Consider the following 45770-nt stretch of genomic DNA (forward strand, 5'->3'; position numbering starts at 1 on the left):
TTAGCAATCAACCGTATCAAAGAGATCCACGCTCGTATTCCTGATACTCACTTAGTTATGCACGGCTCTTCTTCAGTACCGCAAGAGTGGTTAGCAGTAATCAATGAATTTGGTGGTGAGATCCCTGAAACTTACGGTGTACCAGTTGATCAAATCGTAGAAGGCATCAAGTACGGCGTGCGTAAAGTAAACATCGATACAGACTTACGTTTAGCATCAACGGGTGCTATCCGTCGTCACCTTGCGCATAACCCGTCTAACTTTGACCCACGTAAATTCTTAGCTGAAGCGACGAAAGCAATGACTGAGATCTGTGTGGCGCGTTATGAAGCGTTTGGCACTGCGGGTAATGCAGCGAAGATCAAACCAATTTCACTAGACGACATGCACCTGAAATATTTATCAGGTGAGCTTGATCCACAGATCAAGTAATAACCAAGTCTAGCTGATTTTATATTAAGCCCCAGTATTGGGGCTTTTTTGGATCAGGATTTTACTAATTCTTACCTAGTTAGATCTGATTAACCGAGATTGAGGATCAAGATCTTACCAACCTATGCGATCTGGGATCGATTTCTTACTAACTTGCCGAGTGATTTACACTCAAAACAACCCCAAAACTGTGTATCAAGATCCAAATTGAGATCCTTAAGACGACTACTCTTGGTATAAAACTGATCTCTCAGTGCACTACTTAGTCAAAAGTTGATCTCTATTTAATCAGTGCGTATTTGCGTGATCCGATCAATTAAACTTGGTTTTAGTAAACAGATGTAAAAATAGATCTGATTTAAGTGTTTTTAAAATAGCGGCTTAAATAACAAGTGAATTTCCATAAATTATTGTTCTTTATGGAATAATGTATTTTGTCATTTATATGACCTGATAAATATTTCTTTTTAAGATCGGATTATTTTTTCATAAAACTGTCATACTAAGTCATAATAATGAAACCAACTTGGGTAAATCGAAGAGAACTGTGGGAATGTCACGTAAAGTACTTGTAGTTGATGATGAAGCACCAATCAGAGAAATGTTGGTTTTCGTATTGGAGCAAAATGGATTTCAGGCAATAGAAGCTGAAGATTATGATTCGGCTATGGCTGCAATGGTAGAGCCATATCCTGATATGGTTTTATTAGACTGGATGCTTCCGGGCGGCAGTGGTATTCAAATTGCGAAAAAGTTTAAGCAAAGCGAATTCACGCGTCAGATCCCTATCATCATGTTAACTGCGCGCGGTGAAGAAGAAGACAAAGTAAAAGGACTTGAGGTAGGTGCAGACGATTATGTGACTAAACCTTTCTCTCCTAAAGAATTAATGGCACGTATTAAGGCGGTTATTCGTCGTGTTTCTCCAACCTCGCTTGAAGAAGCGATTGAAGTGCACGGCTTGCGTTTAGATCCTATTTCTCACCGAGTCACATCGGCGGGTGAAGAGTTAGACATGGGTCCAACAGAGTTCCGTTTACTGCACTTCTTTATGACACACCCTGAGCGTGTTTACAGCCGTGAGCAATTATTAGATCATGTTTGGGGCACAAACGTGTATGTTGAAGATCGCACCGTTGATGTACATATTCGACGTCTGCGTAAGGCTATTGCACCGTTAGGTCATGATAGACTAGTTCAAACAGTTCGCGGTGCTGGTTACCGTTTTTCTAGTAAAATGTAAGCTCTCAGCTTTGGATACACTGCATTTATGTATCGAGTAATTAATAAACAGGCGTTAGTTAAACGCCTGTTTTTGTATTTTATACCACTGGCTTTGGTGGGCGTGTTAATTGGCGCACCTTTCATCTTGCTGTTTTTAGGCGCGCTCGCGCTGTTACTTTGGCATTATCATCAACTTTATCGACTCAGTGATTGGTTGCTCAATCAGCGTAGTTTTAATCCGCCAGAAGGTGAGGGCGCGTGGGAGCAGATCTTCGAAGGGATCTACCACCTTCAACATCGTAATCGTAAAAAGCGCAATGAATTGGCTGAGTTGATCCGTCGTTTCCGTGAAGGTGCGGAAGCGGTGCCTGATGCAGTCGTCGTATTGCAAACTGATCTAAGCATAATTTGGTGTAATCAACTTGCACTGAAAGTGTTGGGGCTGCAATGGCCAACTGATCATGGTCAGCGCTTAGATAATCTAGTGCGGGATCCAAAATTTGCAAAATACATGAACAAGCAAAAGTTCGATGAGCCATTAGAACTTGAGGTATCGCATAATCAAGAGCAAACCCTTGAATTTAGGGTGATGCCTTATGCAGGCCAGCTTATGATGGTGGTTCGCGACATTTCTCGGCTGAAGCAGTTAGAGCAGATGCGCAAAGATTTTGTTGCCAATGTATCTCATGAGCTTCGTACGCCGCTAACGGTGGTGACTGGCTATCTAGAAATGATGGACGAAGAGAATCTGCCACCGCCGTCAATGTGGGCGAAAGCGCATCAAACCATGATTGAGCAGTGTCATCGCATGGATAGCTTGGTCAATCAGCTATTGTCGCTTTCGCGAATTGAAGGGGTGCGTAAATATGACAATGATAAGCCGGTCAGAGTACCTGACATGTTGTCGCTCATTGCGACCGAAGCGAATTCTCTTAATAAAGAAAAAGGGCATCAGATCAGTTTCGATGTTGACCCTGATCTTGATATTGTCGGTGCACCGGATGAGTTGCGCAGTGCGTTTTCAAATCTTGTGTTTAATGCTGTTCATTACACCAAACCAAACGGCAATATTCATGTGCAATGGCAAATAAAAGATGACCAAGCGCACTTTTCTGTGACTGATAATGGCGATGGCATAGCCCCTGAACATATCAATCGACTGACAGAACGTTTTTATCGAGTTGATAAGGCAAGAAGTCGTAAAACCGGTGGATCAGGTTTAGGTTTAGCGATCACTAAGCATGTATTAACGCGCCATGATTCACATCTAGATATCAGCAGTGAAGTAGGTAAAGGCTCTTGTTTTTCTTTTGCTTTTCCAAAAACACGTATTGCTGATTATGACAATAAATAAAACAGTGGTCATAAAAGTGTCATTTTTAAGTAATTTAACTGTCATTTAATCGCTGCAAAATGAACCTCGTTAACTAATTGGGACGAACAACTGGAGAAACCCAAATGAAATTTAAAAGTTTAGTAGCTGCAATGGGTGTAGCGGTAACAACTCTATTATCAACACCAGCATCAGCTGTAGATGAAAAATTACCTATGTATAACAAAACAAGTGGTATCTCAGGTAACTTCTCATCTGTAGGTTCTGATACGCTTGCAAACATGATGACTTTTTGGGCTGAAGAATATAAGCGTATTTACCCTAACGTAAATATCCAAATTCAAGCAGCGGGTTCTTCAACTGCGCCACCGGCATTAACTGAATCAACAGCAAACTTCGGTCCTATGAGCCGTAAGATGAAATCTAAAGAAATCGAAGCGTTCGAAAAGCGCTACGGTTACAAGCCAACTGAAGTACGTGTAGCAATCGATGCACTAGCTGTATTCGTACACAAAGATAACCCAATCAAAGGTCTACGTATTGACCAAGTTGATGCAATCTTCTCTTCAACACGTAAGTGTGGTGCTGACGGTGAAATCAACCGTTGGGGTGATGTAGGTCTTAGCGGTGACTGGTCTGGTAAAGATGTGCAGCTTTATGGTCGTAACTCTGTATCGGGCACTTATGGTTACTTCAAGAAGAAAGCACTTTGTAAAGGTGACTTCCGTAACAACGTAAATGAGCAGCCAGGTTCTGCGTCAGTAGTACAGTCAATCTCATCTTCAATCAATGCGATAGGTTACTCTGGTATTGGTTATAAGACTTCAGGTGTTCGTACTGTACCACTAGCGAAAAAAGGTGATAAGTTCGTAGATGCAACTTTAGATAACGTTTCTAAGGGTAAATATCCACTATCACGTTTCCTATATGTTTACGTGAACAAGCACCCTAACAAGCCACTTTCACCAATCGAAGCTGAATTCATCAAGATGGTACTTTCTAAAGAAGGTCAGCAAATCGTAGAGAAAGATGGTTATGTACCACTTCCTAGCAAAGTTGCTGCTGCTGAAATGAAGAAGTTAGGTCTTCTATAATCGGATAGATTAAAAATAAAAAACCGCTGAAGTTCAGCGGTTTTTTTGTGTCTGATTAATACCAATTATCTTAATTAAGTATTATTAAGGATTGGTATAATCTTAATTTAATGGCTTATTCAGCAAAGCTTCGGTTTCGGCCTTACAGCTGTTGTAGTCGTCAATACACTCATTGCTACAGATCTGATGCCCTAAGGTGTTTTCTGTATGACGCTGCGCGCAGTTACTTTCACATTGATAGTTTTGTTGTGCACATTGGTTGAGCTCGCTGCTGGTTGCCCCACAGCCAACTAACAATACAGAGACGACAATAAGCAAAGCTTTCATTTTTAATTATCCTTCTACGCAGAAACTTGTAAGTTATCGATCAGTCTCACTTTACCCAAGAAAGCGGCTGCAAGAATAACAAACTCTTTTGTTTCAAGTGTAGCAGGTTTTAAATTGTCTTTTTCAGCAATGGCAAAGTAATCAGGTTTCAAACCTGCCTGTTCAAGCGATTGTTTTGCTTCTAGTTCAATCGCATCGAACGCTTTATTACCTTGCTCAAGTGATTGACCCGCATTTAACAGGGTTTGATAAAGTACTTTGGCCGTGTCTTTCTCTTGCTCAGATAAGTAACCATTTCGAGAACTCATCGCAAGCCCTGAAATTTCACGCTGTGTTGGTACACCAATGATTTCAATTGGCATAGATAGGTCTCGAACCATAGCGCGAATAACCTGCAACTGTTGGAAGTCTTTCTCGCCAAAACAAGCAAAGTCTGGCTGTACCATATTGAACAGTTTAGTGACGACGGTTGCTACGCCTTTGAAATGACCTGGGCGCGCACCGCCGCAATAACCCATAGAAATATCGGGTACGTCTACATAGCTTTGTGCAGCTAGGCCATTGGGATACATAACATCAACAGTCGGCGTAAAGACGAGCGCCGCACCAATTTCAGCAAGGCCTTGTTTGTCGGCGTCTAATGTTCTTGGGTAGCTGTCTAAATCTTCGTTGGCACCAAATTGCATTGGATTGACGAAAATACTCACAACCACTTTATCCGCGAGCGTTTTCGCTTTTTCAACTAGTGAAAAGTGACCTTGATGCAGATTGCCCATGGTTGGCACAAATGCAATGCTTAAGCCTTGTTGACGCCAAGCCTTAATTTGGCTGCGAAGCGATTTTATTTCACTGACTGACTGCATTAGTTAAACTCATGCTCACTAGTTGGGAAGGCACCTGACTTGACGTCATCACAGTATTTTTTAACTGCATCGTGCATGTTGCCTGTTTCGGCCAAGAAGTTTTTCGAAAATTTAGGAATGTAACCCGCTGAAATACCCACAAGGTCATGCATCACTAAGATTTGGCCGTCGGTGTCTTTGCCTGCACCAATACCTATCACAGGAATGTTTACAGACTCAGTGATGCGTTTAGCCAGCGCCGAAGGAATACACTCAATAACGAGTAGTTGTGCACCAGCAGCTTCTAGCGCTTGCGCGTCTGCAACCATTTTATCTGCTTGTTCAGACTCACGGCCCTGAATTTTAAAACCACCGAATACGTGAACAGATTGTGGTGTTAGACCTAAATGGCCACAAACTGGTATACCTTGCTGAGTAAGCGCACTTATGCTGTCGTGTAACCACTCACCACCTTCTAACTTCACCATGTTTGCACCCGCACGCATCAGCTGTGCAGCATTGTTACAAGCTTGCTCTACGTTGGCATAGCTCATAAATGGCATATCTGCGATCACAAACAAATCTTTTGATCCTGCGCGAACGCACTTGGTGTGATAGGCAATATCATCAGTCGTCACTGCAAGCGTGTCGTCACCGCCTTGCAAAACCATACCTAGTGAATCACCAACCAAAACAACATCAACACCTTGGTTGTGAAAAAGCTGAGAGAAACTCGCATCATAAGCCGTTAATGCGGTAATTTTTTGTTTTTCTTGTTTCATTTTAGCCAGTGTAGAGACGGTCACTTTAGCCATGTTGTTCCTCTTGGGGTTAATTTAATTCAACTCTAATGGCGTTAAACCATTGAGTGGCACTTGCTGAGCAGTGTCAGTCAGTGTGTTGCCATTCGGGAGCTTTAGCTCAGGTGAGATTTCTAATAGTGGATATACTACAAACTCACGTTCACATAGACCATAGTGCGGCACGGTTAGGCGCTCGGTGTTTATGGTTTGCAGACCAAATAGCAAAATATCTAAATCTAGGGTTCTTGGGCCCCAACGCTCATTTTTACGCTGACGACCTTGTTCACGTTCAATACGTTGTAATTCATCAAGCAGAGCTTCTGGTGCAAGCGTGGTGTTGAGTAATGCGACGGCATTAACATAATCAGGCTGGTCTTGCGGCCCCATAGGCTTAGATGAATAAAACTTTGAGACTTTTTTAAGCTCACAGTTAGCAAGTGTACTCAGGGCTTTAACTGCATTATGAAGCTGTGCAACAGGTGCTTCAAGGTTGGCGCCTAAGCCAATATAAACTGGGATCATGCATCACCTGCTTTTTTCTTTGGCTTTCTGCGGTAACGTCGACGTGGCTTTTTGCCATCAGATTGACCTAAATTTTTAACCAGCTCTTTCTGACCGGTGACATCTGATTTTAAGTATTCAGTCCACCAATCAGCTAACGTTTGCTGAGCGTCTTCACCACTTTCTACACGCAGCAATAAGAAGTCATAAGCGGCTTTAAAACGAGGCTGCAGACTTAAGCGATAAGCGCGTTGACCTGAGCGTTTGTCTAAACGCATTTGAATATGCCAGATATCACGCGCACCTAACGTAAAGCGTTTTGGCACAGACACGTGCTGGGCGTTTTGGCTCAACACCTGATTCATAGCCTGATTGAAGGCGTCAAATTCTGACATGCCTTGTTGCTCAATGATCTGCTGAGTACGTTGTTGCAGCGGGAACCAAAGAAGCGCGGCATAGACAAAAGCCGGCGTGACTTTCTTATCTTGATTAATGCGCGTATCGGTATTGGCAAACATTTGCTCAATAAAGCGCGCTTCAAAGCCGGTTTCACTCTGCTCTAAGATTTCATCTAGTGCAGGGAATAACTGTTTGAATAAGCCAAACTCGCGAAGCTGAAGGTAGTTTTCAACCGCTTTGCCATTTAAAAATAGTTTTAGTGTTTCTTCAAACAAACGCGCAGGCGGAATATTACCCAGTAAATCAGCAAGCTCATAAATAGGCTTTTTCGTGCCTGACGCAATTTCCATGTCGAGCTTGGTGGCAAAGCGTATCGCGCGTAACATACGGACCGGATCTTCACGGTAACGAGTTTCTGGGTCGCCAATCAGTTCTATTTTGCGTGCTTTGATGGCTTCTACGCCGCGAGCAAAATCGTGAATGCTAAAATCATTAATCGAGTAGTACAGAGCGTTTATAGAGAAGTCGCGACGCTGAGCGTCTTCTTCAATGGTGCCATATACATTGTCACGGAGCAGTTGACCATGTTCGCTTGATTGGCTGGTCGCATTTTTACGCTCATCGGCTTCATGATGGCCGCGCATGGTGGCGACTTCAATAATCTCTCGACCAAAAACGATGTGCGCTAAGCGGAATCTGCGGCCGATCAAGCGACAATTTCTAAATAATTTTTTGATTTCTTCTGGCGTCGCATTGGTAACAACGTCGAAATCTTTTGGCTGGATCCCCATTAAAATATCACGAATACAACCACCAACGAGGTAAGCGTCATAGCCACCATCTTTCAAGCGATACAAAACTTTGATGGCATTCGGGCTAAATTGTTTGCGCGAGATACCATGCTCGGCACGAGTGATTAAAGCGGGTGTTGCCGAGGTTGTATGGTGTGCATCTGCAGAATCTGGCTTGACCCACTTTTTGCACATGTTAATTAGCTTGGAAATAATGACCCGTCTCCTAAAACGCTCTGTTGGTAACCTATTAAATAACCTGAGCTCTGGATAATAAATCTATCTCCAGCGGTTACTTTTAACGCTAACTACGTTGAATTTACTTGCAATAGGCCAGCTATTGACGCGTAAATTCGCCTTGCCTACATGGATGTAGGTACCTTAGCGATAGCAGGACGCGTGAGCGGTGCTATCCCTAAAAGTTTCTGGCTGCAGACTTGAAAAAACGTTTACTAATTCAATATCAATAAATTAGTAAATCTCTTAACCACAGCTCAGCTTATTATAGGTAAAATCAAAGTGGCTAATAATATACTAGCGTCACTAAAAAATTAAGCTAGGAGTAGAAATAAACTGATCTAAAAGTGGGTTTAGTGTGTCGTTATCTGGTGTGATTGTGTTCGAATCGCGACGAGATTAAGTTGTGATAGTCTTTTCTAGAACTTGTGGAATAGCGGCAAAAGAAAACTGTGTGCTAGCCCAAGTTAACACTTCTTCTACATTGCTGAGTTTCATGTCATCAGTAACATCAAGCCCTAAAAAGCTTAACGCGCGCAATAACTCTGGGAGCGGATCATCGATATTGATGGCGGGGGCATGATTTTGTTTAGAGAGTTTAAAGCCTGGCTCTGTGACAGCCAAAGGTACATGGGCATACTCAGGTACTGTGTGACCGAGCTGTTTAAACAAACTAATTTGTCTTGCAGTGGGTTCTAATAAATCGGCACCTCGAACAACGCGGCTGATCTTTTGCTCAATATCATCAACCACGACCACTAATTGATAGGCAAATAAGCCATCGCGACGTTTTACAATATAGTCTTCGTCGGCCAAAGCGTGAGGTACATTGACCTGACCTTGTAGTAAATCAGTAAATTGATAAACCGGATGCGTTTGTGTTAAACGAATAGCATGATCATTAAAATCAAGTGCCTGTGATTTGCAATGACCTTGATACAGTCCGCCCGCTTGTTTGATCATTTTACGCGTGCAGTTACAGGCGTAAAGGTCGGGCTTAAGCTGTGTTAGGGTGTCTTGATAAAGCGCGTGACGCTGACTTTGGTATTCGACTTGTTCGTCCCAATGCAAACCAAACTTTTCAAGCGCAGTTAAGATAGCACTATCTGCGCCATGTACAACGCGAGGTGTATCTATGTCTTCCATACGAACAAGCCAAGCGCCTTGGTGCACTTTAGCGTCTAGATAACTTGCGAGGGCGGCGACGAGTGAGCCAAAGTGTAGGGGGCCAGAAGGCGAAGGGGCAAATCGGCCTCGATAGCCCCTTGAATTGGACAATGCTTCTTTATGCATGTGCCGTATTAAGCGCGGCCGATCTGTTTTTCTTTGATCTCAGCCAGCGTTTTACAGTCTACGCATAGGTCGGCAGTTGGACGAGCTTCAAGACGGCGAATACCAATCTCAATGCCGCAAGATTCACAGAAACCGAAGTCATCTTCTTCAATTAAAGTTAGTGTCTTTTCGATTTTCTTGATGAGTTTTCTTTCTCTGTCACGAGTACGTAACTCTAAAGAAAACTCTTCTTCTTGTGCCGCACGGTCAACCGGATCAGGGAAGTTTGCTGCTTCATCCTGCATATGGTTCATTGTTCTGTCTACTTCATTGCGTAGGTCTGAACGCCATGCTTCTAAAATCTTTTTGAAATGCGCACGTTGTGCGTCATTCATGTATTCTTCGCCCGGTTGTTCTTGATATGGTTGTAAACCGGCTTGAGCCAATAACCCTAATTTTTTTTGGTCTGGCATAGCATTCTCCTAAATCCTTAATATAACGGCGGCTGACGCCGGCGGCTATAAATAGCAAAATATGCTCCCCTAAGCAAACACTTTTTTGCTGTGGATTGGCTAAAATACAGCTGGTGCCAAATTAAGAGAACAACTTAATATTGGCTGCTATATGAGGGCATAGATGACTAATTCAAGAGCTAAGTACGGGAATTTTGTGATTTAGGATTATTTCCAGTGGGCTTATTTGGCAATTATAAGCGATAACTTCTACGCCGGCAGTCTGAGCCTCACTCAGTAATTGCGCGTACTTTGGGTCAAGATGGGCCGCAGCTTTTACTGATTTTATACCGGTATGCATCACCATAAATAGCAATACAGCGCGATGCCCCTGCTGGACGATATCAATTAATTCTCTGAGGTGTTTTTGACCGCGTACCGTTTGAGTATCGGGAAAGTAACCTTGTCCGTCTTCTAATAAAGTGACTGATTTTACTTCAACATAGCAAAGTGGCTGGTGTTCATCTTTAAGCAAAATATCAATACGGCTATTTTCTTGTCCGTATTTCACTTCGGGTTGCAAATGCGCATAGCCTTGCAATTCAGAAATTGTACCTTGTGCTATGCCTTCAATGGCCAGTTTATTTGCAATCGCAGTGTTCACGCAAATAAGGTCGCCCGCTGAATTCTCTGTGAGTTCTAAGGAGTGTGCATATTTTCGTTTTGGATTATCACTGGTTGAGTAATAAGCATTAAAACCCGGATCAGCACAGCCGGTCATTTTACCTGTATTAGCACAATGGACTGTAAATGCTTGATTAGGCGTTTTTAGGTCGACTAAAAAGCGTTTATAGCGCTTTATTAAGGTGGCTTTTTCGAGTGTTGGCGTGAACTTCATTGTTTAATCGCAATAGGTTGGGTGATACTCGGTGCTAGTGTACACTTAATGCCACTAATAAGCGTATAAGAGAACACAATCTATGTCTGATAAATTCATTGTTCGTATCAGTGAACAAGCACCTACAGCACCGTGGAGTGCCGATGCATTGCTATCGTTTGATCAACTTGGTGCCATTGTGCACCTGCAGCAAAACGAAACACTTAAATTAGTACAAAAAGCAGCCCGCAGCCTTTCTCAACAAGGTGTTAAGCAAGCGGTATTACAAGGCGATGCTTGGTGCACTGAGTCACAGTGGGCGTTCTATCAAGGTTTTGTCACTGCTAAGCAACTTGATGGTGTTGAGTTTGTTGACAATGAACAATCAGATTTAGCTGAGCTTGCGGCATTAAAAAATGCGGCAACTTGGACGCGTCAGATGATCAACGGCACGGCAGAAGACGTTTACCCTGAGAGTTTAGCTAGCAAAGCGGCTGAGTTTATTCAATCGCTAGCCCCTGAGCATGTAAGTTACGACATCATCAAAGGCAACGCCCTTCTTGAGCAACAGTGGATAGGTATCCACGAAGTAGGTCGTGGTAGCGAACGTCCACCGGTATTACTTGAGCTTGATTACAACCCGACAGGTGACGAAGATGCGCCTGTAAGCGCTGCGCTTGTAGGTAAGGGTATTACGTTTGATTCAGGTGGTTACTCAATCAAACCTAGCGAAGGCATGTTATCAATGAAGTGTGACATGGGTGGTGCGGCGACTGTGACTGCGGGTCTGGCGATTGCTATTCAGCGCGGCATCGATAAACGTATCAAGTTATTCTTATGTTGCGCAGAGAACTTAATCTCAGGCCATGCTTATAAGCTAGGTGATATCCTAACTTATAAAAATGGCACAACGGTTGAGATTGTAAATACGGACGCAGAAGGCCGTTTAGTTCTGGCTGATGGTCTAATGGCCGCTGGTGAAACGGGTGCGCCATTAATTATTGATGCGGCAACGCTAACGGGTGCAGCCCTGGTTGCAGTAGGTCAAGAATACAATGCATTATTCGGTCTTGATAAAGCATTGGTGTCTGAAGTTCAGCAGTTCGCAGAAGAAGAGTTCGAAGCGGCTTGGCCACTACCACTTGAAAAGTGGCACCAAAACAACTGTCCTTCACCTTACGCTGACACAGCGAACAGCCGTGCACAAAAAGGTGGTGGTTACGGCGGAGCATCGAATGCTGCGGGCTTCTTATCGCGCTTTGTACCAAATGAAGGTCAAGGTTGGGTACACATCGATCTAGCCGCTTCATTCCAAAACAGTGCTGGTAGCTTATGGTCTGCAGGTGCAACAACACTAGGTATGCGTACCGTAGCAAGAACACTACAAGCAAAAGCGTAAGCTTTTTTATAAGCTATATCATTTTAAAAGGAGGCTCAGCCTCCTTTTTTGTATTTGCTTTATAACTGATTTTATCAAGAACTCAGAAGAAGCATTAAGACAAAAGGGCCGCTGCAAGTCTAACAAAATCAGATGAAGTTAAAATTCCCAATAGCTTTCCATCTTCGTCGACGACAGGCATACAACCATGACGGTTTTCGACAAAAAACTGTGCTACTTCACTGAGAGATTGTTCTGGTTTAATACTGGCAAAGTCAGTTGCCATAATGTCTTGGGCAATACTTTGTTTTTCCTTTCTTTCAATCGCATTTGGCCCATAGGTTGCCATGATTTTCATCACCTGTGCGACCATGATCTTTTGTGTCAGCATACCTTTTAAAATACCTTGATCATCGATCACAGGAATGTGGCGAATATTTTTTTCGCGCATCAAGTCGTGTACTTCTTTAACGGTTGATTGGTGGTGCACTGCAAATGGATCGGCAGTCATGAGATCAGAAACAATATGAAGCATATTAAACAGTCCTAATTTGGATCAATGTATAAACTTATAACCCATTTTGTTAGAGCTTGCTTAAATCGAGATCAAAGTTTTATTTTTTAGCAATGCTTGGTGCGACTGAGCCCGTGTTTTTGGCGAGTTGAATGTAGCGAGTGCGGACGAGTTGCGATAGAGGAACGAGTTCGTAGCCTTGTTTAAGTAGAAGCGGGATCTGTGCATGTAAAAATGCCACCGTTTCAGGATATGGGTGCGCGATGAGTACGCTTTGGCCATTTCTTAACGCGATGCTTTTTGCTTCATTTAATTGTTGAGCAAAGTAGGTCTCTTGTTTCTCGTTATCGAGAAAAACCTGACGCGCAATATTAGCTACACCGTATAAGTCAGCGACGGTTTGGGCTTGCGATTCATTAGTCGTTCGGCTATCAAGAAAATACAAATCGCGTTTGCGTAAAACTTCCATCGTCCATTTCATCGGATCGCTATATTGAGTCAGTGCCGAACCCATATGGTTATTCACGCCACTGACTTGGGGTAAACTCGCTAGCGCGTGACCCAATGTCATTTGTAGCGTTTGTTTGTCCATGTCTAAAGTAAGAGCGCCAGGTCCGAGCGCTTTGTCTTCAATCGCTTGCATAGGCACATGCAAAAGTAGCTCTTTACTCTGTTGGCTGGCTAGGTATGCAAATTTTTGAGAATAGGGGGTATGCGGCAAAATGGCAAAAGTCAGCTCACCGGGGAGAGAAAGCAAATTGAGATCGCGCTGGTGGTTTCCCACATCATCAATCACAATGGCAATTTGTTTAGCATGTAAAGGCATTGCTAAGTAAACAACACTTAGCAATAACCAAAATAATGAGCGCACAGTGTATTCTTCTATTTATAAGCCTGTAGCTTGAGAGTGAGTACTCTCTTATTTAATTCTTATCTTTATAATAACTTTTCGCGTCGACTAAATGCTTGTCTAGCAAGGCTAAATTAGCCATGTTGTTCGAAAGTTCACCAGCCATTATAGCGCGTTTATTTAAATGTGAAAGCCCTTGTTCAGCCAGTAAAATATTAGGCTTTATACCCACACCATCAATAGAACGACCAGAAGGCGTAAAGTATTTTGCGGTAGTGAGCTTCAGTGCGGTAGTGCCGTCGCCAATGGGGATCAGTGACTGCACAGAACCTTTACCATACGACTTACTACCAACGACGATTGCGCGTTGATTATCTTGTAAAGCACCAGCTAATATCTCTGCTGCAGAAGCTGACTGCTCGTTAATTAACACCACAATCGGCGCACCATTTAAAATATCACCGTGCTGTGCGACAAATTGTTGGTTAGCATCATAAAAGCGTCCTTTGGTAGTAACTATTGTACCTGCTTGCAAAAATAGATCTGAAATGGCCACTGCGCTGCTTAAAGTGCCACCGGGATTATCGCGTAGGTCGATGATCAGTCCTGAAAGTGGTCCACCATTATTTGAAATCAGTTTATTGATGTGACGAGCAACGTCATGGTAGCTGTGGTTATTAAAGCTCTGAAGAGAAATATATGCATTTTGATTGGTTAAAAGCTGGCTAAAAACACTCTCTACATTAATTTCTTCGCGTCTTAAAGCCAAAGTCAGTTCGCTTTTAGCGCGTTCGACAGTGATGTAGATGGTTTTTAGCGCCGCTTCTTTGAGTAGTTTCGACACATGAGCTATATCTCTTTTTGTGACATCTTCAGAATTTATTGCTACCAGTTTATCGCCGCCTTCAATGCCAGCTTGTTCGGCGGGTGAGCCGGGTAATGTCCCTAAGATCACAATGCGATCGTCGACTTCTTCTACTTCAATACCAATCCCTGTGTAACGGCCATTCGCGGCACTGAACAAGCTTTCAAGTTCACTTTCGCTCAAATACTTTGAGTAAGGATCAAGTTGTTCAAAGACGTCGGTTAAGTTGCTTTTGTGATACTGACTTAATGGCACATCATCCACATAATAAGTGTGAATATGATAAAGAATTTCGTTGGTTTGTTGCTGAGTAAATTGTGTTGCGGATGCAATTGATGCAAAGCTGATATACAAACTCAGCATCGTAAACACGCATAAAAAGATAAACTTAGATTTTAGGTAATCTAACGATTTCGAATTGGTTAAGAATGAATTCATGTGCTGCTCCTAGTCAGGTGCAGCAAGGTTAATCTTTAACTTATTTGCACCATTTTACTGGATCGACAGCGCTTCCTTTATGCCGTAACTCAAAGTATAGACCAGGATCAGCTTGTCCGCCGCTCTGACCTACTAATGCAATACTTTCGCCGCTACGAACTTGATCACCGACATCTTTTAAAAGCGTTTGTGCGTGACCATATAAACTCATATAACCAAGACCATGATCAACCACAATCACCCAACCAAAGCCGTTTAACCAGTCAGCGAAAACCACTTGGCCTTGTTGTACGGCTTTAACGTTATCTCCTGTTTTTGCTGTAATAAATACACCTTTCCAATTCATGCCAGCATGTTTTCGTTGGCCAAAGCGGTGCTTGAGGCGGCCTTTACTCGGCCAAGGCAATTTCCCTTTTTTATTGCGTAACCCAATTAATTCAACAGGCACCAATGACTCGCTTTGCTGTTCATTTAATTGCGAGAGCGTGGTGATTAAGGTTTGTTCATTCTCTTTCAGATAGGCAATCGCACTCTGTGTTTGTTTTAGAGCGCTATTAAGTTGTGAAAGGCTGTTTTGACGCTGTTCTTTGGTGGCTTTGAGTGCGGCTAAACGCTCTGTTTGTTGCCTAAATAAATCGTTGAGTTGCTGCTGTTTCTGTTCAAGCGATTGTTGGTTTTCAGCCAATTGCACTATGACTTCTTTTAAAGCTTCAATTTGCATTATTCGAGCTTTATTGAAGTAATCATAATAACTCAAAGTGCGCTCAAGCGTTGCGCTATGCTCTTGATTGAGTAGCATTTTTGAATAGTCATGACTGCCAGTCATATAGGCACTTTTTAATTGCCCTGCGAGTAGTGTTTGTAGCTTACTTTTTTGTTGCTCTAAGCGCTTGTTTTCACTTTCGAGGGTATATTGTTGCTGGCGATTTTCATTGATTCCTTGCTCGGTCAATGACAGTGCTTTAGCGTGCTGCGCTATTTGTAACTCGAAGTCACGTAATTTGCGTTTGAGCTTATTGAATCTTTCGCTTTGCTGTTGATAGCTTTTTTGGCTTTTTTCTAGTTCTTTTTGTACGGCGTCTAAGTCTTGCTTAGTACGAGACTCGTTGGCATTGGCAAAAGCCAATACCAACATAGTTGTTATGCCAAAAATAATGCGTAAGCTTGTGCGCATTACTTAATGGTCATAATAGGTGAACCTGTCATTTCTGCAGGTTGTTCCATACCAAGTAAATGAAGCATAGTCGGTGCTACGTCACTTAAAGTTTTACCCGCTTGAGGCTGTGCATCACGACCTACATAAATGAATGGTACCGGCTCGCTAGTGTGTGCTGTATGTGCTTGACCCGTTTTTGCATTGGTCATTTGCTCAGCATTACCGTGGTCTGCAGTGATCAGTGCTTCACCACCGACCTTTTCTAACGCTTCAACAACACGACCAATACATGCATCAACCGCTTCACAGGCTTTTACAGCCGCTTCAAATACGCCAGAGTGACCAACCATGTCGCCATTCGGGTAGTTACAGATGATCACATCGTGTTCGCCACTTTCAATTGCTTCAACCAACTTGTCAGTCAGCATTGCTGAGTTCATTTCTGGTTGTAGGTCATAAGTGGCAACTTGTGGAGAAGGGATCAGCTCACGTTTTTCACCAGCAAACAACTCTTCACGACCACCACTGAAGAAGAAGGTCACATGTGCGTATTTTTCTGTTTCAGAAATACGTAGTTGTGTCTTATCGTGTTTCGCTAACCACTCACCAAGTACGTTATGTAGCTTCTCAGGTGCGAAAGCGATTGGTGCGTTAATATCTGCAGCGTACTCAGTCATCATCACAAAGGCGCTTAATTCTGGAGCTTGTTTCTTTTCGAAACCCGCAAAGTCAGCATCGACGAACGCGCGTGTCATTTGACGAGCTCGGTCAGCGCGGAAGTTCATGAAAATAACCGTATCACCATCATTAATGGTTGAAGTCGATTCTGCATCAGGCTGGATAAGTGATGCAGCAACAAACTCGTCGTTTTCATCACGGTCGTAGGCGGCTAACAGCGCTTCAACGCCAGTATTGTATGTATGCTGAGCTTCTGCACACACCATTAGGTTGTAAGCTGACTCTACACGCTCCCAACGGTTATCGCGGTCCATTGCATAATAACGACCCACAATTGACGCAAGACGGCCACAGTTTAACTCTGCGAAAAGCGCTTCGATTTTTTCGATTGAAGCTTGCGCACTGCGAGGGGGTGTATCACGACCATCTAAGAAGGCATGGAAGTAAACGGCTTTTGCGCCACGTTTTGCTGCAAGCTTAATAGCCGCAATAATGTGATCTTCATGGCTGTGAACACCACCAGGGCTTAATAGGCCCATTAAGTGTACCGCTTTACCAGCGTTAACAGCTTTGTCGATGTTGTCTACTAACACAGGGTTGTGCTCAAATTCGCCATCGTCGATTGCTTTAGTAATTCGGGTGAAGTCTTGATAAACAATACGGCCAGCACCTAAATTTACGTGCCCGACTTCAGAGTTACCCATCTGCCCATCTGGTAGACCCACATCTAAACCTGAACCTGAAATGAGTGTACGAGGGCGGGTGGCCCATAAGTTATCTAACACGGGCGTGTTTGCAGCTAAAATTGCGTTGCTTTCGCTTTCTTCTCTGTATCCCCAACCATCTAAAATCATTAGAACAAGTGGTTTTTTCTGTGCAGTCATTTGGGCTCCTAAACTAAGGCACGAACTCTGCGCGTAGCATACCGTGTTTTGTATGAATATTCAGCCCTTTGAAACGGAATAATCTTCATATTAGCGTGAAGTAAACCACGCTTTTATAAAAGGGTATACCCAAACAATTGCAAACGGTATACTGCCGAGTCATTGAACATTAAGACAAGATCTAAATCATTAGATCCAAAGTAGTTGGAATTTTCATGGAACAATATATTGAATTTATCGGCAATAATGCTGTGCTAAGCATTATTTGGTTAGCCCTTGTTGCGATGATTGTAATGAGCTGGTTTAAAAGCAAATTTTCTGCAATTCGCCAAATTAACCCACAGCAACTGACACTGTTAGTTAATAAAGAAGATGGTCAAGTCGTTGATATTCGTCCGGCAAAAGAGTTTAACGCAGGCCGTATTGCGGGTGCTGTTCAACTGAGCGCTGAAAAAGCTAAACAAAGTGACTTTACAGGTCTTGAAAAGTTTAAATCTAAGCCCATTATATTAGTATGTACAACAGGCATGACAGCAAATGGCATCGCAAACAACGTAACAAAAGCGGGTTTCGAGCATGTTTATGTACTAAGCGGTGGTATGGGCGCATGGCAAAATGCTAACCTGCCTGTAGCAACCGGTAAATAATCAAGAGGATTTTATGAGCAACGTTGTTATTTATACTAAAGATTACTGCCCGTATTGCCACAGAGCAAAGGCATTATTAGACAGTAAAGGTGTAACATACACTGAATACGATATTGCTGCTCAGCCTGAATTACGCGACGAGATGATTGAAAAAGCAAATGGTGGCACGACAGTTCCGCAGATCTTTATCAATAACACGCATATTGGCGGTTGCGATGATATGATGGCAATCGAAGCGCAGGGTAAACTAGATACCCTATTAAACGCATAATAATTACATTAAGAAATACAAGTTTTAGGAACACTCATGACAGAACAAGCAAATCAAGCTGCAGCTCCGCAGGAAGGCCCACAATTCACAATTCAGCGTATTTACACAAAAGACGTGTCTTTTGAAACGCCTAACTCTCCTGCTATTTTCCAAAAAGAGTGGACGCCTGAAGTAAAATTAGACATGGATACACGTTCTAACAAGTTAGACGAAGGTATCTTTGAAGTTGTACTAGCACTGACTGTAACCGCTTCTATCGGTGAAGAAACAGCATTCCTATGTGAAATTCAGCAAGCGGGTATTTTCCAAATCGCTGAACTTGAAGAGCTACAAATGGCACACATGCTAGGTGCATTCTGCCCGAACATTCTTTTCCCATATGCACGTGAAGCAGTAGCAGGTTTAGTGAATAAGGGTACTTTCCCACAACTAAACCTAGCGCCTGTTAACTTTGATGCGCTATTCGCTCAGTACATGCAGCAACGTGCAGCACAAGCAGAGCAGCCAGCTGACGCATAATTATATGAAAACAGAACAATCAGTTGTATCTGTACTAGGGGCGGGGTCGTATGGCACCGCCCTTGCTATTAGTTTTGCCCGAAACGGACACGCAGTAACCTTATGGGGTCGAAACGCCGATGATGTTGAGACGCTAGCAACTGAGCGTAAAAATCAACGTTATCTTCCCGATATTACTTTCCCTGAAACTTTGAAGCTTGAGAGTGATTTAGCAAAAGCAGTTAAGGCTAGTCAGATCATCTTAGTGGTTGTGCCAAGCCATGCTTTTGCAAAAACATTAGAGCAAATTCAACCTATGCTCAATGCGGGTGCTAAAGTGGTGTGGGCGACAAAAGGGTTAGAGCCGAATACAGGGCGCTTACTGCAAGAAGTTGCAGTTGAAAAACTCGGAGAAGCCGTGCCTTTGGCTGTATTATCTGGCCCGACGTTTGCCAAAGAAATGGCGGCAGGTTTGCCGACCGCTATTTCGGTATCAGCAACTGAAACTGAGTTTGCCAGTGATTTAGCTAAATTACTACACTGTGGTCGTTCATTTCGTGTCTACAGCAATGATGACTTTATTGGTATTCAATTAGGTGGCGCAGTAAAGAATGTCATCGCTATTGGCGCCGGTATGTCTGATGGCTTTGGTTTTGGTGCAAACACGCGTACTGCTTTAATCACACGTGGCCTTGCCGAGCTTTGTCGTTTAGGTTGCGCACTCGGTGCAAAATCTGAAACCTTTATGGGTATGGCGGGTTTGGGAGATTTGATCCTTACCTGTACTGATAACCAATCTCGCAACCGTCGCTTTGGCCTGGCTCTTGGAAAGGGGTTAGGTGTTGATGAAGCCATGGAAAGCATCGGCCAAGTCGTTGAAGGTTACCGTAATACCAAAGAAGTTTACTTACTCGCGAAACGCAGTGGTATTGAAATGCCAATCTGCGAGCAAATCTACCAAGTACTTTATGAAAATAAAGATGTAAAAGAGGCAGCCATGGCGCTGTTAGGTAGAGAGCAAAAGTCTGAGTAACACTCAAAAAGCAATAACAAAAAACGGCGCTTAATTGCGCCGTTTTTATGTGTTATTAGTTTTAACGAGTTCTGAAGGCTAGTTGAGTGTGACAGTTTCTTCGAGCTCATTTTCTAACAGTTTAGTTGCTTTATCAGCTGGAAGCGGCTTAGAGAAATAATATCCCTGCAAAATGCCACAGCCCATGACGTTTAATAGGTAAGCTTGTCTTTCATTTTCGACCCCTTCAGCAACTACAGTAATATTGAGATATTTGGCCAAGCGAATAATAGTGGCGGTGATATTCCTGTCTTGATCTGATTGCTCGATATCCATGATAAACGAGCGGTCAATTTTGAGAATATCAATTGGAAAGCGTTTTAAATAGCCAAGTGATGAATGGCCAGTACCAAAGTCATCAAGCGCAATCGTCACGCCCAGCGATTTAAGGCGATGCATAATCTTAAGCGCTTGCTCAGGGTCTGCCATCATCGCACTTTCAGTGATCTCAAGCTCTAAACAATGGGCTGGAATATGATGCCTTACTAGACATTCACGGACAGTGTCGACTAAAAAGTCACTTTCAAAATGCTTAGCTGAAATATTGATCGCCACATGATTACCAGAAAGCCCCATCATGCGCCAATGACTGATTTGCTTACAAGCAACATCCAATAAGTAATTCGTCATAGGAATAATAGCGCTACATTCCTCAGCAAAAGGAATAAAATTAGCAGGACTTTCTATGCTGCCATCGTCTTGCTGCCACCTAACGAGTCCTTCAAAGCCAACGAGTTGTCTACTTTCAGCTTGATATTTAGGTTGGTAAAAAAGTTTAAATTGCTGATCGTCTATGGCTCTCAACAGAGCAGATTCTCGGGATAAGATAGTGGGATCTAATTGATGACGTTGTTTATCAAAAAACTGGTAGCTGTTATTGCCTTTATGTTTTGCGTGATCTAATGCAGAGTCTGCACAACGGATCAGATGCTCACTATCAATTGCATCGTCAGGATAGATAGCTAAACCACAAGAAGCGCTGACTGAGGTCTCTACGCCTTGATGCGTAAAGGGACGATTAATACATTTTAAAATGTCATCAGCGAGTTTCTTTGCAAAGAAAATTGTCATACCAGAGAACAGGTAAGGCGGTATAAGTACAGCAAATTCATCACTACTGACACGTGCCAGTGTAAAGCCTTTATCAAGGTGTTGAGATAAACGATTAGCGACTTCTTTTAGCAGTGCATCACCACTTTCATGGCCCATGAGGTCGTTAATTTTCCTAAAGTGATCGATATCAATCAACACCAGTAATAAGGATGGAAACGCCTTATTACAGCTCGCTATGGCTTGATTCAGTGATTCAATAAAAAGCGTACGATTGGCAAGTCCGGTAATTGAGTCTCGCGTAGATAAATTAAGCAACGCTTTTTCATTGGCTTTACGTTCTGAAATGTTAGTTAGCACGCCAAGGTAAAACACTTCTGAAGGATGATCTTCATGGGTCAACTTAGTCACGGTTACATCGAGCGCGAGTTTTTGATGATTGGCACCGAGCGTCCAGATTTCGCCAGTCCAATAATCGTTTAATTGGCTCTCTGCAACGATATGCTGCTCAAGTCTGCGGTCTCTGCCTTGCTCGGTATAAATCTTCGGTTTATGACCTACTAATGCATCAGCAGAGTAACCTGTAATATCACTATATGCCTGGTTCACTTTGAGTACATTAAAGTGTTCGTCGGCAAGCCAAATCGCATCTTTTGAATGAGTCATGAGCATGTCGCTGAAATGCTCTGTTAGTTTTGATTTAGAAGTACGTAGCTGTTTGTTTAGCAACCAGTAAACACAGCCTGCGCTCATGACTAGGGCCAATACCCAGTGCCACCAAACTTGCTTTGGTTTTGAGGAAGTCACCGTCAAAGTTTTCGACATACTTTGACTAGACGCGACCACCTCTAATGTCGACATTTCAGTGGGAGTCAGGGTGAGTTTATTGTTTTCAAGTAATCGCCATGGCGCATCTTCAGATAAACGATAGCTTAGCTGGCAGGTTTCGCAGGTGTTAAACCATAAACTAAAACGCTTTACACCCGCTTCTATGGTAAGCGGCAATTTTGGTGAAAATGACTCAGTGATTTTATCTCGGTAATGGTAGCGCACATGCGACAGCGCAAGTGTTGGAGATTGAACATGTGCTTGCTCAGCAATAAGAGAGAAACTGTCATTCAATAGCATCAGCTTTTGTCTAAAACTCAGCACTTGGCGTTGTGCTTGAAATGGCGCAATCAAGCGTTTGGTGACGCGACTTTTATAATGCGCGATCCCTTGCTTATCAAATTGCCAAATCCCCTCTTCTGCATGGGCTAAATACTTACCGGCAAATTGATTACGCTGGATGAAGCCTGTTATTTGTTTATTGACCAAAGTCAGCGCAAACAAGCCCGATTCGGTACTAAGCAGGAGTGTATTATTATGCTTAGTGTAGAGCACATCATGGAATGTCAGGCTTTTAAAAGGTAATAACAGCTTTTGTGCAGAGCCTTGTTCAAGCAACCACAATGCATTAGTTGTAGAAGCGATAAACTCATTATCTGATAACTGTGTGATGCTATGGATATTTTCAATATCATAGCGGTGTAAAAGCGTTTTACTGCCTATATCAAACTGGCTTAAACCATTATTGTCTCTTACCCACAAGTTACCATCATGGGTAAAATAGAGCGCTTGTGTATTTTGCTTATCAATAAAAGGAGTGAAACTACCTTTCTCGCCGCTAAAAATAAAAATTTGCTGTTCAGTTGCGACCGCCCAGCGTCCACCATCAATATAACGTACCGCATTAACGGGCTGACTTTTAGCAAATTGCTGAAAAGCTCGCATACCTATTTGGTACAGCTTTAATTCTTCAGAATTTTCAATATCGGTTTGTAAGTTTAATTGAGTAGGTTGAAACTTGCGCCATTGACCCAGTTGCGAAAGCCAGATTGACTGGTTTGACACTTTTAAATCATCAATCGGCAAGTTATTAACTTGGTATTGATACTGGGTCTGTGTGTTTAAGTTGTAGCTGTTGATAAAGCTACCTCTGAAACTCAATAGGTTAGAATCAAATATTACGAGGTTGTCAGCTGAAAAAAGAGGGGGAGTTAGTAAGGTTTCATCAAACAGAAAAACCTCGCCAGCTAAAGATTTTAAGATAACTTTATCTTGATGCAGTAATAAGGTGTCAGCGTCAAATGGCAAGGTTGCGAATTGTTGCTTGCCACTCATCATGTCCCAGCGCATGATGGCGTTGTCTTCAGAGACATAGACCACGCCTTGTGGCGAGGTCTGCCAAAGTTGCTGTTTTAAATCGATTGGTAAAACAGATAAAGTCGTATTCACCAGTTGGTAAAGGCGTTCATTGCTTTGAAAAATGATGCCATTGTCGGTTTGGCTGATTTTTGTGACAGGGGTTTGTAACCAGGTACGTGTTTCACCCGTCATAGTATTGATCTTAGTTAGGCCATTTTGATGACCTACCCAAAGAAAAGGCGTCTGGCTTAAAATGCTTAAAAACGGTGCTGCGAGGTCATGAGTGAGTTGCTGAGCATTAAATTCGTTATGGCCGTCGAATTTAATAAGATCGTCAGCATATAAAAACCAATGCTGATTATTGGCCTGACTTGCTATGGCTTGGGTAGTGCGCTGCGATGCAAAAACTGAGTTGCACAATATTACGAGACACAACAGCAATGAATGCCATAACTTCATAATATTTAATATCCTCCTCAGTCCTTTTAATATTTAATATTAGTGAATTATTCATCGCTGTGCGAGTAAAATGTTAAAAAATGGCTAACTATTTTGAGTTTGGAAAGCCGAGTTGACGCCATGACTCGTAAACGAATACTGATACCGCATTTGATAGGTTCATACTGCGACTATCAGGCTTCATCGGAATGCGCACTCTTTGCTCTGCAGGCAGAGAAAAGATGATGTCTTCGGGCAACCCGCGTGTTTCAGGTCCAAACATTAAACAATCACCGGCTTGGTACTCTGGCTCATGATGATATGTGCTGCCTTTTGTGGTGCAAGCAAATACGCGTTTAGGCTGCTCAGTTTCTAAATAACTTTCAAAGGAAGGGTGACGTTTTACTTCACTGAATTCATGATAATCAAGGCCTGCACGACGAATACGCTTATCATCCCACTCAAAGCCCAGCGGCTCTATTAAGTGTAATGTGTAGCCGGTATTAGCACATAAACGAATGATATTTCCCGTATTTGGTGGGATTTCAGGTTGGTATAAAACAATATCTAACATAATCACCTCTAAAGTTATTGAGCTAAGTATACCGAAAAGTATACTGAGCAATAAGTCATTTAGGTGTCTATACCTAATGAGAACCAATTAAGGAGTGAACATATGACGCGTCAGTACGATGTGCTAGTACGTTTTTCAAGTCTATTTACTATGGCAGTCGTGAGTATCATGATAGCGGCAAAGGCTTGGGCTTGGTTAGCATCTGGAAGCGCGGCTATGCTGGGTTCGCTTACAGACTCCTTGTTAGATATTTCGGCATCAATGATGAGCTTTTTGGTTTTAAGCTACGCGCTCAGACCCGCTGATGACGATCACCGCTTCGGCCATGGAAAAGCTGAAGCGCTCGCAGGACTAGGTCAAGCCGCGTTTATTTCCGGCTCGGCTTGCTTTTTGGCATTTCATGGTATTGAGCGTTTAATTAATCCCGTTCCTTTACCTCACTCCATGTTGGGCGTTTGGGTCAGTGGTTTCGCAATACTGTGCACATTATTGGTCGTGGCGGTTCAGCAATATGTGGTGAAGCATACTGAGTCTATTGCCGTAAAAGCAGATTCACTGCATTACAAAGGAGACCTATTATTAAACGCTGCGGTGCTAGTGGGTATTTACTTAGCATCAATAGGTTATTTATTCGCTGATTCTGTGTTTGCCATTGGGGTGGCGTTCTATCTGTTATTTAACTGCTGGGAAATCGCCAAAGAAAGTGCCAATCATCTAATGGATAAAGAAATATCTGACGAAGAAAAAGTCCGCCTGGTTTCTATTATTTCAAAACACCCCAACGTACAAGGGGTTCATGATTTAAGAACACGACAAAGCGGTAAACTTAAATTTGTACAGTTTCATATCGAGCTTGATAAGCAGCTAAGCTTGCAGCAAGCACATGCTATTTCAGCTGAAGTTTGCGAAAAAATTCGCGCTGTATTTGGCGAGCATATAGATATTATGGTGCATCAAGATCCGGTTTCCTTAAATGAGCGGTGTGAATCACAAAACCCATAAAACTGCTGCATCAGTGGGTGACGAATAGAATCAATTTCATTTAGCAGCTCGTGTTTCGCCATTGGAAATTCAGAAATACCGATGTTTTTTTGTTGTTGCGCCCACTTTTTTGTTGCTAGGTTATCAACAATACTGTCTTGCTCTGCAAGTGCAATATGGATAGGCGTAGGGTTTAGAAGTTCAGGCAATAAAAAAGTCCAATTGAGTGCCGCTTGTAACCACGCAAAGCTTACTCCACCTAATTGAAGGTGGGCTTGATTTGCATAAAGTGCTCTAAAATGCGTATATCTTTCAGCGCTATTGGTCAATTCATTATCAGAAAAGGGCTTTTCTGCATAGCTAGCTTGGCCAAACGCATAACGCTGTGAAAAACCTAGACGACATGCTGAACGCGCTACCCAAAGTGCGACTTTGCTTGGGAAAGGTGCGGTGTTTATACCCAGCATAGGCGCACATATAAAGGCACCTTGTACGTTTACCGGGTATCTCGCCATATAATCACAGCAAATCGCGCCGCCCATAGAGTGCGCTAACAAAAAATAATCGCTACTGATTTGAGGTTTTACGATGCTTTCAATGAACAGATTTAAATCATCAGCAAAGTCTTCAAATTGCTCAATATATCCTAACTGTTGATCAGCCGTGAGACGCGCAGACTGCCCTTGACCAATATGGTCACAGCAGTACACGGCAATATTGTTCTGATTGAGCTCCCAGATTAACTCTCTATATTTATGACTTGCTTCAATGCGGCCAGAAATCAGCACCACCGCATAATCAATGTGCTCAGGCTGATGAATGGTATAAAACAAATTGCCATTTTTACCGGCAAATTGGCTATGTGTACCCGATTGCCAATGCTGCTCGATAATCTCAATATTGTCGTTAAGTTGGTCTGAATAGCTGTAAAACGTCATAGTGGTAATGTAATTGTGACCGTTAACCCATGTGGCTGGTGGTTAGTAAAGTGAATATCACCTTGGTGGGCGAACAGTGCCCGCTTAGCAATGGCTAAACCTAAACCAATCCCACCAGATTGTCGAGCCCGAGCACTATCGGTGCGATAAAACGCATTACCAAGTTCAGTCAATGCCGCTTCATCAACGCCTTGCCCGTCATCTTTAATTAGGATTACTAGCTCACCGGCTTGTTGCATGATGTCAAATTCAATACAAGCGTCTGCATATTTGATGGCGTTTCTGGTGATATTTTCAATTGCAGAGGTTAACAAGATAGCATCACAGCTTAGTTCTATATCAGGGATCGCACTATTCAATAGTGTCTTATTGTGTTGTTGCGCTTCAAATTTGGCATTTTGAAGTAACTCTTGTAACAAGCTAGAGAGTGAGATTGGTTCAATATTAAGTTGATGATCAGCATATTCTAAGCGTGACAAAGTCAGTACATCAGCGAGCATTTTATCTAAGCATTGAGACTCTTTTTCTATGCGGGCTAAATAGCTTTGCGTTGCATCTCCGGCGCTATCTTGTGCCATGGCGTTAGCGAGATTTAAACGCGTCAGCGGCGTGCGTAACTCATGAGACACATCGGCCAGTAACTGTTTATGTGCTTGTATGCTGTGAGTGAGCTTATCGGCCATAAAATTAAAGTCATGAATAAGCTGACCGACTTCATCTTTGCGTTGGGACTCAGATGGAGCACGTACATTAAGCTCGCCTTGCGCAAGGCGCCTTGCACTGCGACTGAGCGTATTCAATGGTGTAATTAAATAAATGGTTAAGAAGATGCTCAAGATCACAGAAGGAATAAATACTGCGAGTAATTTCATCCACACAGGTAGCATGCGGATGGAATGGAAAAGCATAGGTCTGCGCAGAGGCTTAATTTGATATAAACGATATGCTTCTTGGTTAAGGGATATATCAACAGGCCCGTAAGCAACATAGCGCTCAGTTCTAATTTGGCTCGGCACGTTCTCATCGCCAAGATCGTTTAATACCGATAAGTTTAAATTACGGTCGTTATTTCCGGTCGCAATGGTTTTATCGATATTGTCATGCACCAACAAAATCATACTGTGGCGAGATAAACGCGGGTGATCCACGGCTTGTTGTAGCGTTTTATTGTGATCTTCAACCAGCCTAACAATATTACGTTTCAAATGATTAAGGCTGTCTAACTGTCTGCCATGAAGCGGGTCATTATCTAACAGCTCCCCTTGCAGGCGGGTGAATAAAACCAATAATAAAAAGATACAAACGATGGTCAGCCAGAATCCTGCGAATGCTTTATAAAATAGCCGGCTACTCAGGACTTGTTTAAAGTTGGTTTTACTGAGCCAAAAAGACATAACCGCTGCCTCGCATGGTCTGAATACAATTCGCATCGCTATGCTGCGCGATCTTTTTGCGTAAGTTACTAACATGCATGTCGATAGAGCGATCAAATGGGGCTAACCGACGGCCCAGCACTTCTTGGCTAATTGTTTCTTTGGTAACTACTTTACCGACTTGAGCCATAAGTAGTTGCAACACGGCGAACTCAGTCCCAGTAAGTGTCAGTTGCGTTTTGTTGACGTGCACGGTTCGTGCAGCCATGTTCAGAGAAACGCGATTGTGCTCGATGACCTCAGCGATTTCAGCTTGCTTTACAAACTCGACACGGCGGGTAATAGCATTGATGCGAGCCAATAGTTCTCTGTGATTGAAAGGCTTGGAAATGTAATCATCGGCACCTAACTCAAGTCCAAATATGCGATCAAAATCATCGCCTTTGGCGGTCAACATGATCACGGGAGTCAGGTGAGTCTGGCGTAACTGCTTGAGCACTTCGAAGCCGTCGAGTTTTGGCAGCATGATATCAAGTAAAATGACGTCGAAGTTATCTGCTTTAGCCATTGCTAAACCCGTTTCTCCATCAAACGCTTGGCTGACAGTATGATTCTGACTTTGCAGGTATTCGCAAAGTAAATTACTTAATTCAATATCGTCTTCTATTAGTAATAATTGGCTCATAATGGACCTGACAGCATTGTACTTCTTATCTCTAGTGTACTGATAATCACATTGTATTGCAGAACTTTACACACTCTTTACGTTCGCTTGCGTTACTTTGCATTGCAGTGATTAGACTTGTAAGCAAGTTAACCCGAGAGAGAAATTATTATGAAATTATCAACTTTATTAAGCGCCATCGTTTTATCAGGCAGTATTTTAGTGTCGCTGACGGCCAACGCTAAAGGTCATTCGGAGCATCGCGGAGACTTTCTACTTTCTAAGCGCGCAGTGGCAGCACTGGATTTGACGGTCGATCAGCAAGCACAAATCAAGTCGATTATTACAGAATTAAAAGCGGATAAAAAAGATAGAAAGCTAGAGCGTAAAGAAAATCGTGAAGCGTTTCGCGCTTTAGTCGAAGCTGAAAGCTTTGATGAAGATAAAGCAAAAGCTTTGATGTCAGACATTAAAGCTGAGCGTTCAGAAAAAGTGTTAGCTCACCTAAAAAGCCGTCATCAGATTTGGCAGCTACTGACCGTAGAGCAAAGAGAAAAACTAACTGATATGCGTGAAAAGCGTAAAAACAAGCAGCGTCGCCACCGCGACTAACAGGCATTTGCAAAACCTCTTCAACATAAAAAAGGCGACTATCAATATAAGGTAGTCGCCTTTTTCACATTCTTTCAAGCTTTTTTGCGAGTTATAGAAAGATGTTATTGAAAGAAGTCATCGTTTTTAGCCAGCATGGCTTCAATGTCTTCAATCATATCTTGTCTGGCTTGCTCATCGAGCTCTTCGTTTGCAGATATCTTGCTGGATATCTTGTTATTTTCTTCAGACCATTCGCCTAAATCAATTAACTGACAACGCTTTGAACAAAAAGGACGGTGTGGGCTTTGCTCACCCCATACGACATCGGCTTGGCAAGTCGGGCATTTTACAACTGTGGCCATCATCATTCTCTATTGACTTGGTTTGGCCACAGTGTAATTAAAACTAATGCGGTTTGCTACCTGATACTCGCACCTAGGTTTGAGTATCTAGAGTTTAGAAACTGGTGACTCGGTTTATTTCGGCAAGAGAAGTGACGCCTGCAGCGGCTTTTTTCAGACCCGAAATACGTAAATTGGCGAACCCTGCTTTTGCTGCCATTTCAGCGATTTGAATCGAGTTACCACCTTCCATAATAACTTGTGCGATTTCAGGCGTGATTTTAACCACTTCATATACACCAACACGGCCTTTGTAACCTTCGGTACAGTGATCGCAGCCATTGGCTTTGTATAGCGTTATGTCGTTGATCCCCGCTTTGACAAAACCTTGGCGATTGAGCTCTTCTTCAGGCAAGGTTTCAGGTGTTTTACATTTTGGACATAAACGGCGCGCTAGACGCTGTGCGATGATCAAGCTAATAGAGCTTGCTACGTTATAAGCGGGTACACCCATATTCAATAGGCGGGTTAGCGTTTCAGGTGCTGAGTTGGTGTGAAGTGTACTCATTACCAAGTGACCTGTTTGAGCTGCCTTAATAGAGATCTCCGCGGTTTCTAAGTCACGGATCTCACCAACCATCACCACATCAGGATCTTGACGTAAGAAGGCTTTGAGCGCATTGGCAAAGGTCATCTCTGCTTTTGGGTTGATCTGAACTTGGTTGATCCCTTCGAGGTTAATTTCAACCGGATCTTCCGCAGTACTGATATTGCGCTCTGGTTTATTGAGAATATTTAAACCCGTATAAAGTGATACTGTTTTACCTGAGCCCGTTGGACCAGTTACTAAGATCATGCCTTGTGGCTGCGCCAATGCATCCATGTAGAGTGCTTTTTGCTCAGGCTCGTAACCTAGCACATCAATGCCTAACATGGCGCTTGATGAGTCTAGAATACGCATTACGATTTTCTCACCCCATAAAGTGGGTAGGGTGCTGACACGAAAATCGATGCTTTTACGATCTGAGATCTTTAATTTAATACGGCCATCTTGTGGTTTGCGCTTTTCGGCGATGTCCAAGCGTGACATAACCTTGATACGTGCTGACAAACGCGTTGATAAACTGGTTGGTGGGCTTGCCATTTCATGTAACATGCCATCGATACGAAAGCGAATACGGTATTTATGTTCGTAAGGCTCAAAGTGTAAATCTGACGCGCCTTTTTTAATGGCATCCATTAAAATCTTATTGATGTAGACAATGATAGGGGCATCATCTTTGTCTTTTTCATCGTTGGTATCTTGCTGCTGTTGAGTGTCTTCAACATCCATGCCTGAGAACTCTTTAAAGTCATCCTCACTCATGGAAATGCCACCATTGGCGTCGAATAGTTGATCTATCTTTTGCTCTAACTGTTTGTAATCAACCACCACCACTTCACATTGTAAGCCAGTGCTAAACTCGAAGTTTTCAAATGCACCATAATCAGTGGGATCTGAGGTGGCGATATACAGCTTGCGACCTTTTTTTACCAAAGGTAGTAAATGGTGCTGGCGGATCAGCTTTTCTTTAATAAGCTCTTTTGGTAGCTGCTCAACGTCAAAATCACTTAGGTCAAACATTGGCACTCTAAAGAGGTCTAGGCATTGTTCAGCCAGCTCTTGACCTGTCATCCCACTACACAAACAGATAAGCTCTGCCGTTGACTGTGCTTCGGCCTGCTTTAATTTTAATTGCTCTGCGGTTACACGACCGAGTGTAATAAATTTCCGTAAAAGGGGAGAGTGATGTTCCATAATGCCTCTATGACGACTTGAACTTAGTTTAGCTTAGCAAAAAATATCAAAGCAAAAAATAGACCGAACTCAAAGTATTACTTTTGTGATTAATGAATGCTCAGTACGAGCTGCCGAATAATAAAGACCAATTAAGCTATTTACTTATTTCAGCTTGTTGTAAAAAAGCGTGGTGTAACTCTTCAACGTCTATAAGGACTGAACTAATTTCTCGATGATTATCAAGAACTGAATCGGCCTTTTGTTGCTTATCTTCTCGTGACATTTGTGCGGCAATAATGTTCTTTACTTGCTCAGTGCTGACTGAATCCCTGTTTGCTGTACGAGTAAGTTGCACCTCGACAGGGACATCAACCAGCAAAGTGTGGTCGCAGAGCGCATCGAGTTTGTTTTCAAATAATAGTGGCGCACTCAAGACCACATAAGGGCTTGTAGCAGCATCAAGTTGTGCTGTGATATTTTGACGGATAAGTGGATGCATCAAGTTATTCAACCAGTTTTTCTGCTCTGAATCGGCAAAAATAATTTCACGGAGCTTAGCTCTATTGAGAGAACCATCGTCTAATAAAATAGTTTTGCCAAAGTGCTGCTCGATGGCGTTTAGACCATCACTGCCAATTGCTACGACATCTCGGGCAATGATATCGGCATCAACAATTTCAATACCCAGAGAAGCAAGGTGATTAGAGACAAGAGTTTTACCTGCGCCTATGCCCCCTGTTAGTCCTAAAATCCAGTTACTCATACTTGTTTACCTGAAAAACGGGCTGAATCAGCCTAATAGAGAAAAGTACCAAGTTTGAATCTCGGTGCCATAGAGCATCGTGAGCCAACCCGCGATGGCCAAATATGGGCCAAATGGAATAGGCGTGCTGTGTTCTTTACCCTGCACAGCTAATTGAATGCTGCCAATGATGGCGCCCACAACACTTGAGAGTAAAACTATGGTCAAGATAGCCTGCCAACCTAATAGTGCGCCAAAAATAGCTAACAGCTTAAAATCACCATACCCCATGCCTTCTTTGCCTGTGAGTAGCTTAAATGCCCAAAATACTGTCCATAAACTTAGGTAGCCCACTGCTGCACCGACAATGGCTTCGCTCGGGGCAATGGTATAGCCCATGACACTGGCAATTAACGCCAGCCAGACCAAAGGCAGCGTGAGTTGATCGGGCAATAGCATGTGGTCGATATCAATAAAAATAAGCGCCACGAGTACCCAAGTAATAAAAATATAAAGCAAGCCAAGTTCAGTTGCGCCAAACTGCAATGCAATCCAAAGAGAGGCAATGGCAGTGCCGAGTTCTACTAGCGGATAACGAACAGATATTTTTGCTGAGCAACTGGCGCATTTGCCTTTTAACATCAGCCAGCCCAATAATGGAATATTATGCCAGGCTTTAATTGGAGTTTTGCAGTGTGGGCAAGTCGAATTAGGTTTAATCAGGTTGAAAGTGTCGTTGCTTGATACTGTTTGCTTGCTAGAGTTTGCCAGTTCATCGGCCAGTGATATGCGGCACTCTTGCTGCCACTCTCGTTGCATCATGATTGGCAGGCGGTAAATCACCACATTTAAAAAACTACCAATACACAGGCTAACTAAACCAACGGTCAAAAGAAAAAACCACTGCTGGCTCTGCATTAAATAAACTACTTCTTGCATTAAAACGTCACTTTCTAAAAGGTAGAAAACTGGGCTTAAACCACAGAGCCCAGTTGGAAGATAGGTAAGTACATGGCAATAATAAGGCCACCAACAAGTACAGCAAGCACACTCATAATTAACGGCTCTAAAAGGCTAGATAAACCATCAACGGCATCATCGACTTCTTGTTCGTAAATATTGGCTACTTTTTCTAACATGCCATCGAGTGAGCCAGACTCTTCACCTATGGAGACCATTTGTACCACCATATCAGGAAAGAGTTTTGAATTACGCATCGCCCAGTTCATTTGGTTACCTGAACTCACTTCGGCCTTGATTTCGACGATGGCATTTTTATAGATCACATTACCCGATGCGCCAGCGGCTGAGTCTAATGCATCAACGAGCGGCACACCCGCTGCAAATGTGGTAGAGAGAGTACGTGCGTAACGCGCTACAGCGGCCTTGTGTAAAATCATACCAACAACGGGTAATTGTAATACCAAGCGGTCATTGAAATGGCGAACCGCAGATGAGCGGATCAAGGCCTCTTTATACGAGTATATACTCACCCCGATAACTAATAAGAACACCCACCAGGCCTCTTGCATAAACTCTGATATACCAATCACGAATAAAGTAAAGGCAGGGAGTTCAGCGCCAAAACTGCTGAAGATATCTTGGAACTGCGGTACCACAAAAATAAGCAGAATCGAGGTCACAATTAGAGCCACAACCACTACCGCAATAGGGTAGAACATGGCTTTTTTAATTTTTGATTTTAGTGCTTCGGCTTTTTCTTTATAAACAGCGACACGGTCAAAAATTTTATCAAGGGCACCAGACTGTTCACCTGAGTGAATAAGGTCGCAATAGAGCTCGTCGAAATATCGGGGGTAAGCGCGAAGTGATTTAGCCAGCGGCTGACCGGCTTTTACCTCATCGGCAATACTGCCAATGAGTTTACTTAAACTTTTGTTTTTTGCCCCAGATGAAATCATTTCTAAAGACTGAATAAGCGGTACGCCTGCAGTCAACATAGTGGCAATTTGTCGGGTGAAAATCGCAATGTCTTTGGCGGTAATCTTTTGACCACCGGCGCCTATACCAAATAAAGGTTTAGGTTTGCGTTTTACTTTAGAAGGGGTAATACCTTGTTTACGAAGCTGGGCTTTAACAAGGGCAATACTGGTACCAGTCATTTCGCCTTCGAGCTTTTTGCCTCGGGCGCTTAAACCAGTCCAAACGAAGGTGTCGAGTTTATCTGCGGTATCTTTGTCTTTTTTCATAAATAACCAAAAAGGGCTGTATGAACAGCCCTTTAAGTAACTTCGTTATAATTAACGACAGCTTGCAGGTAGGTATTCTGGTTTGATGCCATTCTCTGCAGCTGAAGTACATTTCCACGCTCTTACTGCATTCGCACCATTAAAATCACCAGCTTCAAATGCCGCAGCGCCCGCAGCGTCTTTGTATGGTGTGAATGTAATAGAATCGAAATTAGAAGCACCTTCTACAAGTGCAGGAATACCTCTCGCCTTTACAGTGATTGCACCAAGAGCAGTTGTTTGAATAGATTGCACATACTGTGATACCGGACCAGTCGCATCTTCACAACCAAAGCCATTTGCTGCTTCCTTGCTAAGACCAACTTGAGATGCTTCAGATACGGCAGTTTTGCAAGAAGAAGCAGCTAAAATAACTTCGCTTACTTTAGAGCGAGTCGTATAATCTTGATAAGCCGGCAATGCGATTGCAGCTAGAATACCGATGATTGCAACTACAATCATTAGTTCGATTAGGGTGAAACCCTTTTGATTTTGCGTCATGATGTGTCTCCTAAAGGAAAAATGCTAACTCACCGTGGTAAGCTAGGTTATTAAATAGTTATAAAGTTTGTATCAATGGATAAAGTTTACACCCATTGTATTGCAAATTTATAGTGCTAACTCATTTAATGGGGCTCCCACTATGATGGCTGTTGATTGTTTGAAACAATATCTAAAACAATGTGCCATACATGGGTTGTTAGCGTACGTTTTACCTGTTTCTTTAAGGCTTAACGCATTACCACCATCTCAATTAAAGTTTAGATTTTTTATCTAATTAAAATCACCAATATTAGGTTATCGGCAATCTTGTATTTAAATAAACGGCAAACATAATTTTTTAATACTCTAATTGTTAAACTTGATATTAACAAGAGTAAATAAGAATTAATTCTTATTTTAAGAGCTGGAGCTAATTATTTAATACTGACAATGTTCTATATTAATTTATATCTCAAGGAAAAAATTAATAATTTGTTACCAGCATATCAAAACCCGCTCATTAAATTCTCTTTAAAATCAATTGTCAACATTTATGCACTTATCTTAGATTACAGCCAATTACACTTGCGTGTTATTGAAGCGCATTGATAGGTCAATACTCTGTACATTTTTAGTCAGTGCACCACTTGAAATGTAGTCGACACCTGCTTGCGCGTATTCGGCTAAGATTTCTATGGTCATATTACCCGACACTTCAAGTTTAGCGCGCTGTGCTGTCACTTCTACGGCTTGTTGAATTTGTGGCACGCTAAAATTATCTAGCATGATGATGTCGCTACCAGCTTCAATGGCTTGCTGTAGCTCGTCTAGGTTTTCAACTTCGACTTCAACTGGTTTGGCTGGGTGATTTAATTTGGCTTGTTTAACTGCGGCTGCAATACCGCCACAGGCTGCAATGTGGTTTTCTTTAATTAAAAACGCATCGAATAAACCAATACGGTGGTTTTTACCGCCACCACATGCCACGGCATATTTTTGCAATGCTCGAAGACCCGGCACAGTTTTACGTGTATCAAGGAGTTGAGTATTACTGTTTGCCAAAGCTTTTACATAATGAGCTGTGGTGGTTGCGGTGCCTGAAAGCGTTTGTACAAAGTTTAGCGCGGTACGCTCAGCTGTTAAGATGGCACGGGCTGAGCCTTTAGCAGTAAAGAGCTGGCTATTCGCTGCAACAAAATCACCATCATTGACGAGCACTTCAACTTTAACGCTTGCATCAACCTGTTTAAATACCTCTAAAATTAGGTCTTTACCACAGAATACACAGTCTTCACGCGTGATCACATAAGCGTTGGCTTGCTGCGCTTCAGGTATTAACTGCGCTGTGATATCACCATCGGCAGCCGATTGAAAGTTAAGATCTTCATTTAAAGCTTGTGTGACTAATTCACTGATAAGAGCAGGCGTAAGAAGTTGGTTTTGCATACTAAGCGTCACTTATGTTGTCTAATTGCATTGTGCGAGAACTAAATTTTACTGCTTCCAAGAGTTTAAGACAATCGCGCTAGTGAAATTTCGTAAAGCTTGTTAAGGTTAGCTTATTATTGAAGCAAATGGTTTTAACCGTGAAACACACAGAGTTTTGCTTGCCAAATTCAAGCTTTAGGGTGACGCAAAGGCCTTGTACTTTTTTTGATGAGAGACCCAATGAGCAAGATGTCAACTTGCTGGTGGTTCATAATATTTCTCTGCCCGCGGGGGAATTTGGTACTAAACATGTAGATGCGCTATTTATTGGTAATATAGATTGTGCAGCACACCCTAGCTTTACCGATTTAGAAGGGTTAAAAGTGTCAGCGCACTGCTTTATTAGACGAGATGGGCAAGTGCTGCAGTATGTGCCATTTAATAAGCGAGCATGGCATGCTGGTGTGTCGGAGTTTAAAGGTCGACAAAGGTGTAATGATTTTAGCATTGGTATTGAATTAGAAGGCACAGATACAACGGCTTATACCGATGCGCAATATGTCGCTTTGACTGCGTGCACACGTTACATCATGCAGCTGTATCCTGACATTACTCCAGAACACATCGTTGGGCATTGTGATATTGCACCAGGTCGAAAGACAGATCCTGGAGAAGCTTTTGATTGGCAAAAATTTTTTAAGTTGTTAAGTGAATGAGTAAATTATGATTTTGATCTCAATAATTTTAGCGCTGGCCATTGAACGGCTGGGTGCCAGAGATGCACATTGGCAGATTGATCATTATAGTAAAGGCTACCTCAATATGAGTCAGTCACTATTACAGAATAATTCATTATTAAAATCGCCATTTGCATTTGCGCTATGGGTTTTATTACCTGCTTTAGGTGTGTATTTTGTGATGGACTTTGCCGACTTCTTCCTCTTTGAGTTGGCATTAAATGCGCTATTATTACTTGTCTGTTTTGGCTGTGCTAAACCACGCGCTTTGTATAAGGGCTATTTGAATGCGCTTACGCGAGGTGACAGTGAAGGGGCAACGTTATATGCACTTCAGTTAGGGCAACACCGTACTGAAGATCAACAAGGCGGTGAATGGGTGGGTCAAACGCTAGCTTGGGTCAACTTTAGACATTACTGTGCGGTAATTTTTTGGTTTGTTGTGTTCGGAGCCCCAGGCGCAGTGATGTATGCTGTGACGCGCAGCTTATTCGACCAAGCTCAGCAAAGTGAACAAAGTGTACTGACTGCGCGCAGTAGCGTATTAGCCGACATGCTGTATTGGTTGAACTGGTTACCGGCGCGCATTACCAGCTTTGGTTATCTGATCATTGGTAACTTTTCGAAGGGCACAGGTTGTTGGCTGAAATATGCGTTAGATTTTAAAACCCCGAACCGTAAAGTAGTGACCAGTACAGCGCTTGCTGCAGAGCAAATCGAACAGCAATACGCGGGCTGTACTTACGAAGCAACCTGTATGATGCGTTTGGTTAAGCGTAATATTTTGTTTTATTTGGCATTGATAGCCTTGCTTACACTGTTTGGTGGCGTTGCTTAAAACGTCTTACTCAGACAGCGAGCAATAATTACATAGGAAGCGACTCAAACCAAAGTCGCTTTTTTTCTACCATTTTTTCGATTAAGTTACCTTCAACATCAAGTGTTGGGATCACTTCATCGGTAATATCGATAAGGTCGCAGACTCCTGCCACATTCCATAATGACTCTTCTAAATCTTTTGCCTTGTGAAGTGCATAATGGCTTACATATTTCAGTTCATTTGCTAAGTAGTCGGTATCTGGGCGACCTGTTTTTGATACCTGTAGTTGGAATACAAATAAGATCTCTTTTCTGAGTGCTTTTTTGATAAATAAAAAAAGGCTATCAAGTGAGTCTTCATCCCTCAAAATTTGGCTTTTGACGGCGTCAGTTAGAGTTTTCTTGTCTGGATCAAAGCGCATAAATAGTGTGTATTTGAGCGGCTTGTCTTGTCTTGTTTGTTTACGCAGCGCTTCGGAAAGTTCATCTTCAATAAAATTGGCAGGAAAAACCGGCGCGATTTCTATTTGCTCATCACCGCTTTGGTTAAAGTGCTCTAAAACTTTGTGCAACTTGGTAGAGTAAAGGCCTCGGCCTACAGCACCAATGTTAAAGTGCGCTGACTCTTTATGTAAGTATAAAGGAAACTGGCACACACTCTTGGTGATCATATTACGCAGTGCTGTCGATAACCCAGGGATCTTTGGCGTCTCCTCACAGGCTTGCAGCTTGCTCTTATTTTTATCAATGAGTTGCGTAAAAAACTCAATAGCAGGGTGCTTATTTTCAGATACCTTATGTACCTTTAAATTAATGATCGTTTTTGATTTACTGACCGCCATGACTTGATAGCGTAAGTGTTTTAAATCATGTTTCTTGGTGATTTTCTGTAATTCTGGCAAGTCGATGTAAACCAAGTCACCTTTTTTTGCATCAGTTGGCGAATGAAGTTCAACCTGAAGGCCCATAACAGACAAGTCACGGGTGTGACCTTCGATTACAGTTTGGCTGTCTGCATGAAAAATAGTGCCCGTTTTATAGAGATAGCGTTTATGCGCGCGCAGATTCACATATTCTAGTGCTATAACTTCCAGTGCTGGCGGAGTGGGTGACTTACCATGACCAAAGTGTTTGAGTAAATTGACTTGCCCAGCATCATATTGATGCTTTTTGTATTCTGCGGTGCGACGCGGATCTGTAATATCAGTCAGTAGCATCAGATTTTGTACGTCTTGAATAAAGCCTTGTACGCGAGGTGTTGGCCTTTTATTCAATTTTTCGAGCGACTTTCCGGCACTGGCAGGAAGTGACAGCGGAATAAAAGCATCTTCATGGAAGCTTGGCATGATCTGTACTTTAAAAGCGCGCCAGCTGTCTTTTTGTGCGCCAAATCCAAAGAACAATGGATTAAGACTAGGCTCTTGCTTTAATTCGAAATCAAAGGCCGAATAATAGTAAATTTTACCGCCGTTTGAGTGCGTAAAAGTATATAGAACCGCTTCTTTTACTGGGCTATGAAGGCTATTTAAATAGGCCAATCGCTTTTGGTTAAAAATACTATACAAACACGATTTTTTTCTTTCATCTTCAAAGTAATAATGAATGAAAGCATTATTTTCGTTGGTCAGTACCATTGAAGGGAGTGTGAGTTTGTCATTCACCCTGCTAAGAAATACAAATAATGAGCTGACTCGTGGCAAATAGTATTGCTCATAGCCTTTGCACACAACCGCATCCATGGTGTTATCTAAATTGATTTTATAACGGCGCTTGTTACCGTGTATGAAGCTATTTAAGAATTCATCAAAGCCCTGATTGTTCTCAACAAATGTTCGCTTTAAGCGTACAAATTGATATTCTTGGTTTACCGGCTCAACGGCAACGACTTCGTATTGAATACCGCCTTTAAGACCAAGTTCAAAATCTTGTTCAAGTCCTACTAATCGAATGCTCAGTAATTGGCCTTTCTCAAAAACAGCTTTCGGGTGCACTTTGATCTTCGCACCGCTTAGTGAAATATCAGATGTATTGGCAGAAATAATATTATTCTTAGATACTTCAACCGTTATCTTAATTGAATAGTTCATTCGCTCTTCAATACGACTTTCATAAGAAGCGAATTTGATTAACTTTGCCCCATGTGTGAGTGTGGGCATTGGTGTGTCAGCATCATCTTGCGCTTGCTGTTGTGCGCGCTTTTGCATGACCCTAAAGTTATTATCTGTATTCATGACAGCTTCATAGACAGCCAGCGTGTATTGCCCATGCTTGGCAATTTCTTGCTCAAACACTGCGATGGCTAAATCGTCCATAAAGTGCTGCTTACCATCATGAATATAAGGTTTTACTTCACCAGAAACCTGCCCGCGTAAATCGATAAATCGTGCGATAGGTTGAGATAAGCGAGACATTTCCATTTTGATCAAAAACTGATCTGGCTTAGACAGGTGGGCTGTTTTTTGCGCAAAGAGCCCATCAAAGCCAGGCGAGCCTAACTGTTGCTTGAGTTCTTCTATCAAAGATTGATATTGTTGCAGCTTATCTTCAGCCATATAAAACCATTTTGCGTACCTTAGGAGTTGCCGAGTTGCCAACTTAGGTATTAATTTTTCTTTTAGATTACTTAGTTAATACTATGACAATAATTGAACATAGTTAACTTATTCTTGAGCATAAAATTAGTAAAGTGCCAGATTTATATGGCAAAACTGAATATAATTTTACTCCGCAAATTTTAAAGCAAAAAGTGTGCCTTAGTATGGGAAAGAAAAAAACAGCATTTGTATGTAGTGAGTGTGGTGCCGAATTTGCCAGATGGCAAGGGCAGTGCTCAGAATGTAAGGCTTGGAATACTGTCACTGAGTTTAGGGTGCCCAGTGTTAAGTCAGCACCTCGTAGCTCAGCGATGGCAGGTTATGCGGGCATGGTTGATGCTAAGGTACAGACACTTGATGAAGTAAACCTTGAGAGTTTACCGCGTTTTTCTACCGGCTTTAAAGAATTCGATCGTGTGCTTGGTGGCGGTGTTGTGCCCGGCAGTGCGATTTTGATCGGTGGCTCACCGGGCGCTGGTAAAAGTACCGTTTTACTGCAAACCATGTGTTTACTTGCCGAGTCGATGAATACTTTATACGTCACAGGTGAAGAATCACTGCAACAAGTTGCCATGCGTGCTCACCGTTTGGGATTACCCACCAATAAATTGAAAACCCTGGCGGAAACCAATGTTGAGACAATCTGCCAACTGGCTTTACAAGAAAAGCCGAGCATTATGGTGATTGACTCAATTCAGGTGATGCATATGAGCGATGTGCAATCGGCGCCGGGCAGTGTCTCACAAGTGCGAGAAAGTGCCGCTTACTTGACGCGTTTTGCGAAGCAGAACCAAGTGGCCATTATTATGGTTGGTCACGTAACCAAAGACGGCACTTTAGCGGGCCCCAAAGTATTAGAACACTGTATTGATTGTTCTATTTTATTAGAAGGCAGTAGTGATAGCCGCTTTAGAACATTACGCGGTAATAAAAACCGTTTTGGTGCAGTGAATGAATTAGGCGTGTTTGCCATGACAGGGCAAGGTCTAAAAGAAGTATCTAACCCGTCTGCTATTTTCTTGAATCGGGGTGAAGAGCAAACGCCGGGTTCTTTGGTTATGGTCATTTGGGAGGGCACACGCCCGCTACTTGTTGAAGTACAGGCTTTGGTTGACTATTCCCAGCTAGCAAACCCGCGTCGTGTTACCGTTGGTTTAGAGCAAAATCGTTTAGCGATGTTATTGGCCGTATTGCACCGCCATGGTGGTTTGCAAGTTTCAGATCAGGATGTGTTTGTGAATGTAGTTGGCGGGGTAAAGGTATCTGAAACCAGTGCCGACTTGGCTTTGATCACCGCGCTGGTATCGAGTTTTAAGAACTTCTCACTCGATAGACAACTGGTTGTTTTTGGCGAAGTTGGACTGGGTGGCGAAATTCGCCCTGTACCTAGTGGTCAAGAAAGATTAAGAGAAGCCGCGAAACATGGTTTTAAACGTGCTATTGTACCCAATGCCAATAAGCCGAAGGAGCTTATTGAAGGGATGGAAGTTATAGGCGTGAACAGTCTAAGCGAAGCCCTGGACGCGTTATTTTAATCAGGAAGTTAAAACATGAAAAAACCGCTTATCGCGATTGCTGTTATTGGCACAATAGCAGCGGGTTACGGTGTAACTCAATACAAAGCCAATGAAAAACTAAATAACGAGATTGCTAAGCAGATCTCTGTTTTTGAAGAAACATCTGGTTTTTCTGTTGATTACAAAGAAGCAAATTACTCATTGCTTAGCCAAGAAGTTAGTCTGAAAGACATTCAGTTTAAAGGCCCTGAAGGTGAAGACCTTGCAGTGATTAACCAAATCATCATTGAAGGCTATGAAACTGACAAGATTAGCCCATACACATCAATGGACTTACAAGGTTTGCGTTTAGCGCAGCCTCTTATTGAGCAAGCACAGCAAACAGCACCTTCAGAGTTATTAAATGCAAGCTATGACATCACTTCAAGCTTAAAGTATGACGAAGCCAGCGGTAAGAGCGACTTCGACATTGGCTTTGTTGCTGGTGAAGTTGCCTCTATGGATATGGCCTTCTCATTAGGTAACTCAAAGTCACTGATGGAAGTGTCGCTTGAGTCGCAAAAATTACAATCGCAAAGCCCACTGACCATGGAGCAAGAGCTTCAACTTCAAAGTAAAATGATGATGGCAATGCAAGAGCTGCAACCGCAATCATTCAACTTTACTTTCAATAACAAAGGTCAGTTTGATGCGGTTGTTGAGAAGCAACTGTCTGCGGTTCAATTAGATAAACTGACGTTTGTACAGCAAGCACAGATGCAAGTAGACATGCTGCCGCTTGCTGAAGATTCAAAGTCTGAATTAATGAACTTTGTAAATGGCTTAAATAGCTTAAATATTTCAATGCAACTAAATGAAAACAAAGCGGTATCGCAACTTGCAATGGAATTGGCGGGCTTAGCTCAGCAGCCTGAAAAGTTAGCAGAGTTTCTTAACTTACAAGTTAAAGGTAGTTAAGCAACTGCATTACTTTAGCTTAATATTGAAAAAGGCTTCAGATTTGAAGCCTTTTTTGTTTCTTTCGTTTTTAGTTCTAATCTAAGCTGTTATAGACTCGCTTGTTTTCTTCTTTGCTCAGTAACAATACTTCTGTGCCACAGATCATATCTTGTAGCGCACGCTTTTGTTTAAAGTCGACCAGTACCAGTAAATTACCTAAGCCTAATAATGCGAATAAGCTACGTGCCATGGCTTTCGGCCAAGATAGTAATTGACCGTCGGGAGTTTGAACTTTTAAACGCCAAGCTCGCATACCAATGGTTTGACCGCTTTTAGTCCAAAAATAGCTGAAGAAAACCATACTGACTAAAACTAACAATACACTGCGAAGGCCGTATAGCAGAGGGGTGGATTGAATCAGTGCAGATACATCTTCATGATTGCCTAACGAAATCATACCTAACGAAATAAAGCCCTGAATAATGAGTAGGTAAGCCACGGTAGTTAGCATAGCAAACGCGATCACGACTAAACCGTCATACATTAAAGAAGCAAGTCGGCGCATTAATCCAGCGCGAGGAAATTCAGACATCTTAGCCAACACTTAAATAAGAAAATAATGCAGCTATTTTACACAAAGCCAGTGAAAATGGCGAAACTGCTGTTTATAAAAGTTAAGCGATTAAAATATCAGCAGTTAAATGGAGCAATAAAAAAATTGCTTGCTCCCACTAGGGGATGTTTGTATAGTGTTTTGCACAGAGATGAAGGCACAGAAAAAAAGCCTGAGCTCAAAGTGGTTTTTCTTTATTTTCTCTTGGTTAGAAGATCAAAGAAAAATTATGCCAGTGTGATGGAATTGGTAGACATGACGGATTCAAAATCCGTTGCCTTCGGGCGTGGCGGTTCAAGTCCGCCCACTGGTACCACTTTTTATATAACCCTAACCGTTTGGTTAGGGTTTTTTTATGCCTGAAATTTGTTGAAAGCATCGCACTTTAAAACTTCGGTAGCACCGCCTGTACGTCGGGTTATTTATTTTACTATTTATTGAAATTAACTTGGGCGCCGCGCAGGTGGCGCTAATACAGGTTAAGAGCCCGCACACTGCTAGCACTTTTTATATAACCCTAACCGTTTGGTTAGGTTTTTTTATGCCTGAAATTCACGTAACAAAAAGCCGCGATAAATAATGCGGCTTCATCTACACTTTTTTAGCTTTTAGCTTTTAGCTTATAACGTCTCACTATACTCAGTAAGTACTTGCTCAACCCAAGTAGCAATGCGTTCTTCACTTTTTTCGTACTGGCTGTCTTCATCTAAAGCCAAGCCAACAAAGTGCGACTTATCTTCGGTGAGTGCTTTTGAGGCTTCAAACTCATATTCATCGTTATTTGGCCAGTAGCCTAAAAAGGTCACACCTTGTGGTGCGATTTTATCGTGCAGCATGCCAAGGGCGTCTTGGAACCATTGGCCGTAACCTTGCTGATCGCCCATACCGAATAGCGCGATGGTTTTACCTGCTAGGTCGACGTTTTCAATATCGTCCCAGATTGATTCCCAATCTTCTTGTAGTTCACCAAAGTCCCATGTCGAAATACCGAAGATTAAAAAATCGAAATTTTCAGCGTCTTTTAAGTTCACATCTTTAATGTTGAACATAGACAGGGTGTCTTTGCCGATGATGTCTTGAATTTTTTCAGCGGCCATTTCGGTGTAACAGGTGGTAGAACCATAGAATAAGCCAATTTGCATGCGGTTTATCACTTCTTATAAGGCTGATATGATGGGGCAAATTTTACCTGATGACACTTTAAATTGATACAGGCGACCAGTGAGCGATTTAGCAGATTTTGAAAATGACATAACCGAGCAAGAAGATGTGATAGAAGCATTTATCGATGTGCTTTTTCTTGAGCATGGCTTGAGTGAAAATACCTTAGCTGCTTATCGCACCGATTTAGAAAAGTGCGATGCCTTTATGAGAGCAGAGCAAGGTAGAGAAAGTCTACTTGAAGTGACGCAGCAAGATGTCGAACAGTACTTGGCACACCGAGTCGATTTGGGTTTAAAGCCTCGGAGTACTGCCAGAGCGATCAGTGCATTAAAGCGTTTTTATTTACACTGGGTGAAAGCGCAAAAAATTTCAGCATCACCTATGGTCAATATCGCATTACCAAAGACTGGTCAGGCAATCCCGAAAACGCTGACTGAAAACGAAGTTGAAGCCTTACTTGATGCGCCTAATGTTGAAGACCCTATGGGGCTTAGAGACAAAGCCATGTTAGAGCTCTTATATGCAACAGGTTTACGTGTCACTGAGCTGGTGGGTTTACGTATGGAGCAAATTAATTTGCGCCAAGCTGTGGTGTTAGTGCGTGGTAAAGGTGGTAAAGAGCGCATGGTGCCGATGGGAGAAGAAGCGCAGCACTGGATAGAGCTATTTATACAGCAGGGTCGTGCTTTAATGATTAAGCATGCCACTGACTTTGTTTTCCCATCAAAACGTGGGATAGGTATGACTCGTCAAACTTTTTGGCATAGAATCAAACACTATGCTATTTTGGCAAACATAACGTCGCCATTATCGCCACATACGTTACGTCATGCCTTTGCAACACATTTGTTGAATCATGGTGCTGACTTACGAGTCGTGCAAATGATGCTGGGCCACAGCGACTTATCGACGACACAAATTTATACCCATGTAGCGAGCGAAAGGTTGAAATCGCTGCATCAAGAACATCATCCTAGAGCTTAAAACTTAGAGTAAATATTGCCAGAGTAACTATATAACTCTGGCAATATAAGTTGATTCTTTTAGTCGCCAGGACATGGGCCCTCAAAAGAAAACAATTCATTACCATTTAAATCGTAATAAGTGTGTTTACAAAACGAGCCTCCATCGCCCCCTCCACTTAAAGGAAAGTGATTTAAACTAGGCCCTTTATAACCAGAACCATCCGGGGTTGAATATTTGTTTCCTGTTGGGCTAGAAACTGTTTTTGCAAAGGTTTTATCAATGGCTTCTGCTAAGCATTTTGAAAACGAATTTGCGTTTAAAATACCATTTTTACCACCACTTGATCTGAGAATACCTAACGGGTATCCCCCAATTGATGTTGCTCTTTCATTTGTTGAGACCTCAACCCAACCGTCAATTAGCTTTAGATCAAAAACAACTTGGTTCTTTTTACCTTGGCCATAGTATTCAGATTTATAAGTAAAATCAGTAATCACGTTTTTTGTTTTGTCGACATACTCGACAGTTCCGCCAATACCAAAAGAGCTTAAAGAAGCTTCAAAGTTTGCTCCTATTATTCTTATGTATTGAAAAGTGCCTTTAAAATTTTCGTCTATTACAACTTTATCATTCGCCTCAACTTGAATGTTTGCTTTTGCTGTTAGGTTATGGGCTAAATTCATTGCCTTCATCTCAGGGCTGTTGGCACAGCTACTCATTATTCCCACTGAGTTTTCATCAATAATGGGGTGAATTGATTGAGA

At 42.4% G+C, this 45770-nt stretch carries 45 protein-coding genes and 1 tRNA gene (1 of these 46 only partly in view); 17 read left to right on the plus strand and 29 right to left on the minus strand.

Features of this window, described 5'->3' with window-relative positions:
• From fba to AC1HJP_RS13110, 4 genes are all read left to right on the plus strand, one after another.
• Nucleotides 1-432 carry the final stretch of a class II fructose-bisphosphate aldolase gene (fba, locus tag AC1HJP_RS13095; RefSeq protein ID WP_058028826.1) on the plus strand. Its footprint begins 633 nt before the window's first position, so the window shows 432 of its 1065 coding nt (coding positions 634-1065); its start codon lies beyond the left edge, outside the window; its stop codon occupies nt 430-432.
• Between the two features lie 553 nt (nt 433-985).
• The gene (gene phoB / locus AC1HJP_RS13100; protein ID WP_480362202.1) at nt 986-1675 is read left to right on the plus strand and encodes a phosphate regulon transcriptional regulator PhoB; all 690 of its coding nucleotides are present in this window, start codon (nt 986-988) and stop codon (nt 1673-1675) included.
• Between the two features lie 27 nt (nt 1676-1702).
• Complete coding sequence (gene phoR / locus AC1HJP_RS13105; protein ID WP_480362203.1) at nt 1703-3010, plus strand: phosphate regulon sensor histidine kinase PhoR; 1308 nt, start codon at nt 1703-1705, stop codon at nt 3008-3010.
• Between the two features lie 104 nt (nt 3011-3114).
• Nucleotides 3115-4083: a PstS family phosphate ABC transporter substrate-binding protein gene (locus AC1HJP_RS13110; protein ID WP_480362204.1), complete on the plus strand. Its 969-nt coding sequence runs from the start codon at nt 3115-3117 to the stop codon at nt 4081-4083.
• Between the two features lie 102 nt (nt 4084-4185).
• Here the strand turns inward: AC1HJP_RS13110 and AC1HJP_RS13115 are convergent, their stop codons facing one another.
• The 8 genes from AC1HJP_RS13115 to sfsA all read right to left on the minus strand — a co-directional run bounded on the left by AC1HJP_RS13115 (nt 4186) and on the right by sfsA (nt 10605).
• Nucleotides 4186-4410 (minus strand): hypothetical protein, encoded by a 225-nt coding sequence (locus tag AC1HJP_RS13115; protein ID WP_138479815.1) that lies wholly within the window; start codon nt 4408-4410, stop codon nt 4186-4188.
• Nucleotides 4411-4424: 14 nt separating this feature from the next.
• Nucleotides 4425-5273: a pantoate--beta-alanine ligase gene (gene panC / locus AC1HJP_RS13120; protein ID WP_480362205.1), complete on the minus strand. Its 849-nt coding sequence runs from the start codon at nt 5271-5273 to the stop codon at nt 4425-4427.
• Entirely contained in the window at nt 5273-6067 is a 795-nt protein-coding gene (gene panB / locus AC1HJP_RS13125; protein WP_480362206.1) for a 3-methyl-2-oxobutanoate hydroxymethyltransferase, read from the minus strand. The genes panC and panB overlap by 1 nt, the downstream gene beginning before the upstream one ends.
• 21 nt (nt 6068-6088) lie before the next feature.
• Nucleotides 6089-6577 (minus strand): 2-amino-4-hydroxy-6-hydroxymethyldihydropteridine diphosphokinase, encoded by a 489-nt coding sequence (folK, locus tag AC1HJP_RS13130; protein ID WP_480362207.1) that lies wholly within the window; start codon nt 6575-6577, stop codon nt 6089-6091.
• Nucleotides 6574-7941 carry a polynucleotide adenylyltransferase PcnB gene (pcnB, locus tag AC1HJP_RS13135; RefSeq protein WP_480362208.1) on the minus strand — a complete coding sequence of 456 codons (1368 nt, stop codon included), beginning with the start codon at nt 7939-7941 and terminating at the stop codon, nt 6574-6576. Before pcnB ends, folK begins: the two co-directional genes overlap by 4 nt.
• A gap of 441 nt (nt 7942-8382) precedes the next feature.
• On the minus strand, nt 8383-9276 hold the full coding sequence (gene gluQRS, locus AC1HJP_RS13140) for a tRNA glutamyl-Q(34) synthetase GluQRS (protein WP_480362209.1): 894 nt from the start codon (nt 9274-9276) through the stop codon (nt 8383-8385).
• Nucleotides 9277-9284: 8 nt separating this feature from the next.
• Complete coding sequence (dksA, locus tag AC1HJP_RS13145; RefSeq protein WP_480362210.1) at nt 9285-9728, minus strand: RNA polymerase-binding protein DksA; 444 nt, start codon at nt 9726-9728, stop codon at nt 9285-9287.
• Between the two features lie 172 nt (nt 9729-9900).
• A complete protein-coding gene (sfsA, locus tag AC1HJP_RS13150) occupies nt 9901-10605 on the minus strand; it encodes a DNA/RNA nuclease SfsA (RefSeq protein WP_480362211.1) in 705 nt (234 codons plus the stop codon).
• A gap of 82 nt (nt 10606-10687) precedes the next feature.
• Here sfsA and pepB point away from each other — a divergent pair, with 82 nt between their 5' ends.
• Nucleotides 10688-11983: an aminopeptidase PepB gene (gene pepB, locus AC1HJP_RS13155; RefSeq protein ID WP_480362212.1), complete on the plus strand. Its 1296-nt coding sequence runs from the start codon at nt 10688-10690 to the stop codon at nt 11981-11983.
• Between the two features lie 94 nt (nt 11984-12077).
• Here the strand turns inward: pepB and AC1HJP_RS13160 are convergent, their stop codons facing one another.
• The 5 genes from AC1HJP_RS13160 to gpmM all read right to left on the minus strand — a co-directional run bounded on the left by AC1HJP_RS13160 (nt 12078) and on the right by gpmM (nt 17347).
• On the minus strand, nt 12078-12497 hold the full coding sequence (locus tag AC1HJP_RS13160) for a CBS domain-containing protein (protein WP_480362213.1): 420 nt from the start codon (nt 12495-12497) through the stop codon (nt 12078-12080).
• A gap of 79 nt (nt 12498-12576) precedes the next feature.
• A complete protein-coding gene (locus AC1HJP_RS13165; protein WP_480362240.1) occupies nt 12577-13302 on the minus strand; it encodes a divergent polysaccharide deacetylase family protein in 726 nt (241 codons plus the stop codon).
• A gap of 97 nt (nt 13303-13399) precedes the next feature.
• On the minus strand, nt 13400-14629 hold the full coding sequence (locus tag AC1HJP_RS13170) for a S41 family peptidase (RefSeq protein ID WP_480362214.1): 1230 nt from the start codon (nt 14627-14629) through the stop codon (nt 13400-13402).
• A gap of 40 nt (nt 14630-14669) precedes the next feature.
• On the minus strand, nt 14670-15803 hold the full coding sequence (locus tag AC1HJP_RS13175) for a murein hydrolase activator EnvC family protein (protein ID WP_480362215.1): 1134 nt from the start codon (nt 15801-15803) through the stop codon (nt 14670-14672).
• Nucleotides 15803-17347 carry a 2,3-bisphosphoglycerate-independent phosphoglycerate mutase gene (gene gpmM / locus AC1HJP_RS13180; protein WP_480362216.1) on the minus strand — a complete coding sequence of 515 codons (1545 nt, stop codon included), beginning with the start codon at nt 17345-17347 and terminating at the stop codon, nt 15803-15805. Before gpmM ends, AC1HJP_RS13175 begins: the two co-directional genes overlap by 1 nt.
• Before the next feature lie 215 nt (nt 17348-17562).
• Between gpmM and AC1HJP_RS13185 the strand changes: the two genes are divergently transcribed.
• Genes AC1HJP_RS13185 through gpsA form a run of 4 tightly spaced genes read left to right on the plus strand, consistent with a single transcriptional unit; the run spans nt 17563 to nt 19796 of the window.
• A complete protein-coding gene (locus AC1HJP_RS13185) occupies nt 17563-17994 on the plus strand; it encodes a rhodanese-like domain-containing protein (RefSeq protein WP_480362217.1) in 432 nt (143 codons plus the stop codon).
• 13 nt (nt 17995-18007) lie between these two features.
• Nucleotides 18008-18265 (plus strand): glutaredoxin 3, encoded by a 258-nt coding sequence (gene grxC, locus AC1HJP_RS13190; protein WP_349284526.1) that lies wholly within the window; start codon nt 18008-18010, stop codon nt 18263-18265.
• A 36-nt stretch (nt 18266-18301) separates the two neighbouring features.
• Entirely contained in the window at nt 18302-18784 is a 483-nt protein-coding gene (gene secB, locus AC1HJP_RS13195; RefSeq protein ID WP_138479843.1) for a protein-export chaperone SecB, read from the plus strand.
• Nucleotides 18785-18788: 4 nt separating this feature from the next.
• Nucleotides 18789-19796 carry an NAD(P)H-dependent glycerol-3-phosphate dehydrogenase gene (gpsA, locus tag AC1HJP_RS13200; protein WP_480362218.1) on the plus strand — a complete coding sequence of 336 codons (1008 nt, stop codon included), beginning with the start codon at nt 18789-18791 and terminating at the stop codon, nt 19794-19796.
• A 78-nt stretch (nt 19797-19874) separates the two neighbouring features.
• Here gpsA and AC1HJP_RS13205 read toward each other — a convergent pair whose 3' ends face one another.
• The gene (locus AC1HJP_RS13205; RefSeq protein WP_480362219.1) at nt 19875-23531 is read right to left on the minus strand and encodes an EAL domain-containing protein; all 3657 of its coding nucleotides are present in this window, start codon (nt 23529-23531) and stop codon (nt 19875-19877) included.
• Nucleotides 23532-23619: 88 nt separating this feature from the next.
• Complete coding sequence (gene trmL, locus AC1HJP_RS13210; protein ID WP_138479849.1) at nt 23620-24084, minus strand: tRNA (uridine(34)/cytosine(34)/5-carboxymethylaminomethyluridine(34)-2'-O)-methyltransferase TrmL; 465 nt, start codon at nt 24082-24084, stop codon at nt 23620-23622.
• A gap of 102 nt (nt 24085-24186) precedes the next feature.
• Between trmL and AC1HJP_RS13215 the strand changes: the two genes are divergently transcribed.
• Nucleotides 24187-25086: a cation diffusion facilitator family transporter gene (locus tag AC1HJP_RS13215; RefSeq protein WP_480362220.1), complete on the plus strand. Its 900-nt coding sequence runs from the start codon at nt 24187-24189 to the stop codon at nt 25084-25086.
• Here the strand turns inward: AC1HJP_RS13215 and AC1HJP_RS13220 are convergent.
• The 3 genes from AC1HJP_RS13220 to AC1HJP_RS13230 are packed head-to-tail and all read right to left on the minus strand — an operon-like array spanning nt 25038 to nt 28061.
• Nucleotides 25038-26003, minus strand: coding sequence for an alpha/beta fold hydrolase (locus AC1HJP_RS13220; protein WP_480362221.1), 966 nt, complete (start codon nt 26001-26003; stop codon nt 25038-25040). The genes AC1HJP_RS13215 and AC1HJP_RS13220 overlap by 49 nt on opposite strands.
• On the minus strand, nt 26000-27397 hold the full coding sequence (locus tag AC1HJP_RS13225) for an ATP-binding protein (RefSeq protein ID WP_480362222.1): 1398 nt from the start codon (nt 27395-27397) through the stop codon (nt 26000-26002). Before AC1HJP_RS13225 ends, AC1HJP_RS13220 begins: the two co-directional genes overlap by 4 nt.
• On the minus strand, nt 27378-28061 hold the full coding sequence (locus tag AC1HJP_RS13230; protein ID WP_480362223.1) for a response regulator: 684 nt from the start codon (nt 28059-28061) through the stop codon (nt 27378-27380). Before AC1HJP_RS13230 ends, AC1HJP_RS13225 begins: the two co-directional genes overlap by 20 nt.
• A 150-nt stretch (nt 28062-28211) precedes the next feature.
• Here AC1HJP_RS13230 and AC1HJP_RS13235 point away from each other — a divergent pair, with 150 nt between their 5' ends.
• Nucleotides 28212-28652, plus strand: coding sequence for a Spy/CpxP family protein refolding chaperone (locus tag AC1HJP_RS13235; RefSeq protein ID WP_480362224.1), 441 nt, complete (start codon nt 28212-28214; stop codon nt 28650-28652).
• A 104-nt stretch (nt 28653-28756) separates the two neighbouring features.
• On the opposite strand, the gene yacG is transcribed toward AC1HJP_RS13235, so the two are convergent.
• The 7 genes from yacG to nadC all read right to left on the minus strand — a co-directional run bounded on the left by yacG (nt 28757) and on the right by nadC (nt 35675).
• Nucleotides 28757-28996: a DNA gyrase inhibitor YacG gene (gene yacG / locus AC1HJP_RS13240; RefSeq protein WP_480362241.1), complete on the minus strand. Its 240-nt coding sequence runs from the start codon at nt 28994-28996 to the stop codon at nt 28757-28759.
• A 94-nt stretch (nt 28997-29090) separates the two neighbouring features.
• Nucleotides 29091-30773, minus strand: coding sequence for a type IV-A pilus assembly ATPase PilB (gene pilB / locus AC1HJP_RS13245; protein WP_480362225.1), 1683 nt, complete (start codon nt 30771-30773; stop codon nt 29091-29093).
• A 136-nt stretch (nt 30774-30909) separates the two neighbouring features.
• Entirely contained in the window at nt 30910-31518 is a 609-nt protein-coding gene (gene coaE / locus AC1HJP_RS13250; RefSeq protein WP_480362226.1) for a dephospho-CoA kinase, read from the minus strand.
• Between the two features lie 27 nt (nt 31519-31545).
• A complete protein-coding gene (locus tag AC1HJP_RS13255) occupies nt 31546-32436 on the minus strand; it encodes a prepilin peptidase (RefSeq protein ID WP_480362227.1) in 891 nt (296 codons plus the stop codon).
• A 35-nt stretch (nt 32437-32471) separates the two neighbouring features.
• Complete coding sequence (locus AC1HJP_RS13260) at nt 32472-33707, minus strand: type II secretion system F family protein (RefSeq protein ID WP_480362228.1); 1236 nt, start codon at nt 33705-33707, stop codon at nt 32472-32474.
• A 51-nt stretch (nt 33708-33758) separates the two neighbouring features.
• Nucleotides 33759-34247: a pilin gene (locus AC1HJP_RS13265; protein ID WP_480362229.1), complete on the minus strand. Its 489-nt coding sequence runs from the start codon at nt 34245-34247 to the stop codon at nt 33759-33761.
• Nucleotides 34248-34808: 561 nt separating this feature from the next.
• Nucleotides 34809-35675: a carboxylating nicotinate-nucleotide diphosphorylase gene (gene nadC / locus AC1HJP_RS13270; protein WP_480362230.1), complete on the minus strand. Its 867-nt coding sequence runs from the start codon at nt 35673-35675 to the stop codon at nt 34809-34811.
• A 128-nt stretch (nt 35676-35803) separates the two neighbouring features.
• On the opposite strand from nadC, the gene ampD reads away from it, so the two are divergent.
• Complete coding sequence (gene ampD / locus AC1HJP_RS13275; RefSeq protein WP_480362242.1) at nt 35804-36373, plus strand: 1,6-anhydro-N-acetylmuramyl-L-alanine amidase AmpD; 570 nt, start codon at nt 35804-35806, stop codon at nt 36371-36373.
• 7 nt (nt 36374-36380) lie between these two features.
• Nucleotides 36381-37232 carry a beta-lactamase regulator AmpE gene (ampE, locus tag AC1HJP_RS13280; protein WP_480362231.1) on the plus strand — a complete coding sequence of 284 codons (852 nt, stop codon included), beginning with the start codon at nt 36381-36383 and terminating at the stop codon, nt 37230-37232.
• A gap of 28 nt (nt 37233-37260) precedes the next feature.
• Here the strand turns inward: ampE and AC1HJP_RS13285 are convergent, their stop codons facing one another.
• On the minus strand, nt 37261-39765 hold the full coding sequence (locus AC1HJP_RS13285) for a PilZ domain-containing protein (protein WP_480362232.1): 2505 nt from the start codon (nt 39763-39765) through the stop codon (nt 37261-37263).
• Between the two features lie 206 nt (nt 39766-39971).
• On the opposite strand from AC1HJP_RS13285, the gene radA reads away from it, so the two are divergent.
• Both radA and AC1HJP_RS13295 read left to right on the plus strand, forming a co-directional pair.
• Nucleotides 39972-41342 (plus strand): DNA repair protein RadA, encoded by a 1371-nt coding sequence (radA, locus tag AC1HJP_RS13290; RefSeq protein ID WP_138479877.1) that lies wholly within the window; start codon nt 39972-39974, stop codon nt 41340-41342.
• A gap of 15 nt (nt 41343-41357) precedes the next feature.
• Nucleotides 41358-42281 (plus strand): hypothetical protein, encoded by a 924-nt coding sequence (locus AC1HJP_RS13295; protein WP_480362233.1) that lies wholly within the window; start codon nt 41358-41360, stop codon nt 42279-42281.
• Nucleotides 42282-42357: 76 nt separating this feature from the next.
• Here AC1HJP_RS13295 and AC1HJP_RS13300 read toward each other — a convergent pair whose 3' ends face one another.
• On the minus strand, nt 42358-42855 hold the full coding sequence (locus tag AC1HJP_RS13300) for an RDD family protein (RefSeq protein ID WP_480362234.1): 498 nt from the start codon (nt 42853-42855) through the stop codon (nt 42358-42360).
• Nucleotides 42856-43107: 252 nt separating this feature from the next.
• Between AC1HJP_RS13300 and AC1HJP_RS13305 the strand changes: the two genes are divergently transcribed.
• Nucleotides 43108-43192 (plus strand) — tRNA-Leu (locus tag AC1HJP_RS13305).
• Nucleotides 43193-43496: 304 nt separating this feature from the next.
• On the opposite strand, the gene fldB is transcribed toward AC1HJP_RS13305, so the two are convergent.
• Entirely contained in the window at nt 43497-44018 is a 522-nt protein-coding gene (gene fldB / locus AC1HJP_RS13310) for a flavodoxin FldB (protein ID WP_058028865.1), read from the minus strand.
• A 79-nt stretch (nt 44019-44097) separates the two neighbouring features.
• On the opposite strand from fldB, the gene xerD reads away from it, so the two are divergent.
• Nucleotides 44098-45024, plus strand: a complete 927-nt coding sequence (gene xerD / locus AC1HJP_RS13315; protein WP_480362235.1) for a site-specific tyrosine recombinase XerD — start codon at nt 44098-44100, stop codon at nt 45022-45024.
• 59 nt (nt 45025-45083) lie between these two features.
• Here xerD and AC1HJP_RS13320 read toward each other — a convergent pair.
• Nucleotides 45084-45770: hypothetical protein (locus AC1HJP_RS13320; protein ID WP_480362236.1), on the minus strand; the 687-nt coding region annotated here is incomplete at its 5' end.

It is taken from the genome of Pseudoalteromonas sp. NFXS53, from assembly GCF_056629255.1.

What these genes read in the sequence shown, in the direction of transcription:
- phoB (WP_480362202.1), top strand. Translation starts at nt 986, where the DNA reads ATGTCACGTAAAGTACTTGTAGTTGATGATGAAGCACCAATCAGAGAA.
- phoR (WP_480362203.1), top strand. Translation starts at nt 1,703, where the DNA reads ATGTATCGAGTAATTAATAAACAGGCGTTAGTTAAACGCCTGTTTTTG.
- AC1HJP_RS13110 (WP_480362204.1), top strand. Translation starts at nt 3,115, where the DNA reads ATGAAATTTAAAAGTTTAGTAGCTGCAATGGGTGTAGCGGTAACAACT.
- AC1HJP_RS13115 (WP_138479815.1), bottom strand. Translation starts at nt 4,410, where the DNA reads ATGAAAGCTTTGCTTATTGTCGTCTCTGTATTGTTAGTTGGCTGTGGG.
- panC (WP_480362205.1), bottom strand. Translation starts at nt 5,273, where the DNA reads ATGCAGTCAGTCAGTGAAATAAAATCGCTTCGCAGCCAAATTAAGGCT.
- panB (WP_480362206.1), bottom strand. Translation starts at nt 6,067, where the DNA reads ATGGCTAAAGTGACCGTCTCTACACTGGCTAAAATGAAACAAGAAAAA.
- folK (WP_480362207.1), bottom strand. Translation starts at nt 6,577, where the DNA reads ATGATCCCAGTTTATATTGGCTTAGGCGCCAACCTTGAAGCACCTGTT.
- pcnB (WP_480362208.1), bottom strand. Translation starts at nt 7,941, where the DNA reads ATGTGCAAAAAGTGGGTCAAGCCAGATTCTGCAGATGCACACCATACA.
- gluQRS (WP_480362209.1), bottom strand. Translation starts at nt 9,276, where the DNA reads ATGCATAAAGAAGCATTGTCCAATTCAAGGGGCTATCGAGGCCGATTT.
- dksA (WP_480362210.1), bottom strand. Translation starts at nt 9,728, where the DNA reads ATGCCAGACCAAAAAAAATTAGGGTTATTGGCTCAAGCCGGTTTACAA.
- sfsA (WP_480362211.1), bottom strand. Translation starts at nt 10,605, where the DNA reads ATGAAGTTCACGCCAACACTCGAAAAAGCCACCTTAATAAAGCGCTAT.
- pepB (WP_480362212.1), top strand. Translation starts at nt 10,688, where the DNA reads ATGTCTGATAAATTCATTGTTCGTATCAGTGAACAAGCACCTACAGCA.
- AC1HJP_RS13160 (WP_480362213.1), bottom strand. Translation starts at nt 12,497, where the DNA reads ATGCTTCATATTGTTTCTGATCTCATGACTGCCGATCCATTTGCAGTG.
- AC1HJP_RS13165 (WP_480362240.1), bottom strand. Translation starts at nt 13,302, where the DNA reads ATGCCTTTACATGCTAAACAAATTGCCATTGTGATTGATGATGTGGGA.
- AC1HJP_RS13170 (WP_480362214.1), bottom strand. Translation starts at nt 14,629, where the DNA reads ATGAATTCATTCTTAACCAATTCGAAATCGTTAGATTACCTAAAATCT.
- AC1HJP_RS13175 (WP_480362215.1), bottom strand. Translation starts at nt 15,803, where the DNA reads ATGCGCACAAGCTTACGCATTATTTTTGGCATAACAACTATGTTGGTA.
- gpmM (WP_480362216.1), bottom strand. Translation starts at nt 17,347, where the DNA reads ATGACTGCACAGAAAAAACCACTTGTTCTAATGATTTTAGATGGTTGG.
- AC1HJP_RS13185 (WP_480362217.1), top strand. Translation starts at nt 17,563, where the DNA reads ATGGAACAATATATTGAATTTATCGGCAATAATGCTGTGCTAAGCATT.
- grxC (WP_349284526.1), top strand. Translation starts at nt 18,008, where the DNA reads ATGAGCAACGTTGTTATTTATACTAAAGATTACTGCCCGTATTGCCAC.
- secB (WP_138479843.1), top strand. Translation starts at nt 18,302, where the DNA reads ATGACAGAACAAGCAAATCAAGCTGCAGCTCCGCAGGAAGGCCCACAA.
- gpsA (WP_480362218.1), top strand. Translation starts at nt 18,789, where the DNA reads ATGAAAACAGAACAATCAGTTGTATCTGTACTAGGGGCGGGGTCGTAT.
- AC1HJP_RS13205 (WP_480362219.1), bottom strand. Translation starts at nt 23,531, where the DNA reads ATGAAGTTATGGCATTCATTGCTGTTGTGTCTCGTAATATTGTGCAAC.
- trmL (WP_138479849.1), bottom strand. Translation starts at nt 24,084, where the DNA reads ATGTTAGATATTGTTTTATACCAACCTGAAATCCCACCAAATACGGGA.
- AC1HJP_RS13215 (WP_480362220.1), top strand. Translation starts at nt 24,187, where the DNA reads ATGACGCGTCAGTACGATGTGCTAGTACGTTTTTCAAGTCTATTTACT.
- AC1HJP_RS13220 (WP_480362221.1), bottom strand. Translation starts at nt 26,003, where the DNA reads ATGACGTTTTACAGCTATTCAGACCAACTTAACGACAATATTGAGATT.
- AC1HJP_RS13225 (WP_480362222.1), bottom strand. Translation starts at nt 27,397, where the DNA reads ATGTCTTTTTGGCTCAGTAAAACCAACTTTAAACAAGTCCTGAGTAGC.
- AC1HJP_RS13230 (WP_480362223.1), bottom strand. Translation starts at nt 28,061, where the DNA reads ATGAGCCAATTATTACTAATAGAAGACGATATTGAATTAAGTAATTTA.
- AC1HJP_RS13235 (WP_480362224.1), top strand. Translation starts at nt 28,212, where the DNA reads ATGAAATTATCAACTTTATTAAGCGCCATCGTTTTATCAGGCAGTATT.
- yacG (WP_480362241.1), bottom strand. Translation starts at nt 28,996, where the DNA reads ATGGCCACAGTTGTAAAATGCCCGACTTGCCAAGCCGATGTCGTATGG.
- pilB (WP_480362225.1), bottom strand. Translation starts at nt 30,773, where the DNA reads ATGGAACATCACTCTCCCCTTTTACGGAAATTTATTACACTCGGTCGT.
- coaE (WP_480362226.1), bottom strand. Translation starts at nt 31,518, where the DNA reads ATGAGTAACTGGATTTTAGGACTAACAGGGGGCATAGGCGCAGGTAAA.
- AC1HJP_RS13255 (WP_480362227.1), bottom strand. Translation starts at nt 32,436, where the DNA reads ATGCAAGAAGTAGTTTATTTAATGCAGAGCCAGCAGTGGTTTTTTCTT.
- AC1HJP_RS13260 (WP_480362228.1), bottom strand. Translation starts at nt 33,707, where the DNA reads ATGAAAAAAGACAAAGATACCGCAGATAAACTCGACACCTTCGTTTGG.
- AC1HJP_RS13265 (WP_480362229.1), bottom strand. Translation starts at nt 34,247, where the DNA reads ATGACGCAAAATCAAAAGGGTTTCACCCTAATCGAACTAATGATTGTA.
- nadC (WP_480362230.1), bottom strand. Translation starts at nt 35,675, where the DNA reads ATGCAAAACCAACTTCTTACGCCTGCTCTTATCAGTGAATTAGTCACA.
- ampD (WP_480362242.1), top strand. Translation starts at nt 35,804, where the DNA reads ATGGTTTTAACCGTGAAACACACAGAGTTTTGCTTGCCAAATTCAAGC.
- ampE (WP_480362231.1), top strand. Translation starts at nt 36,381, where the DNA reads ATGATTTTGATCTCAATAATTTTAGCGCTGGCCATTGAACGGCTGGGT.
- AC1HJP_RS13285 (WP_480362232.1), bottom strand. Translation starts at nt 39,765, where the DNA reads ATGGCTGAAGATAAGCTGCAACAATATCAATCTTTGATAGAAGAACTC.
- radA (WP_138479877.1), top strand. Translation starts at nt 39,972, where the DNA reads ATGGGAAAGAAAAAAACAGCATTTGTATGTAGTGAGTGTGGTGCCGAA.
- AC1HJP_RS13295 (WP_480362233.1), top strand. Translation starts at nt 41,358, where the DNA reads ATGAAAAAACCGCTTATCGCGATTGCTGTTATTGGCACAATAGCAGCG.
- AC1HJP_RS13300 (WP_480362234.1), bottom strand. Translation starts at nt 42,855, where the DNA reads ATGTCTGAATTTCCTCGCGCTGGATTAATGCGCCGACTTGCTTCTTTA.
- fldB (WP_058028865.1), bottom strand. Translation starts at nt 44,018, where the DNA reads ATGCAAATTGGCTTATTCTATGGTTCTACCACCTGTTACACCGAAATG.